We start from the raw sequence: 55,377 nt of genomic DNA, 5'->3' as shown, positions 1-55,377 counted from the left end.
CCTGCCGCACGCGAAGTACGCGTCGAGGGTGCGCAGGAGATTGGTGCCGCGTTTCGCGTCGTACGTCACGACCTGGCCGATGGTGCGCTCGACGAATCCAGAGATGTCCCTGCTCCCGGCGAGGAGGAGTCCCAGGAACCCGAAGTCCTCGGCGGCGGCGCCGTCCCCGGCCCGGCCGAGCAGTCGCAGCGCGTCGCGGCATCGCTGCCCTTCCGCGTAGGCCTCGGCCACGCTGTCCGGATGGGCGGTGAGGTTCTCGACGGGCGCGGAGGCACCGACGGTGACCGCCTCGGAGACGGCGGTGCCCAGGTCTCCGGCCGTGCGGCGGGCCAGGTCCGTCGCGGTGTCACCGGGGCGCAGGGGCAGGAGCAGGACTGTGCCACCGTCGCGGGCGGCGGCAAGGCCGTGCCGGGTGGCGGCGAGGTGCGACGCGGCGGACCACAGCCTGCGGCGGGCGGCGGCCTCGTGGTCGGCGTCGGCGGCTGTGGAGTCGAGACGAGCGGCCAGCACCACGTGGGTGGCGTCGAGGTCGGCGTCCAGCCGGGCGGCACGCTCGCGCAGCAGCCGGGGATCGCGGTCGCGCGCGTCGAGCAGGTCGTCCAGCAACTCGCCGCGGACGCGTTGTTCGGCCTCGGCGGCCGAGCGGCGGGCCAGCAGCAGGAGCGAGGTGACCATGGCGGCCCGCTCCAGGGTGCGCTGGTCGACGGGGTCGAGCCCGGGATGGCCGTGCAGCAGCAGCGCCCCAAGCAGTTCACCGCCGGCGGCGACGGCCGCGACCCAGTCGTCACCGTGCCGGACTGCGTGTCCTTCGGCGCGTGATACCTCGAGGGCATCACCGGGTGCGGCGCCCGCCTCGACGAACTCCACAGTGCCGTCGAGGACTTGGGAGACCGCGGCCGCCACGTCGTGGACCCCGCCGCCGCGCAGGACGAGCTCGGCGAGCCGGTCGTGCACGTCCGAGGCACGCTCGATCACCCCGCTGCGATCCCGGATGATCTCGTTGGCCCGCTCCAGATCCCCGAGTGCTTCACGGGTCTCGGTGAGCAGGTTCGCGGTGTCGATGGCGGCGGCCGCCAGGGCGGCGAACGATCCGAGCAGCGCGATCTGCTCCCGCTCGAAGACCCGCGCACGGCGGTCGGCCGCGAAGAGCACGCCGATGACATGCGGGCCGAGCGTCAGCGGCACACCGAGGATCGCCACCAGCCCCTCGTCCCGTACACCCGCGTCGATGGTCGACGTGTGCTGGAAACGGTCGTCCTTGAAGTAGTCGTCGGTGACATAGGGGCGGGCCGTCTGGGCGACGAGCCCGCCGAGCCCCTCCCCCATGCCGAGCCGCAACTGCTGGAAGCGCGCCGCCACCGAGCCCTCTGTGACCCGCATGTACGTGTCGCCCTCGGCCGGGTCGTTCAGGCTGAGGTACGCGACGTCCGTACTCAGCAACGACCGGGCGCGCTGCACGATCGCCTGCAGCACGGCGTCGAGATCGCGCAGTCCCGCCAGGTCGTGGGCCGTCTCGAAGAGCGCGGACAGTTCGGCCTCGCGTCGGCGGCGTCCCTCCATCTCGGAGCGCACGCGCAGCGCGAGCACCTTGGCATGCTCCAGAGCGGCGACCCGCTCGGGCGGCAGTCCGTCGGCACGCGCGAGCAGCACCGGCTGCTCGTACGCGTCGGCGGACGCGCCCCGGGCCAGCAGCTCCAGGAACGGCGCCTCGGCACTCGCCTCGGAGCGCCCTGCGGACTGCAATTGATCGCGAGACATGTCCACCAGGATTACTCACCGCACCGACAGCCCGACCAGCCCTGTGGACAACTCACGCTCAGTGCGCGGCCCAGCCACCGTCGAGGACGAGTGAGGTCCCGGTGACGAAGGAGGCCTGCGGACTGCACAGGTACGCGACCGCCTCGGCGACCTCCTCCGGTTCGATGAGCCGCTTGATGGCGCTGTCCCGCAACAGGATCTCGGTCAGCACCCGCTCCTCGGGGATCCCGTGGGCCGCGGCCTGGTCGGATAGCTGCTTCTCGACCAGTGGGGTGCGCACATAGGCGGGGTTCACACAGTTCGAGGTGACGCCATGGGGGGCGCCTTCCAGGGCAGCGGTTTTGGAGAGGCCCTCCAGTCCATGTTTCGCTGCCACATACGCCGCCTTGAAAGCAGAGGCGCGCAGCCCATGGACCGACGACACATTGAGGATGCGGCCCCACCCCTGCCCGTACATGTGAGGCAGTGCCCCGCGGATGAGCCGGAAGGGGGCCTCCAGCATCACGGTCAGCATGGTGTGGAAGGTGTCGGGCGGGAACTCCTCGATCGGGCGCACCAGTTGCAACCCGGCGTTGTTGACGAGGACATCGGTGCCCGCGGCTGCGGACTCCGTGGCGTCCAGGTCGGTGAGGTCGAGGACGTCTGGTTCGACGGTGCCCGCGAGGCCCCGGGCCTGTTCGCCGAGCGTTTCCAGGCCCCCGGCCTCCCGGTCGACCGCCCGCACTTTGGCCCCCGCCGCGGCGAGCCGCAGTGCGCACGCGCGGCCGATGCCGCCTGCGGCGCCGGTGACGAGGGCGGTGCGGCCGCCGAGGTCGAGGGACGGGGCGTGGGGGCCTGCGAGGGCGCTGGGCGCGGTCATGCCCCGACCCTAGGCAGCAGCCACGCCCCGACCGATGTGGTCATCACCCACACTTCGCCCTCAGGTCATGGGGTGGAACCATGTGGGTTCCTCGGACAGTGCCTGCTTGATCCGGAACAGTCCGTGCTCATTCAGCTCCGGCAGGGCGTCGACCGGGAACCAGCCGACCTCCAGCGACTCGTCGTCGTTGACGCGTGCCTCGCCGCCGACGGCCCGGCAGCGGAAGGTGATGTCCATGAACTGACAGATGTCACCGTTCTCGTAGGTGAGCGGCTCCAGGGCCTGCACCAGGACGACCCGCTCGGCGACGCAGCGCACCGCCGTCTCCTCGTAGACCTCCCGTACCGCACAGGCCGCCGGCTGCTCGCCGGGATCCGGGATGCCGCCGATCACCGACCACCTGCGGGTGTCGGAGCGACGTCCCAGCAGCACTCTGTCCTCGTCGTCGAGGACGATGGCGGTGACTCCGGGAAGCCAGAGGAGCTGCTGGCCGGCGGTTGCCCGGATGGCGGTGATGAAGTCAGGAGTAGCCATGGAGCGACCCTAACGGCCCGGGTCCGTCAACTGCGGCGCTGACGAGGCGCGTACGACCGGCGTACGGCTACACGTCACCGGAGCGTCGACCGCGCACCCGCGCCGTCACCACCCAACCGAGCCCGCCGACCGCGACCAGTACGAGGGCCAGCTCGGGAAGCTCACCGAGACGCGTGGCCGGGGTCTGGGAGGAGCGCAGCGGCACCTCCTGGACCAGCGAGTCCGCCACGAACATGCCCGTCTTCTGCGTGATCTTTCCGTCGGGCATGATCACGGCGCTGACGCCGCTGGTGACCGGGACGGTGACCGTCCGGCTGTGCTCGACGGCGCGAACCCGGGACATGGCGAGCTGCTGGTAGGTCATCTCGCTGCGGCCGAACGTGGCATTGTTGCTCGGTACGGAGATCATCTGGGCGCCGTCGGTGACCGTGTCGCGCACGGCCCAGTCGAAGGCGGCCTCGTAGCAGGTCGCCAGTCCCACCTTGGTGCCCGCCATGGTGAACACGCCTGGCTCGCTGCCCCGGCTGAAGTTCTGGCGCACCATGGATGTCCAGTCCTCGTTGATGGCGCCGACGAGCGAGCGCAGCGGGAGGTACTCGCCGAACGGCTGGACCTGCCGCTTGTCGTAGGTGTCGCCAGGTCCCTTGTCGGGCTCCCAGAGGATCTGCTCGTTGTAGAGCTTGCCGTTCTTCGCGACGACGCCACCGACCGAGACGGGCGCGCCGATCGCCTTGACAGCCGAATCGATCACATCGCGGGCGTCGGGGTTGCTGAACGGGTCGATGTCGGAGGAGTTCTCCGGCCACAGTACGAAGTCCGGCTGAGGGACCTTGCCCGCCTTGACCTGCGCGGCCAGGCGCTCGGTCTCCCGGGCGTGGTAGTCGAGCACGGCGCGCCGCTGGGAGTTGAAGTCGAGGCCCGCGCGCGGGACGTTGCCCTGGATGACGGCGACGGTCGCGGTGCCGACCTCCGCCTTGTCGCTGACCAGGGGCGGAGCGGCGAAAGCGCCCACTACGGGGAGTACGAAGCTGAGCAGTGCCGCGGCGGCGGCCCCACGTCGTACGACATGAGTGCGCCTGACTTCGATGACCTGGCGGACGACCTCGTACAGCCCGAAGCCGCACAGGACGACCGCGAAGCCGAGCACTGGAGTGCCGCCCACCGCGGCGAGCGGCAGAAAGATCCCGTCCGCCTGGCCGAAGGCGATCTTGCCCCAGGGGAAGCCGCCGAACGGCACACGCGCACGTGCCGCCTCGCCGGCGGTCCACAGGGCGGCCGCCCACAGGGGCCAGCCGGGCAGTTTCGACACCGCCGCGATGCCGGCGCCGACGAGCGCGATGAACACCGCCTCGATGAAGGCGAGGGCCAGCCACGGCCCGGGCCCGACTTCCACCCCGGTCCATACGAGGAGGGGCAGCAGGAAGCCGAGGCCGAAGAGGTAGCCGAGCCGCAGGCCCGCCTTCCAGGTTCGGCCGCGCAGGCACCAGCCGAAGACCGCGAAGGCCGGCAGGGCGAGCCACCACAGGGTGCGCGGCGGAAAGCTGACGTAGAGGAGCACTCCGGAGAGCGCCGCGACGACGGCCGGACCGAACCGCTGGACCAGCCGTGCCCCGCGCGATGCGGGCCGGTCCTGCGGTCCGAGCTGTTCCGGCTGGTCTACGGATGTTGCTGTGGCGGTCACTCGGGGAGTGTACGGCGCGTGACCTGGCCACCGACAGCGCGGTCCGTCCGCCCCTGGCCAGGCTGCTCCACCCGACAGCTGCATCGTTTCTGCGCAACTCGTCCACAAAGCGGCGCACCACCCGTTACGGTGTGCCGAAGCCCCTCACGTACGGCCGTATCCGGCCAGTCGGTCGGGGTCCGTCATGGTTCGGGGGGCGACGGGTGGGGTTCACGGGAATGGCGTCGGCCGGGCCGATGCCGGCGCTCGGCAGACGTACCGTTTCGGACGTGGCGGGCGTGGTGGTACTCGGGACCTGCGCGACCTGGTCCGTGATCACCGCGTCGGTGAACGGTGGCCGGCCCGAGGGTGTGCTGCTCGCGGTGCTCGCCGTGGCCGCCGGGTACGCCTCGGGGCGGATGTGTGGTTCGTACGTGCCGGTCGCCGCCCCTGCCGCGGGTGCGCTGGCCGGTCTTGGCCTCGCGATCGCCGCTCCGAACACGGCGCCGGGATCGGAGGTCATCTCGCCGCTCGGGCAGACCGGATCCACCGCGGCTCTGCTGTCCCTGTCCGCGGGGGCCGCGTGCTGTGCGGCCTGGGCGGCGCGCCCACCGGCGCTGCGGCTCGGGCTGCGGCTGCTGGCCGCCGGGATCGCGGTGGCCTCGGCCTTCCTGGGCTCGACGGCGGGCTGCGTCGCTTGTGCGGGCGTACTGCTGTGCTCCCTCGCTGCCGACCACATGCGCCGCGGCCCGGGCCTCGCGGGCCTGGCCGTCGCCGCGAGCCTGGTGACCGGAGCGACCTGGGCCATCGCCGAGAACGCGCTGCCGGACGGCCTGACCTCCGCCTTGGAGGGCCAGCTCACCCAGCAGCGGGTCCAGTTGTGGCGCGACGCGCTCGACCTGGCCCACCAGGAGCCGGGCCTTGGCGTCGGACCGGGACGGTTCCCGGAGCTGAGCCCGACGATCACGCAGTCGCCGACGGCAGACGGCAAGCCGTACTCCGCGCCGTTTCAGCAGGCGGCCGAGCTGGGGCTCGTCGGCGTGGTGCTGCTCGCGGCGGTGTTCTGCTGGGTGCTGTACGCGCTGTGGCGCACGCCGCGTCCCACGCCGGTCGCGCTCACCGCGGGCGCCGCGCTCACGGCGCTGGCCGCGATCGCCGCGGTCGGCAACGCGCTGAGCTTCCCCACGGTGACGGCGGGCGCGGGACTGCTCGCGGGCCTCGCCACGGCGCGCCCCCTGCCCGAGGATCCGGACAGCACGCTGGACGCGGGCCGGCGCACTCGCAGCAGCCGGCTGGGCCCCTGACGGGCAGCGTCAGAGCGCGGTGCCCCGAGTCGTGGAGGTCGTCGACGCGAGGCGGGCCCGAATAACCCGTACGGCCGCCTCCGCGTCGTCCACCGTGACCGTGAACGAATGGCCGTCGCCGAGCCTGAGCACCAGGCCTTCACCGCGCCGTACGACTACGGCGGTCCCTTTCTCGGGCCGCCAGCGGTAGCCCCAGCCGCCCCAGTGCCGCGGGGTCACCCGGGGCAGGAAGTCCGCGCCGGTGATGTGGGAGAGGGGGATCCGGCGGCGCGGCAGGCCCATGTGGCCGCAGCGCACCTCGAGGCACTCCTTGTCGACCTTCACGGCGACGTGCACGAACGCGAGCGTGCCGAAGAGGACCAGGAGTCCGCCGGCGATGCAGCCGACCACGGACATGAGGAGCGGCACGACGCCAGACGTCCAGGCCGAGTCGACGGCCAGCTCGATACCCAGGGCCATGCAGCCGGCACCGCCCAGAGCGAGCAGCCACTGCACACGGTTGGTCGCGCGGCCGTGCCACACGTCGGAATGCGGGGTGTCGGCAGCGTCCTTTTCGCCGTGGGGGTGCCTCATGGCCTTGAGAGTACTCAGGTTCCGCAGCGCGGGCACCTGGTTGCGCACGGTTACTGGTCCGGGTGGACGTCAGGTTTCCGGTTCGTGGCGAGACATTCAGCGGGCGGGGCTGACGGCGTGGAGGAAGCGGCCTTCCGCGTACGTCAGAGCGGGCGCCGGCAGACCGCCCTCGCGTCCGCTGAGGATCACCGTGAGGGCAGGCTCGACAGCAGCCTCGCCAACTGGGCGCTCACCGATCCGACGCAGCGCCTGGGCGGCGACGGCACCGGCAGAACCGTGCAGGACGAGCGGAGGGAGGCCCGGCTTCTGCACGGCCGCGCGGATACGCTGGGCGACCAGCTCGTAATTGGTGCAGCCCAGGACGACGGTCGTTACATCGTCAGGGGTGAGCGCGGCAGCCGCGGCGATCGCGGCATCGATGGCCGACTCGTTCGCATGGTGCACGGCGTCGGCGAGGCCAGGGCACGGCACTTCGGTGACCGTTACTCCGGCGGCGAACTCCCGGATGAGACCGCGCTGGTAGGGACTGCCGGTGGTGGCGGGCGTCGCCCAGATCGCGACGGGACCGCCACCCGCGGCGGCCGGCTTGATCGCCGGAACGGTGCCGATGATCGGCAGGTCCGGCTCGAAACGGGCACGCAGCGCCAGCAGAGAATGCACCGATGCGGTGTTGCAGGCGACAATCAGGACATCGGGACGATGCCTGGCGGCAGCCTCGGCAACGGCCAGCGAGCGCGCCGTGATGTCCTCCGGAGTGCGTGGTCCCCAGGGCATCCCGTCAGGGTCCCAGGAGAGCACGAGATCCGCGTCGGGCCGCAGCCGGCGAACTGCGGCGGCAGCGGGAAGCAGTCCGATTCCGGAGTCCATGAGCGCGATCTTCACCCGGTCACCATAGACGATCCGCCTCAACGGCCCCCGTGGTGGGGCAGACTGCGGCCCGTGAACGCCCTTGTGTGGACCGCCACCGGATCGCTGGCCGCCTGGCTGTGGCTCATGCTGGGACAGGGCTTCTTCTGGCGTACGGATCTACGGTTGCCGCCGCGCCGGGAGCCGGAGGACTGGCCGTCCGTCTGCGTTGTCGTACCGGCGCGCGACGAGGCCGCGGTACTCCCGCGCAGCCTGCCGTCGCTCCTCGCGCAGGACTATCCGGGGCGGGCCGAGGTGTTCCTGGTCGACGACGGGAGTTCGGACGGCACCGGGGAACTGGCCCGCGAGCTTGCCGAGCGGCACGGCGGGCTGCCGCTGACCGTCGGCTCGCCCGGGGAGCCGCCCGCGGGCTGGACGGGCAAGCTCTGGGCCGTACGGCACGGAATCGGCCTGGCACGCGCGCGTGCACCCGAGTATCTGCTGCTGACGGACGCGGACATCGCTCACGCGCCCGACAGCCTGCGGGAGTTGGTGTCCGCGGCGCGCACCGGAGGCTTCGATCTCGTCTCGCAGATGGCACGGCTGCGGGTCGAGAGCGTCTGGGAGCGGCTGGTGGTCCCCGCCTTCGTGTACTTCTTCGCTCAGCTGTATCCGTTCCGCCGGATCGCCGTGAGGGGGTCGCGGACAGCCGCCGCGGCGGGCGGCTGCGTCCTGTTGCGCGCGGCCGCCGCCGAGCGGGCCCGCATTCCCGATGCCATCCGGCACGCGGTCATCGACGACGTGGCGCTCGCGAAGGCGGTCAAGGGCTCCGGGGGCCACATCTGGCTGGGGCTCGCGGAAAAGGCCGACAGCGTGCGCCCCTATCCACGACTGCACGACCTGCGGCGGATGGTCTCGCGCAGCGCGTACGCCCAACTGCGGCACAGCCCGCTGCTGCTTGCCGGCACGGTCGTCGGTCTCATGGTGGTGTACCTGATGCCGCCCGTGGCGCTCTGCGTGGGTCTCGCCGCAGGGAGCGCCGGGGCGGCGACGGCGGGCGGGCTCGCGTGGCTGCTGATGACGGCGACGTATCTGCCGATGCTCCGCTACTACCGGCAACCGCTCCCGCTCGCCTTGTTGTTGCCGGTCACCGCGTTTTTGTACCTCCTCATGACAGTCGATTCTGCGGTGCAGCACTACAGGGGGCGGGGTGCGGCCTGGAAGGGTCGCACCTACGCCCGTCCCGACGCGGCGCCCGAGCAGCAGTGAATGACCACTTCCGGCCAGGTCACTTCCTGCCGGGGGTCCAGTTCATGCCCCACCCATAGGTGTAGTCGACGGTGCGCTGCGGGCTCACGCCGCGCTCGGGAACCAGGAAGCGGGCCTCGCGCTGGACGACGAGATCGCTGCCGGTGTTGGTGATGAGAGCCAGCGCGCACACCGTCGAGGGCACGGTGCACTCGCCGAGCGAGAAGTCGATGGGCGCGCCGTGCAGCGGCTGGAGGGTCACCGTGGCGTCCAGGTCGGCGAAGGACCGGGCTCCTTCGTAGATGGTGACGAAGATGAGGATGCGGCGGAAGTACTGCTGGTGGTCGAGGTTGATGCTCATGTTCTCGCCACTCGCCGAGGCACCGGTGCGGTCGTCGCCGTCGAGATGGATGAACGGCGGCTGGTGCAGCGCCCCGAAGGCGTTGCCCAGTGCCTGGACGACGCCCTTGCTTCCGTCGGAGAGCTCGTACAGGGCACACAGGTCGAGGTCAAGGTCGGAGTGCATGGCGACGGCCTGGCCCAGCTTGCTGCGCCACCCCGAGAACTGCTTGCGCACCTGCCAGTTGAGGTTCACGCGCATGGCACCGGAGGTGCCGCCCTGCTTGGTGAGCGAGACCGAAGGAGCTTCCTTGGTGAGCGTGACCTTGGTCAGGCGTACCGGGGCGGCCGTGACCGGCGGGGCGACGGGCGCGGGCGGCGGTGGCGTCGAGGGCATGGGCGACGGCGTCGTGGGCGCGGGCGCCGCCTGTTGCGGTTCGTCCACCGTGATGCCGAAGTCCGTGGCCAGCCCCTCCAGTCCGCTGCTGTAGCCCTGGCCGACGGCGCGGAACTTCCAGGCGCCCTGGCGGCGGTAGAACTCCCCCAGCACGAAGGCCGTCTCGGAGGTCGCACCCTCGCTGTCGAAGCGCGCGACCTCCGTGCCCTGCTGTGCGTCGAGGACCCGGATGTACAGGCCGGGCACCTGACCGAACGCGCCGCCGTCCGTGGAGGCGACGAGCACCACCGTCTCGATCGCGGGCTCCACGCGCGCGAGGTCGACGACCAGTGTGTCGGTCACCTGGCCGCCGGCGTCCTTCTTGCCCTCGCGCCGCACCGCGCCGGACGCGTGCGTCGGCTGGTTGAAGAAGACGAAGTCGTCGTCCGACCGGACCTTTCCGGAGACCAGCAACAGCGCCGAGGCATCCGCGTCGGGAACGCCGGGGCCGGAACCCCACCCCAATTCGACGCGAAGTCCGGCTGTCGGCACCGGAACATTCGAACCTTTAGGCATTGACATGTCCGCCCCCATCGGGTGTCTCCGCGCCGGACCGCGCTTCAGATCAGTACATCAAGTCGTTCTTCGCCAACCTATTCCAGCGAACGTCGAACGCCCATGACTCCGTTCGTCGGAAGGACGTGCGACTCGCCGGTAACCCTTCCGGAACTCGGCCTTTACCAGATCTCAACTTCAACCGCCGTCCCTTTTCGCCAAGTTCGCTCACATTAGGGATGGCGCGTCACTGCCGACACGAAAAACAACCCTCTTATCGGTCTCCCCAACCAGCACATCGTGGGCTTAACTTATGTGCCATGACCTCCCCCCGCTCCACCTATGGCGGCGGTTACTACTCCGCCTCCTTCCCGGACACTCCGATCTACGACTCGCTCGTCGCTGAGCGGGGTACCCCGCAGATCGCGCCGATCCGGGTCCCCGCGGCGTACGACACGGGCAACCACCTGCCCGCGCTTCCGGCAGCGCTGCCCGCCCTGCCGGCTGCCCCGTCTCCGCAGGCGCCGTCGTACGGCTACCCGCAGGCCCAGCAGCCCCAGCCGCTGCAGCAGGCCGGCACGCCGTACATTCCGCAACAGCAGACAGCCGGGCCGCGCGGCTACCCGGGCCCCCAGGCCCAGCAGCCGCAGCGTCCGGTACAACCGCAGCGTCCCGTGGCGGGCGGTACGGGCTACGAGGCGATGCGCCCTGCGGCTCCCCGTCCGGCTCCGGCGCCGTATCAGGACCCGTACAACGGGCAGCAGCAGCAATACCGCGGCGGTTACTGAGGTTTCGCTCCGATCTGCCGGCTGCCTCGGAGGAGGTTGTCAGTGCCGGCTGGCAGGATGACCTCATGCCGATGTTGGTGCTGCACTCGATCCACGTCTATCCACTCAAGGCGGCCAGGGGCCATGCCGCGCGCGAGGTCGACGTGGAGCCCTGGGGCCTGGCGGGCGACCGGCGTTGGGTGCTGATCGACGAGACGAGCAAGGTCATCACCCAGCGCGCTCACCCGCGCATGGCGCTTGCCGCCGCCGAGCCACAGCCCGGCGGCGGTGTTCTGCTGTCCGGGCCCGGCCGTGCGTCGCTGGCCGTTCCCGTGCCCGAGCCGATCGGCACGACGACGGTCGAGATGCCGCGCGACAAGGTGGAGGGAGTTCTGGCCGATGCCGCGGCGCACGCCTGGTTCAGCGACTACCTCGGCATCGACGTGCGGCTCGTCCATCTCGACGAGCCGGCCACCCGTCGCCCCCTCGATCCGGAATACGCGCGTCCGGGCGAGACAGTCAGCTTCGCCGACGCCTATCCCCTGCTGCTCACCACCGTCGCCTCCCTCGACGCCCTCAACTCCCTGATAGCGCACGGCGACCGGCCCGAAGAGGGCCCCCTCCCCATGAACCGCTTCCGGCCGAACGTGGTGGTCGAGGGCACCGAAGCCTGGTCCGAGGACGGCTGGTCGAGGATCGCCATCGGCGAGGCCGTCTTCCGCGTGGCCAAGCCGTGCGCGCGCTGTGTCGTGACCACTACCGACCAGGACAGCGCCGAGCGCGGCAGGGAACCACTGCGCTCGCTGGGCCACCACCGGCGCTTCGGCGGCAAGCTGATCTTCGGGCAGAACCTCGTGCCGGAGTCCCTCGGCCCCGTGCACGTGGGAGACCCGGTCAGAATCCTCGAATAGGCCCTCGCGTGGGGAACCACGGCGCCGGGCACGCCCGTTGAGGTCTTGTGAGAAGTTCATGAATGGCCGGTGCTGGGGTGATTTCGCTCTCTCTTCCCGGACCCCGTGCGTGGACGGCTCCGCCGGCGAGTTATCACGGATGGGGAAGGGGGTGCGGGACATTGCGGGCCATCAGAGGACTCTGGCGCTGGCGGCACAATCCGCTGCGCCGTACGACCGACCTCGTCGAGGCCTGGCTGGCACTGGCGACGCTGCTGCTCATCCTGGTCGCCGCCCCCGTGGCCGGCGCGTGGGTCGGTTCGCTCGCCCAGGACGCCTTGCAGGAATCCGTACGGCAACAGCGGCTGGACCGCCACCTGGTGGAGGCGACCGTCGTGAAGAAGGCGGACAGCCGCCCGTTCGACCCCGACCCCGAGACGTCCTCGGCACGCGACTCCCACAACCGGGTGGTCGCCGACTGGAAGGGCCCGGACGGCTCGGAGCGGCACGGCACGGTGACGGCCGCCCTCAAGTCCCCGCAGCCGGGCGACCGGTTCAAGCTGTGGACCGACGAACAGGGCCGAATAATCGGCCGCCCGCTGGACACCGCCACCGCGACGACGCACGCCGTGCTCGCCGGATTCGGCACGGCAGCCGTCTGCGCCGGACTCCTCGAGGGCTCCCGGAGGCTGGTCGTGTGGCGCATGGTGCGGCGCCGGTACGCCCGCCTGGACCGGGCGTGGTCGCAGGCCGGACCGGACTGGGGCAGGACCGGCACGGGCAGCTGACAGCCTTCCGCTCCGGTCAACTCCCCCTGCCCGCGCACGCTACGGTGGAGCGGCCGAAGTGTTCGGCACCGTCGTGAGAGGCTGTTGCCCAACCCCCGTGAGCTGACCGGACGGGGGCGACGGGGAGTGGCGGGGAGCCTCTCAGGACCCGCGTACGACGAGGTGGGGGCACAACAGCGCCATGGCACAGGGCACGGTCCAGGTGACGCACACCGGCACGTCTCGGTGGCGACGCCGCACGGGTGAGTACGCATCGCTCGCCGCCGCCCTGGAGGCCGCGGGCGACGGTGATGTGCTCACCGTCGCTCCCGGTACGTACCGGGAGAACCTCGTCGTCCGGCGGACGGTGACTCTGCGGGGCCCGGAGGGTTCCCCGGGTTCCGTGCGTATCGCGCCTGTTGACGGTGTGCCGCTCACGGTGCGCGCGTCCGCCGTGGTCCAGGACCTGCTCGTGGAGGGCCAGGACGCGGCGGCGCCCGCGCTGCTCGTCGAGGAGGGCGCTCCGGAGGTCACGGACATCCGGATCGTCACGCGTTCCGCGGCCGGGATCGAGGTGCGCGGCGGTGCGCGTCCGACCGTGCGGCGCTGCACGGTTGACAATCCGGCAGGTGTCGGTATCGCCGTACTGGACGGCGGGGGCGGGGTGTTCGAGGACTGCGAGGTCGTGGCGGCCGGGCAGTCGGGCATCGCCGTGCGCGGCGCCGCCCATCCGCGTCTGGAGCGCTGCCGGGTGCACCACGCCTCGGGGGCGGGCCTGTCGGTGACCGGTGAGCACTCCGCGCTGGAGGCCGTCGGCTGCGAGGTGTACGAGGTCAGGGGCAGCGGCGTTCAGATCACTGCGCGAGCGACGGCGCATCTCACCGACTGCGTGGTGCACCGGACCACGGCGGACGGCGTCACGCTCGACACGGACGCCGTACTGACACTCGCCGACTGCCGGATCCACGACATCCCGGAGAACGCGGTCGATCTGCGTTCCCGCTCGGTCCTCACGATGACCCGTTCCACGGTGCGGCAGTTCGGGCGCAACGGCCTTTCGGTGTGGGACCCCGGCACCCGCGTGGACGCCAACCAGTGCGAGATCCATGACAGTACGGGCGACTACCCCGCGGTCTGGGTCAGCGACGGCGCGACCGTCGTACTCGACTCGTGCCGGGTGCACGACGTGCCGGACGCCCTCTTCGTGCTCGACCGCGGCTCGCGCGCCGATGTCGTCGACAGCGATCTGTGGCAGGTGCGCAACACGGCGGTGTCGGTGAGCGACGGCGCCACCGCACAGCTCGACGACTGCCGGATCCGGGACGCCGCGACAGGCGCCTGGTTCCGGGACCACGGCAGCGGCGGAACGCTCTCGGGCTGCACCATCGACGGTGCGCAGACGGGTGTGATCGTGACCAAGGGCGCCGACCCCACCGTCGAGCGCTGCACGGTCGACTCGCCCGCGGAGGCCGGTTTCTACGTCTCGGCCGGGGGCCGCGGCAGCTTCCACGGCTGCCGGGTCACGGGCAGCGGGGGCTACGGCTTCCATGTGATCGACGGATGCCGTACGACGCTCAGGAAGTGCCGTACGGAGCGCTGCGCGCGCGGGGGTTACGAGTTCGCGGACGCCGGCGGCGACCAGGCCTCCGGCAACGGACCCGTCGTCGAGGACTGCACGAGCGACGAGAGCGCCGGAGTACGGCCTCCGGCAGCTCAGACGGCCGTGGAGACGACGAGCCAGTCCCCCGGTCTGCTGGGCGCCATCCCGGGCCAGCGCACGACCGAGCAGGAGCCGCTCGTCACGGCTCAGGCCCCCGGTCAATCCGAGCAGCCCGCACGCACGTCGAAGGCCGTGCTCGGTGAACTCGACGCGCTGGTGGGCCTCGACAGCGTCAAGCGCGAGGTGCGGGCCCTCACCGACATGATCGAGGTGGGCCGTCGCCGCCAGCAGGCGGGCCTCAAGGCGGCCTCCGTGCGGCGCCATCTGGTCTTCACGGGCTCCCCCGGCACCGGCAAGACGACCGTCGCCCGGCTGTACGGCGAGATCCTGGCCTCGCTCGGCGTCCTGGAGAAGGGCCATCTCGTCGAGGTGTCCCGGGTCGATCTGGTCGGCGAGCACATCGGCTCCACGGCCATCCGTACGCAGGAGGCCTTCGACAGGGCGCGCGGAGGCGTGCTGTTCATCGACGAGGCGTACGCGCTGTCGCCGGAGGACTCGGGACGCGACTTCGGGCGCGAGGCCATCGACACGCTCGTGAAGCTGATGGAGGACCACCGGGAGGCGGTGGTGGTGATCGTCGCGGGATACACGGCCGAGATGGAGCGCTTCCTTCGCGTCAACCCCGGGGTGGCGTCCCGCTTCTCACGGACCATCACTTTCAGTGACTACGTTCCCGAGGAGCTGCTGCGGATCGTGGAGCAGCAGGCCGAGGAGCACGAGTACCGGTTGGCGCCGGGCGCGGGCGAGGCGCTGCTGAAGTACTTCACGGCCATCCCGAAGGGGCCCGCGTTCGGCAATGGCCGCACCGCGCGGCAGACGTTCGAGGCGATGGTGGAGCGGCATGCGGGGCGGGTCGCCCAGTTCGCCGAGCCGAGCACGGACGACCTCACCCTGCTTTACGCCGAGGACCTGCCCGAGTTGCCCTGAGGCTCACCGTCCGCTCTCGGATCGGGCTGAGGCTGAGGCTCACTGTCCGCGCCCGGACCAGGCTGAGGCCCACCGTCCGCACCTGGATCGGGCTGTGGCTCACCGTCCACGTCCGAAGCGAGCGGCGGCCCGCCTTGTGCGCGCGGACCGGGCTGCGGCTCGCCGTCTGGCAACGTGTCCGGATCAGGCTCGTGGGGTCCTGGAGCCCCGCCTTCCGGGCGCGGGCCCGGCACATCCGGCCTGAGTCGCATGAGCAGCCGCTGCCGCTCCTCGGCGAACGCCGGGTCCGCCTGGTAGTCGGAGTGGCCGAGGATCGGTGCGGGCAGCGGGTGTTCGGCGGTACGGCCGTAGGCGAGGGGGTCCCTGAGCGGCTCGCGGTCGACCTTCGGGCCGCAGTCGCCGGGCAGCCGGACGGGGCCGCCGATGGGGTCGGTGGCCCGGTGGAGATTGCGCCAGCAGTCGATCTCGCGGTGCAGGCCGCTGAGCGCGTCGGGACCGAAGTGGGCCGGGAACCAGCGCCCGTAGAGCCGCTCCAGGGGTGAGCCGTAGGTCAGCAGTGCGACCCGCCTGCGGACCGACGGGGTGAGCTGCCAGGCCGCGGCGGCGGCGAGGACGCTGCCCTGAGAGTGCCCGGAGATGACGAGCCGTCCGCCTGTGGTGCGTGTCCAGGTGGCCATGCGCCAGGTCAGGTCGGGAACGGCGCGCTCGGCGTAGCAGGGGGGCGCGAAGGGATGTGCCGCGCGCGGCCAGAACGTACCGACGTCCCACAGGATGCCGATGGTGCGCCGGGCGGAGGGGTCTTTGTAGGCACGGCGGCCCCAGGTGACGAACAGTATGAAGCCGACGCCGATCAGCCAGGAGCCGAGCGCCTGCGCGGTCTCGGCTGCGCCCTCCACGAAGGGGTGCGTGCCCTGCGCCGCCTTGCCCGGCACTTTGTCGGCCGCCATGGCGCCCACCAGGGCCACGATGCCCAGCAGGAGCGTCACCACGGAGGTGATGCCGATGATGCGGGGAGCGCGGTCGGTGAGCGAGGCCATCGCGCGTGTGCGCGCGATGCGTCGGGTGCGCTCGGTGTCCTTGGGTTCGGAGGGATAGTCCTGCTGCACCTCGCTCATCGCGGCGCGGCGCAGTTGTACCGTGCGCCGGGCCAGCCAGGCGAAGAGCAGCAGGAGGACGATGAGAAGGGGCGGGATGACGGACGCCTGCCAGGTCAGGAACACCGGCGGGCCCTTGATCGAGCCTCCGGTGCCGTCCAGCCAGTCGGCGACGCGCTGGGCCACGCCGCCGGAGAACACGCCGCCGAGCGCGCAGGCCAGCATGGCGACGGCCGGACCGGCAAGGCCGCGCATCGCGGTGCGGGGGTCGGGGTGGGAGCGGTAGAGGAGGTGGGCGACCACGCCGATCGCGATCACGAGGAGGCCCTGGACGAGGACGATGCCGCCGAAGGTCGCGTCGCCCGGCAACCGGTGGACCGACCGCCACTCCGGACGCGACCAGCCCGCGTACACGATGGTGAGGGCGAGCAGGATCAGCGAGCCGATGGGCAGCCAGCGCACCAAGGCCTCGTCGAGCTGCCGGTCGAGACGCCTCTCGTTGCGCCCCCTGCGGCACACGACCCACACCACGACGACCGCGCCCACGATGAGCACCCCGTTCAGGAGCCAGCCCAGCGTCTCGAGGACGACCGGACCACCGTCCCCGCGGTCGTGGCGGGCAGCGGAGGTGCCGACGCCGGCGGTGACCGTCAGCAGGCCCGCGGCGGTGTGGGCGGCGCGCAGCCGTGCCACCAGTCGTCGCCCGTACCAGAAGCCGGGGCGGCCCAGGCCCAGGCGGCTGGTGTCCTCGTCCAGGTCGGCCCCGTCGGTCATCGGCTGCTGGGACTCGTACGCGCTCCAGGTGCGGTGGGAGAGGTACCACAACAGGCCGGTGAGGGCGGCTGGCACCAAGGCGGCGAGGGCGAGACGGCGGCCGGGCTGGCTCCACCAGCGGTCGTCGGATTCGACGGGCGCCAGGAAGCCCAGCCAGGAGTGGTCCGCGGCGCACGCCCGCGAGCCCGCGCACTGCCAGGCGGCCAGGTCCAGGGCCACCTCGCAGGCGGCGGCGACCAGCAGCACCGTGAGGGTGAGGCTCACCAGCCGGACAAGCAGGCCATACAGGCGTACCGTCCTGGTCCGGTTGTCGCTCACGGTGGGCCGCATCCAGTGGGCGAGATTGACCACCATGAACGGCAGGAGCAACAGCCACAGGGCGCGGGCGCCGTTGCCGGAGGTGAGGTTGCACCATACGTACGCCTCGGGTACCGGCTTGCCGCGGTAGTCGTCGGGCCGCTGCTCCGCGTCGGCGTCGTCGATACGGCGGAAGACGGCGGCCGTCTCGTCGCCGGTGATCCGCACGGTGCGCGGATCGTTCAGCATCTCCTCGGGCGTGGTGCCGCCCACGCCATGGACCAGGAGTTCAAGTGCGGTGTCGGCCGTTTCGGGCCGCCGCTCGGGGCTGGTCGCCTGCCCCGCCGAGGCACGCTCCTGTGAACGCTCCACTGTCTCCGCTTCCCCCGTACTGCCTGGTGGCATGTGTCATGCGCAGGTACAAGAATCCCGGCTACGCGGCCGGTGCGCACCCCTGGTCACCGAATCTCCCCGATCCGTGTGACGGTGACGGCCCCGCGTTGCCCGCGTGACGTGTGCGCGTGAGCACAGGCAGTGGCGCAAGGGGTGGTCACCCGTGCGAGTATGGGACGCCCTTGGGGTCCCAGGCGGGGAGAATGTCCTCGTCGGAGGGGGTCGGAGGGGTCCAAGACGGGTCGGAGGGGGTTCGAGACAGTGTCGGGCGAATACGAGGCGAAGGGACCGGAGCGGACGTGAGTGAGAATCAGAACCTCCTCGCGGAGCAGCGCCGTGCTCTGATCCTCGACGAGGTCCGGCGGCGCGGCGGCGTCCGCGTCAACGAGCTCACCAGGAAGCTCGGCGTCTCCGATATGACGGTCCGCCGCGATCTGGACGCGCTGTCCCGGCAGGGCGTGGTGGAGAAGGTGCACGGCGGCGCGGTCCCGATCGTCGAGGCGAGCACCCATGAGCCGGGTTTCGAGGCCAAGTCGGGGCTGGAGCTGACCGCCAAGGAGGACATCGCGCGGGCCGCTGCGGGCCTGGTCGCGCCTGGTACGGCGATCGCCCTGTCGGGCGGCACGACGACGTACGCGCTCGCCCAGCAGCTCCTCGATGTGCCGGACCTGACCGTGGTGACCAACTCGGTGCGCGTGGCAGATGTCTTCCATGCGGCGCAGCGCACCTCCGGGCAGCGGCAGGGTGCGGCCACGGTCGTACTGACGGGTGGTGTGCGCACGCCCTCGGACTCGCTCGTGGGACCGGTCGCCGACCAGGCGATCGGGGCGCTGCACTTCGATGTGCTGTTCCTCGGGGTGCACGGCATCTCGGTCGAGGCGGGCCTGTCGACGCCGAACCTGGCGGAGGCCGAGACGAACCGGCGGCTCGTGCAGTCCGCGCGGCGCGTCGTCGTGGTCGCGGACCACACCAAATGGGGCACGGTGGGGCTGAGTTCGTTCGCCGCGCTGGAGCAGGTCGACACGCTGGTCACGGACGCCGGGCTGCCCGCGGAGGCACGCGCGGAGGTCTCCGAGCATCTGCGGCGCCTGGTGGTGGCGGGCGAGCCCGAGGAGGGTACAGACATCTGACGGGCCGCCAGTTATCGTGAGCGTACGCCCGTATTCCACCGCTTCACCTCGGGTCTGACGCTGTCCGGATTCCGTTCCCGCGAGGGGGTTTCGTACGTGGCTCGCCAACTGCGCCCGGTGGGGCTCGACTTCGTCCAGTCCGCTCCTGTGCGTCTGGTGTTCGCGCGAGTGGTGAGCGCGCCCCCTGAGGCGGTCTTCCGTACGCTCGCCGATGACGTGGCGGGCTGGCCGGAGTGGTTCTCGGCGGTGACGCTGGCCCGGCCGACCGAGGACGGCAAGGGGCGGCAGATCCGGCTCAAGGGCGGTACGCGTTTCCAGGAGACGGTGCTCGCGGCCGAGCCCGCCGAGGTGTACACGTATCGCGTCGACAAGACGAACGCCCCCGGGGTGCGCGCCCTCGTCGAGGAGTGGCGGCTGACCCCGCACGGGACGGGTACGCGGGTGCAGTGGACCTTTGCCGCCGACGGCACCGCGGTGTTCCGCTTCGCCGTGACGCTGGGGCGGCCGGGGCTGGGGCGCGCGTTCCGGGACGCGGTGACGAAGCTGGACCGGCGGCTGGCATCAGCACGGACGTAAGCAGGCGTACGCGCGCGTGCGCCCCAAGTACACCTAGTCCGGCCACACCCCCGTAGCCAGCAGTGACTCGATCGTCTTCGCGTACGGCGCGATGCCCAGGCCCTGCGCGGCCAGCCACTCGTCCGAGTAGTACTTGTCCAGGTAGCGGTCCCCGGGGTCGCACAGCAGCGTGACCACGCTTCCCGTGCGGCCCGCGGCCACCATCTCGGCGACGATCTTGAGGGCGCTCCACAGCCCGGTGCCGGTCGAGCCGCCCGCCTTGCGGCCGATCGACTGTTCCAGTGCGCGTACGGCGGCCACGCTCGCCGCGTCCGGGACCTTCATCATCCGGTCGACGGCGCCCGGTACGAAGCTCGGCTCCATGCGCGGCCGGCCGATGCCCTCGATGCGTGAACCGCAGTCGGTGGTGACGTCCGCGTTGCCCGTCGTCCAGCCCTCGAAGAAGCAGGAGTTCTCCGGATCGGCGACGCAGATGCGGGTGTCGTGCTGCATGTAGTGCACATAGCGGGCGATGGTCGCCGACGTGCCGCCGGTGCCGGCCGTGGCGACGATCCACGCGGGCTCGGGGTAGCGCTCCAGCTTCAGCTGGCGGTAGATCGATTCGGCGATGTTGTTGTTGCCGCGCCAGTCCGTGGCCCGTTCCGCGTAGGTGAACTGGTCCATATAGTGGCCGCCGGTCTCGGCCGCCAAGGCGGCGGACTCCTCGTACATCTTGCGCGGGTCGTCCACGAAGTGGCACTGCCCGCCGTGGAATTCGATCAGTCGGCACTTCTCGGCGCTCGTCGTGCGCGGCATGACCGCGATGAAGGGCACCCCGATCAGCTTCGCGAAGTACGCCTCGGAGACGGCCGTGGAACCGCTGGACGCCTCGATGACGGGCCGACCACGCCGGATCCAGCCGTTGCACAGGCCGTACAGGAACAGCGAGCGGGCCAGTCGGTGCTTGAGGCTGCCCGTGATGTGGGTGGACTCGTCCTTGAGGTACAGGTCGATGCCCCACGCCTCTGGCAGCGGGAATCGCAGCAGGTGGGTGTCGGCGGAGCGGTTGGCGTCGGCCTGGACCTTGCGTACGGCTTCCTTGAGCCAGTGCCGGTACTCCGTGTCGCTGTGGTCGACGTCGAGTGTGGCCATCGGCTCGTGGGCGCGGGCCTGCTCTGGGGTTGTCACGGCCGGGCTCCTTAAGGATGGGCCGACACCGGTTCGGCGGGTCGGACGCGTCGATCATAGACAGCTTCCGCACGCTTCTCACCTGCATAAACAATCCTTTGGGCACCTCAAAGGAACCACTGGTACACAGCGGTGGGGGGGCGCATCCGCGCGAGTGCGCCGGACCGTGCGCCCGACGTTCGCGTGCGCACTGGTGCGAGACGCGCGGGACGTGCAGACTGCACCGCAGGGGACGGCGAACCCGACACGAGACGGCGATCCCGAGCGCCACGCACACTGGACCAGGACGGAGCACAGCCGTAGCGCACAAGGGGGCGGGGCATCATGGCGGAGCCGGAGTTCACGGCCACGGGCGTACGGATCGGGAAGAGGCTGCGTTCGCTCACCCGGGCCGGACAGGTCAGGATCAGCGACGGCAGGCTGGAGTTGCTCACCAGCTACGGCAGCGAGATCGACAGCGCACCCGTGCGGGCGGTCCGCGCGTCGAAGCCGTGGTTCGCCCATGACGACCGCGCACTGGCGGAAGTCAACGGCACCCGCTACACGCTCACCCTCGGCGAGCACGACCCCGCTCCGGGCGAGGCCGGACCGCCCGCCGCCCGCCGGTTCATCGAAGCGGTACGCAAGGCGGCGGGGCGCGGTCACTGACGGTGCCACGAGTTGCAGGACCCCCTCCCCTGCGTCACGCTGATCCCACGTCACTCTGGGTTCACCGGTGATCACGCTGTGAAACAGCGCGCGCCGGTCACGAACAGCAGGCGGCCATGGCACCAAGGCACCCTGCTGGATCCGTTCTCGTCTTCTTCCGGACCTCAATTCGGGGAGTCGCAGCCGTGATCAGTCAGCCAAGCAGGCACTGCACGGTGGAGCTCCAAGCCCTGCCGTCGCGGATCGGCCAGGTCCGCAGGATCGTCTCGGCGCAACTGCGCTACTGGCATCTCGACGCCTTGATAGACCGGGCCGCGCTCGGTGTGACCGAGCTGCTGACCAACGTTCACCAGCATGCCGAGCCCGACAAGGTGTGCACCGTGGAGATCGAGCTGCTGCTCGACCGGCTCACGGTTTCGGTGCGTGATCACGATCCGCGGCTTCCTGAGGTGCGCGACGCCGACGTGTCCGCCACGTGCGGTCGCGGGCTCGCGATGGTCGCCGCGCTGAGTGAGAGCTGGGGGGTGCGGCCGGACGGCGAGTCCGGCAAGGTCGTGTGGTTCGCGCTTGCGGCACCGTCGCCTGCGGTGACGCTGCCTCCTTGTCCGCCGTATGGGGCGGTTACGGAGGCGGTGAGCGCTCCGCTGGGGGTGGTTGGTTAGAACGTGCGGTTTGCCTCCGGCGGTTGGGCGGGTGGGTTCGTTGTCGGCTGCGGCGCCGTCATGGCTGTTCGCGCAGTCGCCCATGAACTGAATCCACCCGCCCCGTGGGCGCCCCCGCTCAACCGCCGGAGGCAATGGCGCGAAGCACGTCCAGGCGTGCTGCCCGTCCCGCCGGCCGCAGGGCTGCCAGCGCTCCGGCCGCGAGGCCCACGAGTGCCACCAGTGCGAGCTGCGTGGGCGGCAGGGCGAAGGCGAAGGCACTGTCGCTGGCGCCGTCGGACGCCTTGACGAGGACCCAGCCGAGGAAGGCGCCGAGGACGAGTCCGCCCAGCGTGCCGAACGCGGCGACTAGGACCGACTCCCAGCGGACCATGGCGCGCAGCTGGGCCCGGGTCTGGCCGACCGCTCGCAGCAGGCCCAGTTCGCGGGTGCGTTCGTGGATCGCGAGGGTCAGCGTGTTGGCGATGCCGAGCAGCGCGATCAGTACGGCGAGGGCGAGCAGCGCGTAGACCAGGGTGAGCATCATGTCGATGCCGCCGGCCGAGGACTGTGCGTACTCGTCGCGAGTCTGCACCTCGGGGTTGCCGTAGGCCGCCGCGATCTTTTCGACCGCCGCCTTGCCGTCGGGCGCGCTCACGCCGTCCTTGAAGGAGACGGCCACGAGGGTGTCGGAGTCCTGGGTGCGATGTGGGGCCCAGGCCTCGCGGGTGATGACGTAGTCGCCCGCGAGTTCCGACTGGCCGTAGACCGCGCGGACCGTGAAGGTGTCCTTCTTGCCGTCGGTGAAGGTGAGTCGGGTCTTGTCGCCGGCCTTCAGGCCCTGCTCGTCCGCCTCGTTCTCGGTGATGGCGATACCGTCCGTGCCGAGGTTCCGCATCGAGCCCTGGATCGTGCCGAGGTCGAAGGCCCGCTCCAGCGCGGCCGGGTCGGTGACCGTCAACGCGCGGCCCTTGCCGTCGACTTCGGCGACTCCGCGGCCGAGACCGACAGCCGTGTCCACCTCGGGCCGCTCCGCGATGGCGCCGGCGAGCCGGGGGCTCAGTCCGCTGCCACCCGCGCCGAACGACGGGGTGCTGACGGCGACGTCGCCCGCGAAGGACCGCGACACCGTCTGGTCCATGGTGGCCTTCAGCGAGGCTCCGAACACCGTGAACAGCGAGACGACGGCGACACCGATCATCAGCGCGCTCGCGGTGGCGGCGGTCCGCTTCGGGCTGCGCAGGGCGTTGCGCCTGGCCAGCCCGCCGGTGACACCGCGCAGCCGGTCGAGTGGGCTGCCGAGGGCGCGTACAGCCGTGGTCGAGGCGACCGGGCCGAGGACCACGAATGCGGCCAGCGCCAGGAGGGCGCCGGAGCCCGCGAGCCACAGGGAAGGGCTCACGAACACCCCGGTCAGCGTGACCGCTATGGCCAGCACGCCGAGTCCGCCGCCTACGACGGCGCGGGTGCGGGACGCGCCGGACTGGTCGACGGCCGTTTCCCGCAGCGCGGCGAGCGGTGCGGTGCGGCCGGCGCGGCCGGCGGGCAGCAGTGCGGAGCCGAGGCAGACCACGATGCCGACCGCCAGCGGCAGCAGCATCGACAGGCCGCTGATCACCAAGTCGCCGTCGGGGAACGGGAATCCGATCGCCGGGAACAGCGCCTGCAGACCGGCCGCGATACCGATACCGCCCGCGAGACCCGCCGCAGACGCCACCACGGCGACGGCGCTCGCCTCGACGAGCGTGGAGACGGTGACCTGGCGACGCGAGGCGCCAAGTGCACGCAACAGGGCGTTCTCCCGGGTGCGTTGGGCGACCACGATCGCGAAGGTGTTGTGGATGGAGAAGGTCGCGACCAGCAGCGCCACGCCCGAGAACACCAGCAGGAAGGTGGTGAACAGGCTGAGGAACTGGTCGGAGATCATGTCCGTGTTCTCCGCGGCCGACTCCTGGCCGGTGATCGCCTCGATTCCCTTGGGCAGTACGGGAGTCAGGGCGTCCACCAGCTCCTGCTGGCTGGTGCCGGGACCGGCCCGCACCTGGATGGTCGCGGCCTCGCCGGGCTTCGCGGTCAGGTACTTCTCGGCGTCGGCCTGCGTCATACCGGTGAAGGTCACCTGCGCCATGCCGTCCTCGCCACCGAAGGTCGCGAGACCGACGATCGTGACCTTGACCGGGTCGGGCGTACGCAGGGTCGTGGTGTCGCCGATCTTCAGGTCTCCCCGCTCGGCGGTGCCGCGGTTGACGACGACCTCGCCGGACTTCGACGGGGCGCGTCCTTCGGCGAGTTGGTACGGATTGAGCTTCGCGTCGTCGATCCAGTTGCCCGCGAGCGTGGGCGGGCCCGCGCCGCCGATGGGGTCGCCGTCGGCGCCGATGAGCTGGCCCGCGCCCTCGATGGTGGGTACGGCGGCGGCGACGCCGGGCGTGTCCTCGATCCGCTTCACCAGGCCGGTGTCGACGGGCTGTCGTACGCCCTGGCTCTCGCCCGGCGTGGTGATGGTGTCGGCGCTGCGGACGACGGCGTCGGTGCCGCTCGTCGCGTTGCCGAACATCGTGTCGAAGCTGGCGCGCAGGGTGTCGCCCATGACGAGGGTGCCGGCCAGGAACGCGACTCCGAGGAGCACCGCCAGGAACGTACCGGCGAAGCGCCGTTTGTGGGCGCGCAGGGACGACGCGCTGATGCGTACGGACGCGTTCATGACGGCACCTCGAAGGCTTTCATGCGGTCCAGGACCTTGTCGGCGGTCGGGGAGGTCATACGGTCGACCAGGCGCCCGTCCGCGAGGAACACGACCTCGTCGGCGTGCGCGGCGGCCACGGGGTCGTGGGTGACCATGACGACCGTGCGGGCCGTCTGGCGCACCGTGCGCCCGAGCAGGCCGAGGACTTCCTCTCCGGAGCGGGAGTCCAGGTTGCCGGTCGGCTCGTCGGCGAAGACGACGTCCGGCTGCCCGGCGAACGCCCGGGCCACGGCGACGCGTTGCTGCTGGCCGCCGGAGAGCTCGGAGGGCCGGTGGTGCAGTCGGCCGCGCAGACCGACGACGTCGATCAGCGCGTCGATCCATTCGTCGTCGCGGATATCGCCCTTGCCGCCCGCCAGGTCCAGCGGCAGCGTGATGTTCTCCGCCACGGTGAGCGTCGGCACCAGGTTGTACGCCTGGAACACGAAGCCGACGCGGTCGCGGCGCAGCAGGGTGAGTCGGCGGTCGTCCAGGGTGCTCAGCTCGGTGTCGCCGATGTGGGCGGTGCCCGAGGTGAGCGTGTCGAGTCCGGCCGCGCAGTGCATCAAGGTGGACTTGCCGGATCCCGAGGGGCCCATGATCGCGGTGAAGCGGCCGGCCGGAAAGCCGACGCTCACCCGGTCCAGGGCCCGCACGCTGGTGTCGCCGCTGCCGTACACCTTCACGGCGTCGACGACGCGGGCGGCGGTGCGCGTGGGGGTCGTAGTCGTGGTCGCGCTCGTGGTCATGCCGCACCGCCCTTGCCGGTCCGGCCGAACTGCTCGTCCAGGACGGACAGCCGGCGCCAGTACTCGTCCTCGTCGATCTCGCCGGAGGCGAAGCGGTGGCCGAGCACGGTGATGGGTGAGTTGTCCTCGGCGGCCGGCCGCCGGGGGCCGCGGCGTCCGCGCCACACCGTGCGGCGCAGCAGCGCGATGCCGCCGCCGATGACCAGTGCCCAGATCACCGGGAAGAACAGGATCCACGGGCCGGGCCCGCCATCGCCGAAGTGCGCCAGGGTCTGCATGATCGGTCAACTCCTCGGTAGCGAATGTGCTGTGCGATGTCCTTGCGTGTCGCTTCCGAGAGTCGTCCCGCAGGGGGTCCCGGGTCGTCGTACGCCCAGCGGCAGTGCGCGTACCTCCGCGGGAGTACGCGGGTGGCCCACCGCTGCTTCTCAGAGCAGCCCTCGACTACTGTAACTACTAGTATGTACAGTGCGTCTATGAGCACGCCGGAGCGTCTGATCGAGTCCACCCGTGAGCTGCTGTGGGAGCGCGGTTACGTGGGCACCAGCCCCAAGGCCATCCTGGAGCGCGCGGGCGCCGGGCAGGGCAGCATGTACCACCACTTCCAGGGAAAGCCGGACCTCGCCCTGGCCGCGATCCGGCGGACCGCCGAGGAGATGCGGGCTACCGCCGCGGGAGTACTCGACGGGCCGGGCACCCCGTACGAGCGCATCGAGGCGTATCTGCGGCGCGAGCGCGATGTGCTGCGCGGCTGTCCCATAGGGCGGCTCACGATGGACCCCGACGTGATCGCCAGCGCCGAGCTGCGCGCGCCGGTCGACGAGACGCTCGACTGGCTGCGGGAACGGCTCGCCGGGATCGTCGAAGAGGGCCAGGAGCAGGGCGAGTTCGCGCCCTCGCTGGACGGCGAGGAGATCGCGGCGGCCGTCGTCGCGACCGTCCAGGGCGGTTACGTCCTGGCCCGCGCGTCCGGTTCACCCGCGGCCTTCGACGCGGGTGTACGAGGGCTGCTGTCCATGCTCGCTCCCGCCGCCTCGAAAGCCCGTCCCGAGCGTCCCGCCCGTACCGCCTGAGGAGGCACTCCTTGCACGCCATGCAGTACGCGCTCACCCTGCCCGCCGACTACGACATGGCCGTCATCCGCGACCGAGTCGCACGCAAGGGGCATGTGCTCGACGACTGGGAGGGCCTCGGTGTCAAGACGTACCTGATACGCGAGCGCGGCGTGCACGGATCTCCGGTCAACCAGTACGCCCCGTTCTATCTGTGGAACACAGTGGCGGGCATGAACTCCTTTCTCTGGGGAGGCCCCTTCCAGGGCATCGTCGACGACTTCGGGCGGCCGTCGGTCCGGCAGTGGACCGGGCTGGCGTACGAGGAGGGTGGCGCCGCCCGCTCCCCCGCACGGGTGGCGGTACTGCGGCGCCAACAGGTGCCGGACGGTGCCCAGTTGACCGAAGTGAGAGCTCAGGCGGTACGGGAGACGGGGCGGCTGGCGGGTGAGGACGGCGCGGTGCTCGCGGCGGCCGTCGTCGACCCGAGCCGCTGGGAGGTCCTTCACTTCTCGCTCTGGGCGCACGACGCCTCCAAGGCGGGCGGTGACAGGTACGAGGTGCTGCACATGTCGGCGCCGGGGCGTGACCGGTCGCCCCAAGCCCTGTAAGTCACCTTATCGACAAGGAGATCCATGCCCTTCGTCCGCATCGACGCCCTAGGAGCCGACCCCGATCGGCTCGACGCCCTCGGCCGTGCCGTGCACGACGCCCTGGTAGAGTCCATCGGAATCCCGCCCGACGACCGGTTCCAGGTCCTGGTCGGCCATGACGGCAGCCGCAGCACATTGCGCTACGACGACGGTTACCTCGGGATCCACCGGGACGACGGCCTGGTGTACGTCACGATCACCCTGCGCTCCGGGCGGACCCCCGCGCAGAAGCAGGCGCTGTACCGGCGGATCGCCGAACTCGCCCTGGCCTACGCGAGGACCGAGCCGCGGAACGTGTTCGTCAACCTGATCGAGAACGAGCCAATCGACTGGTCCTTCGGCGAAGGCGTGGCGCAGTACGCCGTCTCCTCCGCTGCGACCGGGCCTTCGTCCTAGAGCCCTCTAGACCACGGCGATGTCCACGGACGGCCGGAGCTTCGCCGCCGCGGCCAGCGCCTCGTGCACCGGATTCGCGGCGAAGGCGTTCAACAGGGCCTGGTCAACGGGATCTTCGGAGGCCGGGAAGGCGATCTGCTCGTACGCCGCCTGGAAGCGTGGGCCCCAGCGGCGGGTGCCCAGGCGGGCCGTGCGGGAGCAGTTGTCGACCATGTACGCGACGTCGCGGGCGTGCATGTAGGGAAGCAGTGAGTCGACGGCCTCGATGACCGACTCGTTGACGATCTCCGACCAGGGGTGGCCACGCTCAGCGAACTCGTCGATCTGGGCCGTCATGGTGGCGATGAAGACGCCCGCCGTGAACGGGTCGAGGGGCAGGGCGCGTTGGGCTCGTCGGGCGCGTACCTCGTCGCCCGCCGCCCACATGGGCGAGCCGCCGATCTCGGTCATCGGGCGGGTGCCGAGGCGCTGTTCTGCGAGGATCACGCTGCGCAGTTCGGTGCCGTCGGCGACCTCGTCGTAGATCTCGGCGACGAGGTCGCGGGCGGGGCCGTACGTCGCTGTGTACGCGCGGTCGAAGGTGTCCCGGCCCGACGGGTCGAGGTTCTCGCGCACCGCCCGCAGTCCGGAGCGTGAGATGGTGCGGGCGATCGGGCCGGTGACGTTCTCGCAGGACCGCTCGTACGCCGTCACCGGGTCGTCGCCGGCCAGGCGGAAGCGCGCGTACAGGCTCTCGACGATGCCGTGGACGGCGCCGAGCAGGATGGCGCGCTCGCCGACGATGTCGGAGCGGTACTCGCTGTCCAGCGTGGTGTGGAAGGTGTACGGGGATCCGAGCGCGACCGACCAGCCGAGCGCACGGTCGACGGCGTGACCGTCGGGGTCGGCGTGTACGGCGAAACTGCTGTTGATTCCGGCGCCGTTGATCTCCGCGCCCTGCAGGTACAGCTTTCGCACCGAGTCGCCCATGCCCTTGGGGCAGACGGCGATCACCCCGTGCCCGGCGGGGAACTCGCCGCCGGTTTCCCGGAGATGACCGAGCAGAAAGCCGTGCGACAGGCCGATCGTGGCGCCGGGCTTCAGCGCTGCGAACAGTTCCCGGTGGTGGGCGGCGAGCGCGGCGTCCGCGATCAGCAGGATCAGCAGATCGCTCTCGGCCGTGACGGCGAGCCAGTCGCCGAGGGTGCCGTCGGCCTCGGTGAAACCGTGCGCGCGGGCGTCGGCGGCCGAGGCGGAACCGGGGCGCAGTCCGACGGCGACGCGGATGTCCGTACTCGCGAGGGAGTCCCTCAAGTTGCTTGCCTGGGCGCGGCCTTGAGGGCCCCAGCCGATGACGCCGATGCGGTGGACGCCCGCGAAAGCCCGCGGCAGCAGAGGGAAGAGATGGCGGCCGCCGCGCAGGATCGTCTCGGTGCCGCCGGGGACGGTCATGGTTTCGAGGGGGAAGACGGTGGACGCGTACGTCGTCGAGGTCATGGTCGAGTTGTAGGCTCCGGCTGCGTGTTGCGGCAAGCGCAACTTGTGCAGCGCGGTGTTGCGTGAGATGAAAGGCACAGGTGAGGGCATGCTCAACGAGCATCGCGAGCTGCGGCTGTTCCTTCATCTGTCGCAGACACTGAACTTCGGCCGGACGAGTCTGGACTGCCATGTCAGCCCGGCGACGCTGACCCGTACCGTGCAGCGCCTCGAGGCCGGGCTCGGCCACCGGCTCTTCGACCGCGGCCCGCGCGGGGTGTCGCTGACGGCCGAGGGGCACCGCTTCCGCGCGTACGCGATGGAGGCGCTGGAGCTGTGGCGCACGTACCGCGAGGAGCATCCGGATCCAGCCGAACTCACCGGCAGGCTGGCCTTGTTCGCGACGGTGACGGCCTGCCAGGCGCTGCTGCCCGATCTCCTCGCACCCTTTCGCGCCGCTCATCCGCAAGTACGCCTCGACCTGCGCACCGGCGACGCGGCAGCCGCGCTGGCCAGGCTCGACGAGGGCGAGGTCGACGCGGCGGTCGCGGGCATTCCGGCCAGGCTGCCGGGGCCGCTGGTCAGCCGGACGGTGGCGGTGACCGAGCTGGTCTTTGTCACGGCCCGCGACCGTGCGGACGACGGGCTCGGGCTCGACGGGCCGTTCGTGCTGCCGCGCCGCGGACTGGTGCGCGAGGCGGCCGACCGATGGTTTCGCGCGCGGGGCCACACACCCGAGGTGGCGGCCGAACCCGACGGCCACGAGGGGCTGTTGACGCTGGTCGCGCTCGGCTGCGGCACCCGGTGTCGTACCCCGGCTCGTGCTCGAACACAGTGCGGTGCGCGACCGGCTGGCCGTGCTTCCCGCCACTCCCCCGCCTGAGCGGTTCCCGATCGGCCTGTGCGTACGACGCGCCGATCTGCGGCGGCCGTTGGTGTCGGCCTTGTGGAGCCTTACCGGGTCGTGAGCGCGGCGAGTGGGTCGTCGAGCACCGGCTGCCAGGCCAACTCGGCTGCTCCCACCAGGCTGTTGTGGTCGAGCGTGCAGGGGAGGATCGGTACGCCGCCGCTCTGTCCCCACAGGCTGCGGTCGGCGACGACGGCGCGCAGGCGTTCCGGGTCGGCGTCGAGGAGGGCGCGGTGGAGTCCGCCGAGGATGATGCGGTCCGGGTTGAGGATGTTGACCAGCCCGGCAAGTCCCAGGCCCAGTCGGTCGGTCAGTGCCTCGGCGGCCGTGCGGACGGCCGGGTCGGCGTAGTGATCGCGGATCAGGTCGTTCGCCTCCTGGAGGAGCGAGACCTCGGGGCCGGGGTCGCGGCCCGCCGCGGTGAGAAAGGCGAGCGGGTCCGCTTCGACATCCAGGCAGCCGCGGCTGCCGCAGTGGCAGGGGCGGCCCTCGGGGTTGACCGTGAGGTGGCCGACTTCGAGTGCCAGGCCCGAACTGCCCGTGTGCAGACGGCCGTCCAGTACGAGCGCGCCGCCGACGCCGCGGTGTCCTGTCGCCACGCACAGCAGGTCGCGGGCGCCGCGGCCCGCGCCGTGACGGTGCTCGGCGAGCGCGGCGAGGTTGACGTCGTTGGCGGCGAACGCCGGGCCGGTGATCCCGGCCGCGTGGATCCGCTCCGCGAAGATCTCCCGTACGGGTGCGCCCGCCGGCCAGGCCAGATGGAGCGGGTTGAGGGCCGTGCCCTCGGGTTCGGCGACGGCGGAGGGCACGGCGAGTCCGGCGCCCACGCAGTAACGTCCCGTCTGCTGGAGGAGCTGGGCGCCCGCGTCGACGACCGAGCCGAGCACCTTCGCCGGGTCGGCGTCGACGATCTCGCAGCCCGGCGTGGTCGCGACGATACGGCCGCCGAGCCCGACCAGCGCCGCGCGGAAGCCGTCGGCGTGCACCTGGGCGGCGAGGGCGACGGGGCCGTCCTCGGCGAGCCGGAGCCGGTGCGAGGGCCGGCCCTGCGAACCGGCGGCGGCGCCGGGGCGCGCGTCGACCCGGATCAGCCCGAGCGCTTCGAGCTCGGCGGCCACCGCGCCTGCCGTCGCCCGCGTGACCCCCAGTTCGGCGGTGAGCACGGCCCGCGTCGGCGCGCGTCCCGTGTGCACGAGCTCCAGTGCGGGCCCGAGCGCGCCGCGTCCGCGGTCCAGCCGGGTCCTCGTGGTTCCTTCTCCCGCCGCTCGGGGGGTCGAATTGCCGTTCATGAGGGGGAGTCTCCCATGATCCTCTCCGCTGAGCGCCCGGCTAGAAGCCGCTGGCCCGCAGCGTGATGTTGAGTCTGCCCGTCAGGCCCAGTTCCGGGGGCGCGGTGCCCGGGTGCACGCGCGGAACGCCGTGGTACGCGAGCCGGGCGGGGCCACCGAATACGAAGAGGTCGCCGCTGCGCAGTTCCACGTCCGTGTAAGGGCGTGTACGCGACTGAGTGTTGCCGAAGCGGAAGACGCACGTGTCGCCGAGGCTCAGCGACACCACCGGGGCGTCGGACTTCTCGTCGCTGTCGCGGTGCATGCCCATGCGGGCGTCGGCGTCGTAGAAGTTGATCAGGGCGATGTCGTACGGGGCTGTCGGCTGGCCCTCGAAGGCCTCGTCGTCCCCGAGGGCGTCGGCCACCGCGCGACGGCCGAGCTCGCCCAGCCATTGCGGGAACGGCTTCACGGGCGAGCCGTCACCGTCGACGACCGTGCGCGCGTACCCGTACGGATACCAGTGCCAGCCGAGGCAGACCTGCCGCGACGTCATCGTGCCGCCGCCCGGTGTGCGGACCGTGCGCAGGCCGGCGGGCGGGCGCGACCAGTCGCGGCAGGCTGCGAGCAGTTCGCGCTGGCGCCCGGCATCGGCCCAGTCCGGCAGGTGCACCGCGCCGGGCGCGACCTCCGTACGACTCCGGGGAAACAGCTCGGTATTCATGGCTCCATGGTCGCGCACTCCTCGGAGACGTACGGGCGAAAAACGTCATGAGCTGCGGCTCCGCTAGCCTGGGCGCACGATGACCGAGCGTATGGCGACACCATGGGGCGAGCACGAGCTGGCCCGCTTCCCCGAAGACCCCCGTGACCGGCTGCGCGCCTGGGACGCCTCCGACACGTATCTGCTGACGCATCTCGCGGAACTCGCCGAGCGGGGACAGCCGCTGGACGGAACCGTCGTCGTGGTGGGCGACCGCTGGGGCGCCCTCGTCACCGCCCTTCACTCACTGCGGCCGACGCAGATCACGGACTCGTTCCTCGCCCAGGAGGCGACCCGCGCGAACCTGGCACGAGGCGGTGTCGACGCGGACTCGGTGCGCCTGCTCACCACCCAGGACCCGCCGCCCGATCGGATCGACGTGCTTCTGATCCGCGTGCCCAAGAGCCTCGCGCTTCTGGAGGACCAGTTGCTGCGTCTGGCGCCCGGAGTGCACGAGGGGACGGTCGTCGTCGGTACCGGCATGGTCAAAGAGATCCACACGTCGACGCTGCGGCTGTTCGAGCGGATCCTCGGCCCGACCAGGACCTCCCTGGCTGAGAAGAAAGCCCGGCTGATCTTCTGTGAGCCGGACCTCGCGCTCACCCGGCCGAAGAACCCCTGGCCGCACACCTACACGCTGCCCGACGACATCGGCCCCGTCTCCGGCCGCACCGTCGTCAACCACGCGGGCGTCTTCTGCGCCGAGCGTCTCGACGTCGGCACCCGGTTCTTCCTCCAGCATCTGCCGTACGGGCCCGGGGCCGGGCGCGTGGTGGACCTGGGCTGCGGCAACGGTGTGGTCGGTACGGCGATGGCGCTGGCGGACCCGGATGCCGAGGTGCTGTTCGTGGACGAGTCGTACCAGGCGGTGGCCTCGGCGGAGGCGACGTACCGGGAGAACGCGAAGGGAACTGCGGGGACTGGTGTCGGCAGGGCGGAGTTCGGCGTCGGCGACGGGCTGACCGGCGTCCCGCCCGAGAGCGTCGGCCTCGTGCTCAACAACCCGCCCTTCCACTCGCACCAGGCGACGACCGACGCCACGGCCTGGCGGATGTTCTCCGGGGCGCGCCGGTCGCTGCGGCCGGGCGGCGAGCTGTGGGTGGTGGGCAACCGGCACCTCGGCTATCACGTGAAGCTGCGCCGCATCTTCGGCAACAGCCAAGTCGTCGCAAGCGATGCGAAGTTCGTGATCCTGAAGGCCGTCAAGAAGTAGCGCCGGAAGGGTGTACGGTCTCGCCGCGCAGGGCGCGTGGAGAGGCTCCCAGTTCGCGTCGGCACGCCTTGTTGAAGGCCTGTAGATCGGGGATGCCGACGGACGCGGCGACCGCCGGGATGGAAAGCGTCGATGCCCGCAGCAGGTGGTGGGCGCGGTCCAGCCTGCGGCGTCGGACGTACGCGACGACCGTGCCGCCCGTCGCGGTGCGGAAGAGCCGCGTGAGGTGGTTGTGCGAGACGCCCGCGGCGCGGGCGACGGCGGGCACGGTGAGCGGGGCGGCCAGGTTCGCCTCGATGTACGCGATGGCGGCGGTGACGGCCGGGTGAGGTCCGGGCTGCCCGGGGGCGTCCGGGGTGAGGTGGGCGATGCGCCACAGGGCCGTCCAGATCTCGGCCCGGGTGCGTTCGGGCGCGCCGGGCACGGAGGCGATCGCTTGAAGCAACAGGCTCGTGAGTGTGGGGAGTTCGGGTCCTGCGTCCTGCATGACAGGGACGGTGCGCGGCGGTCCGGCAGGGGCGATGCGCAGGTGCGCGTAGAGGTGTTCGGAGCGGCCCTGGTAGCGGTAGCGGACGGTTGCGCCAGGCGGTACGAGGCTGACCCGGCCGGGGCGGACGGTGTGCGACGTGCCGTCGACGATCAGCTCCGCGTCGTACTGGTACAGGTGCAGCTGCCACAGCTCGGGCAGCCGGAACACGTCGGTACGGCTCGCGACGCCGTGCACACCCACTCCGGCGTTCACCACGCCGGGCGGCGCCCCGAGGTGGACCTCCGTCTCGCGCATGGTGAAAAACTACCAGCGGTGGTGAACGGCGCCAACGCGCTGACCAGGGCCTGCTCCGTACGTTGGAGCCATGACTGACACCCAACAGCCGGCGCCTCTCAGCTCGGTGCGGATGGCGCGCTTCGTGGCCCATGGCTCCCTGCGTCTCGACGCGGCGGTCCCCGCGGAGATGAACGCAGAGGCGATCGAGTTCCTGCGGCGGGGCGTCCCGGGCGTGCCCTTCGGCAGCACGGTGCCGGACGCCTACCCCGAGGGGTCCTTTCCCCGGCGCCTCCTCGGCATCCCGGCCGTGGCAGGTGCCTTGCGCAGCCTTGTCGGCCCGGATCCGACCGTCGATCACCACGCCGTCCACATCCGCGAACCCCACGAGGGACAGGCGCAGCCGCTCCACGGTGACGCGATCATCGACGTCCGCACCGACGCCTTCGACGTCCAGTTGATGTACTACCCGCAGGACGTGACGCTCGACATGGGCGGCACCCTCAGCGTTCCGGGCAGCCATCTGCGGCGTACGAACGAGTCGGACACCGGCCGCTACCAGAACCTGCTCGGCCAGTCACGCCTTGTCTGCCCGGCGGGCACCGTGGTGTTTCTGCACCACGGACTCTGGCACGGCGGACGACGCAACGACAGCGACAAGGTGCGCTACATGTTCAAGATCCGCTTCAATCCGACCGTGCGGCAACGGCGCCTGTGGGACACCTCGGACCTCGGCGACCCGCGCGTGGCCGAGGAGCTCTCAACGACCTTCCCGTGGTACGAACCCGCCACCGGCCGCCTGGAAATGTACAACCGCGTTCTGCTGTGGCGCTCGCTGACCGGCGACGCGTCCTTCGACCTCGAGCACTGGGTGACCCGTGTCGCCAACCGCCCGCAGGAGAGCATCGCATGAGTACCCGTCAGCAGGTTCTGGTCCTGTATCTGGCCACCTCCGCGCTGGACGCGCCGGTCGTGGGCTGGTCCGTCTACGACGGCACCGGCCGTACGTCGCCCACCACCGGTGACAGTGACGAACCCCCGTACAAGTCGGGCGTGCACGCCCTGGAGGACGGCTGGCGGTTGTTCCAGGCGGCCCAGTTGATCCCGCCCTATCCGGGGAGCGAGTACGACGTGTCGTTCCTCAAGCACGAGTTCTTCTTCGAGAAGCTCGTCGACACCTCAGCGGGCTCGTAGCCCTGGATGTCATTCGGCTCATGGCACCCGCATGTCATTCGTTTCGCAGCACGCGGATGATCCGCGCCACGGTGTCCGCCATGGCCTCGCGCGCCACCGTGAGGTACTTACGTGAGTCGACCGCCTCCGGATGCGCGGCGAGGAAGTCGCGGATCGCTCCGGTCATCGCGAGGTTCAGAGCTGTTCCGAAGTTGACCTTGGTGATGCCGCCGGTGACGGCCGCTGTCAGCTCGGTGTCCGGGAGGCCGGACGAGCCGTGCAGGACGAGGGGTACGTCGAGGGTGGCGGTGAGGCGTTTGAGGAGGGCGTGGTCGAGGGCGGCGGTGCGGGTGGTCATGGCGTGGGCACTGCCGATCGCCACGGCGAGGGCGTCCACGCCGGAGTCGGCGACGAAGGCACGTGCCTCGGCGGGATCCGTCCGGGCGGCGGGGGCGTGCGCGTCCAGCGGTGGCCGGCCGTTCTTGCCGCCGACCTCTCCCATCTCGGCCTCGATCCACAGCCCTTGGTCATGGGCCCAGCGGGCGGCGGTCCGCGTGGCGGTGAGGTTCTCGGCGTACGGCAGCCGCGAGGCGTCGTACATCACGGAGCTGAATCCGGCGTCGGGTGCCTGTCGCAGCAGTCCGTCGCTCTGCACGTGGTCGAGGTGCAGCGCGATGGGCACGGAGGCCGCTTCGGCCGCCGCGGTCGCGGCGCGGGCCAGCGGGAGCAGCCGTCCGCGGCGGAACTTCACGGCGTTCTCGCTGACTTGGAGGATGACGGGGGCGCTCACGGACTCGGCGCCGGCGACGACGGCTTCGACATGCTCCAGCGTGATGATGTTGAACGCGGCGACAGCGGTGCGTTCCGTGGCCGCCCGGGTGACCAGCTCACCGGTTGTTGCGAGGGGCACGAGCCTCTCCTTTCGGCGGCTTGCGGTGACTTTCGGTGTGACGGGTTCGCCGGTCAGGGCGTGGTGAGGACGACCGAGCGGGTGAGGTGGCGCGGCTGGTCGGGGTCGAGGCCGCGGGCGGCGGCGACGGCCACGGCGAGTCGCTGGGCGCGGACGAGTTCGGCGAGCGGGTCTAGGTGGCCCTCGAGCCACAACCCGCCCGTGGCCCGCACCTGTTCGGCCAGACCGTCCGGCGCCTCGCCGAGCATCCAGGTCGCGGTTCCGGCGGCGGTGATGCTGATCGGGCCGTGCCGGTACTCCATCGCCGGGTAGGCCTCGGTCCAGGCCAGTGCGGCCTCGCGCATCTTGAGCGCGGCCTCGTTCGCGAGCCCCACACTCCAGCCGCGGCCCAGGAACGTGAACTGCGCGCAGTCGACCAGCCCTTCGGGCAGCGGCACCGACAGCGCGGTGCGCGCGTCGGCGACGACGGCCTCGGTGTGCAGGCCGAGGTGGGTCCGCAGCAGGGTGAGCGCGGTGGTGGCGAACCGGGTCTGCACCACGGACCGTTCGTCGGCGAAGTCGAGGACGATCACGTCATCTGCCGCCTCCATCACGGGGGTTCGCGGATCCGCGGTGATGGCGACCGTGCGCGTACGCCCCTTAAGCCGGCCGAGGAGGTCGAGCACCTCGGTGGTGGTGCCGGAGCGGGTGAGGGCGAGGACGCGGTCGTACGTCCGCCCGTACGGGAACTCGGAAGCGGCGAAGGCGTCCGTCTCCCCCTGGCCCGCCTGCTCGCGCAGCGCCGCGGCAGCCTGCCCCATGAACCACGAAGTACCGCACCCCACGATCGCGACCCGCTCCCCCGCGCCGGGCAGCACGGCCGTGTACTCCGCTGCCCGCTCGGCGGCCCGGCTCCAGCACTCGGGCTGGCTGTTCAGCTCGTTCTCGACATGACTCATGCCGTGCTCCCCCCGGAAGGCCGTCTGGCTGGCTGACATGGCTCCATCGTCGCGCACTGTTCGGGGATGGGCGGGCTGAGTGTTCTTGTGAGAGATACCGCGGTCGACGGGCTGCTGTGCGAGCGCGCCGACGCCGTTATGTTGGTCGAGCGTCCAAGACACCGCGATAGCATGTTCGTACGCATCCACTCTCGAGAGCTTGAAGGAGCGGCGGCCGTATGGCTCGCATGGCAGCGAAGGACCGACGGGAAGAGCTGATCGCCGCGGCGATCCGCGTCATGGTCCGCGACGGCGTCACGAAGGCCACGACACGCGCCATCGTGGGCGAGGCAGGTATGCCGCTCGGCGTCTTCCACTACTGCTTCAGCTCGCGCGAGGAGCTTCTGCAGGAGGTCATCACCCGCCTCACGGACAGCAGCGTCGCCAAGGCCAGAGACGTGTTCACGGCGGAGGACGACGACCTCGGTGCGCGCATCACCAAGACGCTGCTCGCCTTCTGGGAGGGTGTGGAGCTCAGCCCGGGAGAGCACCAGGTGGGATACGAACTCACCCACTACGCCCTGCGCCAGGCCGGGTTCGAGGAACTGGCCCGCCGGCAGTACGACCACTACCTGGAAGTTCACCAGGAGTTCCTGTTGGCGGCCGCCGAGAGCGCGGGGATCCGGTGGACCGTGCCCCTTCCCGTCCTGGCCCGCTACCTCAACGCGGTACTGGACGGCGTGACGTTGTGCTGGCTGGCCGACCGCAACAGTGAGCACAGCCGCGAGGTCCTGCGCCTGACGGGCGAGCACCTCCTGACCCTCGCGGAGCGTTGACTTCGGCTGGCCGGTAATGAGACGGTCACCCGTACGAGTCAAGCGTCTTGTACGAGTGACCAACTCAGTCCGGGCAACCTAAGCCCCGCGCCAGCAGGGAGCCTCTGCAATGCAACAGACGGCATCGGCCGCCTCCGCCCTGGTCCCTCTCAACGAGGTCCGGATGGCCCAACTCGACCGCGCCACCGAGCAGTTGGATCCGCCGTTCGCCGTGGTGGACCTGGACGCCTTCGACGCCAACGCCGCCGATCTGGCACACCGGACCGGCTCACGCGCAACCATCCGGCTGGCCAGCAAGTCGGTCCGCAGCCGCCATCTGATCGCGCGTGCGCTCGAGCGGGACGGCTACCGCGGCATTCTGGCCTTCACCCTGCCCGAAGCCCTGTGGCTGGCTCGGGAGCACGAGGACGTGGTCATCGGCTATCCGACCACGGACCGCACCGCGCTGCGGCAACTGGCGAAGGACGAGCGCGCGGCCTCGCGCATCACGCTCATGGTCGACTCCGCCGGCCAACTCGACTTCATGGACGACGTGTTGGGCTCAGGCCGACCGGACCTCCGCCTCTGCATCGACCTGGACGCCTCGCTGGAACTTGCCGGCGGACGCCTCCACCTGGGCCCGTACCGCTCCCCCGTGCACACTCCGGGGCAGGCCGCGGAACTCGCCCGGGCGATCGTGGGCCGGCCAGGGTTCCACCTCGCCGGGGTCATGTCGTACGAGGGCCAGATCGCCGGTCTCGGCGACAACCAGCCGGGGTCGCCCCTGAAGCGTGCCGCGCTCCGCGCCATGCAGCGCTTCTCGGCCCGGGAGCTGGCCGAGCGGCGGGCAGCGGCCATCGCCGCCGTCGAGGCCGTACAGCCGCTGGAGTTCGTCAACGGCGGCGGCACCGGCTCCATCGAGCAGACCGCGGCCGAGCAGGTGATCACCGAGGTCGGTGCGGGATCAGGTCTCTACGGACCCGGACTGTTCGACTTCTACCGGCACTTCCGCCCGCGGCCCGCCGCCTTCTTCGTCATGCCGGTCGTACGCCGCCCTTCCCACCGGATCGCCACCGTCCTCGGCGGCGGCTGGGTCGCCTCCGGGCCGCACGGCAAGGACCGGCTGCCCAGCCTGAGCTGGCCCCAGGGCCTGCGGATGAACCCCCTGGAGGGCGCGGGCGAGGTCCAGACACCGGTACTCGGCAGGGCCGCGCACGGACTGCGGCTCGGTGACCATGTGTGGTTCCGGCACGCCAAGGCGGGCGAGCTGTGCGAGCGCGTGAACACGCTCCATCTGGTGGCGGGCGGGCAGATCGTCGACCAGGTCCCGACGTACCGCGGCGAGGGACACGCCTTCCTCTGAGCCACCAACTCGCCGATTTTCGTAGCCAGTTACGCCGCCAGCAGGAAGGAAGGTCGTGGAAATAACCCGCTACCGTACGCCCCGGGACAAGGCGCCCGAGCGCAGGAGCGTGTGGCAGAACTGGGACGGGAACGTCACCGCCCGTCCGGCACGCGTCACCGCTCCCGCCTCGGTCGAGGAACTCCGCGGCGTCGTACGCCAGGCAGCCGAGGACGGCCTGACGGTGAAGCCCGTCGGCAGCGGCCACTCCTTCACCCCGGCCGCCGCGACCGACGGCGTGCTGATACGACCCGAGCACCTCACCGGCATCCGCGCCATCGACCACGCGGCCGGCACGGTGACGGTGGCCGCGGGGACCCGGCTCGAGGCATTGAACCTGGCCCTGGCCCGGGAGGGCCTGTCGCTCACGAACATGGGCGACATCATGGAGCAGACCGTCTCGGGCGCGATCAGTACCGGAACTCATGGCACGGGCCGTGAGTCGGCCTCGATCGCGGCGCAGATCCGAGGCTTTGAACTGGTCACGGCTGACGGCTCTTTGCTCACCTGCTCGGAGACGGAGAACCCGGAGGTTTTCGCGGCCGCCCGCATCGGACTGGGCGCACTGGGAATCATCACCGCGGTCACCTTCGCCGTGGAACCGCTCTTCCTTCTCACGGCACGCGAAGAACCGATGACCTTCGACCAGGTCACCGCCACCTTCGACGAACTCCACGCGGAGAACGAGCACTTCGAGTTCTACTGGTTCCCGCACACCGGGAACTGCAACACCAAGCGCAACAACCGCAGCGCGGGCCCGCTCGCCCCGGTGGGCCGGTTCAGCGGCTGGTTCGAGGACGAGTTCCTCTCCAACGGCCTTTACCAGGCGGCCAATTCGCTGGGACGTGCCGTGCCCGCGACGATCCCGGCGATCGCGAAGATCTCCAGCCGGGCCCTTTCGGCGCGTACGTACACGGACATCCCCTACAAGGTCTTCACCTCCCCGCGCCGGGTGCGCTTCACGGAAATGGAGTACGCCGTCCCACGCGAGGCCCTCGTCGAGACGCTGCGCGAACTGAAGGCCATGGTCGACCGCTCGGACCTGCGGATCAGCTTCCCCGTGGAGGTCCGCACGGCACCCGCCGACGACATCACGCTCTCCACGGCGTCGGGCCGCGAGAGCGCCTACATCGCCGTCCACGTGTACCGGGGCACGCCGTACCACCAGTACTTCTCGGCCGCGGAACGCATCTTCACCGCCCACGACGGCCGCCCGCACTGGGGCAAGCTGCATACGCGGGGCGCCGACTACTTCGCCGAGGCGTACCCGCGCTTCGCCGAGTTCACCGCCCTGCGCGACCGCCTCGATCCCGACCGGCGCTTCGGCAACGACTACCTGCGCAGGGTGCTGGGCGACTAATCCGGTGACACGGGTCGACAGGGGCGGGGCCCGCCCGCCACCGCTACCGTTCTGTGCGGCAGGATGAATCCCATGAGCATCGTCAAGATCAACGTCCTCACCGTGCCGGCCGAGCAGCGCGAGACGCTGGAGAAGCGGTTCGCCTCGCGGGCGGGACTCGTCGAGAGTGCCGACGGGTTCGAGTGGTTCGAGCTGCTCCGCCCGGTCGACGGCACGGACAACTACCTCGTCTACACCCGGTGGCGCGACGAGGCGTCGTTCCAGGCCTGGATGGAGGGTTCGATGAAGGAAGCACACCAGGGCGGGAGCGACCGCCCCAAGCCGGCTGCCTCCGGGTCGACCGTGTGGACCATGGAGGTCCTGCAGCAGGCGGAACCGAAGGCCGGCTGACCGTTTTCGCGGCGACGTGCTTGGGAGCGGAGGCGCTCCCAAGCACCGACCCTTGATCACAAACCGTCACATACAGTCACAGACCGTCGCGGACCATGGCGGCGACGATGTGGACGTGCCGATCGGCCGCCGTGTTCGAGAACTCGTTCTCGAAGTTCAGTCCGTACGGCCAGAAGTGGCCGCCGCCGGTGGACAGTTTGGCGCCCGAACCGTCGTACTGCCTGACCAGTGCCGTGGCCTGCGCGCCGGTCCAGGTGCCGCTGCCGGCGAGACGGGACCAGCCCGAGCTCGTGCCCACGCCGATGGTGTGGGCGATCTCGTGCAGGGCGGTCCGCTGGGTCATGTAGCTGCGGTTGCTGCCGAAGCGGATGGTTCCGTTGATGTTGCCGTCGGCGGTGGGCACGCCCGGCTCGTAGCGGACCCTGATGTTCTTGCCGAGGTCGCTGAGGTTGTTGTAGCGGGCCACCGCGGCGTTCATGGCCGCCGTGATGCGGTTATAGGCGTCCTGCTGGTCCGCGGTGGGATTGCCCGCCCTCTCGAGGCTCCAGGTGATGCTGGCCGCCGCCACCCGTTCCTGCGAGGGTGCCGGTGCGGCTTGCGGTGCGGCTTGCGCAACGCCGGGCCCGCCCAGCATGGCGGCTGCCAGCGCGGCCACGGCCAGCTTGTTGCGCCAGGGTATGGAGGGTCGCTCGGTAGACACCGGCGTCCGTCTGCGGCTCATGGAAAGGTCCTCCTGTGGGGGTGAGCCGTCGCTGTGGGGCTGACGGCGGATCAGTCCGTCCGTCTCGCTGCGGACGGAATGTCGTGCGGCGGCGAGCTCAGGCGCTCAGCCACCGGTCTTTCCGACGCCGGCCCCGGCCCGTACCAGAGAGGGAACGTCGGCAGCCGGGTCCAGCGTGTACGAGTAGTAGGTGCGCGGCTCGGTCACGGTGCCGTTGGTCTCGCATGTACCGGACCCGGCAAAGGTGTTGCCGCGCTGCACCAGCCGGCCCGGCCCCGACTCGTCGTAGCCGCTCGCGGAGTAGCAGGGGTACTCGACGCCTTCGAAGTGGTTGCCCTCGACCAGTACGCCCGCGTTCATGGTCGACGCGACGCCGTAGATGGCGTTGTCCTTGTAGTAGTTGTTGTAGACGTGCACCGGTTCGCCGAACCGTACGCGCGGATGCCGCTGCCGCGAGCCGTCGAAGAAGTTGTGGTGGATGGAGACCGTCAACTTGCCGGTGTCCTGGCCGCTGTCGCTGTCGGAGTGACCGAGCAGCATGCTCTTGTCGGTCTTGTTGAACCAGTTCCACGACACGGTCACGTACTCGGAGCCGCGGACGATGTCGATCGCCCCGTCGACGGCCCCGACGAACTCGTTGTGGTCGATCCAGATGTGGTGCGACTCCTGACCGACGTTGACGGCGTCGTCTTCGGCGTTGGTGAACTTGATGTTCCGCATGATGACGTTGTACGAGCGGTAGAAGTCCAGGCCACCGCCGTTGATGACGGCTGACGAACCGACCCCGACGATGGTCTTGTTGGGGCGCACACCCTGCTTGCTGGTGATGTCGATGGTGCCCTGAACCTGGATGACCAGCGGACCGGTCGTGTCGATGTACTCCAGGAACTGCTCGGTGTTGGTGGCGGTGACGGTCGGGCCGCCGGCTCCGCCGGTGGTGCCGTTCTGGCCGAGCGCGTTGACCGCGGCGAAGCCAGTGGGCGACGTCTCGGCCCGTGGCGTCGATGTCTGCGCGGTGGCACTGCCGCTGCCTGCCGGTACGAGCGTCGCGCCGAGGAGCAGGGCGAGCGCGAGAGCGGGAACGCTGCGTGCCGGGCGTAACGGACGCTTCCTTGCGGACATCTTCGGGAATGACGCCGTCTTGCGGTTCCTCGAGTGCATGTCGGCACTCTCCCGTCAGGAGATGCACCCCGCGCGCCGGATGCGCGGAGGTGTAAATGCAGAGGCACGAGCAGGGAGAAAGCGCTTTCCAAGATTTCCTGCATGCTAATCACGTGTTTTGAACATGTCAACGGATCAAACGGATCGGTCAGCTGCGCGGGAACGGGTACAGGCGGCCGAGTATCACGGTGGCCCCGGAGTTCGCCTCCTAGGCATCGCAACGGGGCCGGACGCAGCGGCTTTGAGGAGACGGCGGAAGGTGGGGCATTCCATGTGGCTCGGAGCGGGGCAGGCAGCGGCGTGCCGCAGGGAATCGCGCAGGACGTCCAGTTCGCGGATCTTCCTGTCCAGTTCCTCCGCCTTGGCCGCAAGCATCTGCCGGTCGATACGCGGCTGTCCGTCCGGCGCGAACATGCGCGCGATCTCGTCGAGCGAGAACCCGGCCGTGCGCCCCAACGCGATCAACGCCAGGCGCTCCAGTACGCCGGGATCGTACTGACGGCGCAGGCCCCGCCTGCCGGATGAGGCGATCAACCCCTTCTCCTCGTAGAACCGCAGCGTCGAGGCGGGCACCCCGGCGCGCTGCGCCACCTCCGCGATGTCCAGTTCCGCCATACGCTTGACCTCAAGTCGACTTGAAGTAGCACGCTTTCACCTCGCCCCGATGCAGACAAGCCCAGGAGACGACCATGGAAGCCACGCGCAGGACCGATGACGAACAGGCAACCCGTTGGAGCGGGCCCGCCGGCAACGCCTGGGTCGATGCACAGGCAGTGATGGACGAGCTGCTCAGGCCGTTTGAAGAGCTTCTCGTCGAAGCGATGTCCGTGGGACCCGGAGGTCACGTTCTCGACGTGGGCTGCGGCACCGGCAGCACCACAGTGGCCGTCGCACGGCGGCTCGGTCCATCGGGTCGCTGCGTCGGCGTCGACATTTCCGAACCGATGATCACCGCCGCCCGGGCACGTGCCGAGGAGGCCGGTACACCGGCGTCCTTCATCCACGCCGACGCAGAGGACCACGCGTTCGGATCCGCCGTTTTCGACGCCGTCATTTCGCGCTTCGGCGTCATGTTCTTCAACGACTCCGTCCGGGCCTTCTCGAATCTACGGCGCGCCGCGAAGGACGAAGCCGAGCTCCGTTTCATCACCTGGCGCGGCCCCGCGGAGAATCCGTTCATGACGACGGCCGAACGCGCCGCGGCACCATTCCTGCCGAATCTGCCCGCCCGAAAGCCGGACGAGCCGGGGCAGTTCGCCTTCGCGGACCCGGACAGGATTCACCGCATCCTGACGGAGAGCGGCTGGGCCGGTATCGACATCCGGCCGATCGACGTGGCCTGCACCCTGCCCGAGAGGGAGCTGGTCGGTTACTTCACCCGGTTCGGTCCCGTCGGCCTGGCCCTGCGCGAGGCGGACGAGCAGACCCGCGCGCAGGTCGTCGAGGCGGTCCGCGCCGCCTTCGAGACCTATGTGCGGGGCTCGGAAGTCCGCTTCACCGGGGCCTGTTGGATGGTCGGCGCCCGGGCTTCGTCCGCGTCGACCGCGCCGGAGTAGGGCGCGCGGTCCGATTCTCACCAAGGGGTGGGAGGCGTCAGGTCACTCGCGCTGCACGTTCGGGCGGGTGGACTCTGCAGGCCCGTCCGGTCCGTCCGATCCGGTCCGTTCGGGTTCGGTCGCGTCAGTCCCGTCGCGTCCGCTCCGGTCCTCGAAACTTTCGTGTTGCCCGGCGCCCCTTTCGAGGCCACAGGCGGCTGACGCATAGTGATGGCGCTGTCTACGGACCCCATGAAGGGACAAGATGACGCGGAAGAAAGCCCTGGTCGTCAGAGGCGGTTGGGAGGGGCACCAGCCGGTCGAGGCTACGGAGCTGTTCCTGCCCTTCCTCCAGAGCAACGGATACACCGTGCGGGTCGAGGAGTCGACCGACGTCTATGCCGACAGCGACGAGATGGCCGGCACCGACCTCGTCGTGCAGTGCATCACGATGTCGGAGATCGCCCCCGAGCAACTGGCGGGACTGAGCGCGGCGGTCGAGTCCGGCACCGGCTTCACCGGCTGGCACGGCGGCATCGCCGACTCGTTCCGCGCCTCCTCCGACTATCTCCACCTGGTGGGCGGGCAGTTCGCCACGCATCCGGGCAAGGAACCCTGCGAGCGACGCGGTGACGAGACGGACAACTACCTGCCGCACACGATCAACATCACCAAGACCGGCCGAGACCACCAAATCACCGCGGGCATCGAGGACTTCGAGCTGGACACCGAGCAGTACTGGGTGCTGCACGACGACCTGATCGAGGTCCTGGCCACCACCACGCATCCCGCCCAGCCGTGGCAGCCCTGGCACCGGCCGGTCACCACGCCGGCGGTCTGGACCCGCCGGTGGGGCGCCGGGCGCGTCGTGGTGACGACACCGGGCCACAGCCTCGACGTGCTCGAGAACCCGGGCGTCCGCACCATCATCGAAAGGGGCATGCTGTGGGCGACGCGCACCGCATAGGCGTCGTGGGTCTCGGAGTCATCTCCCGCGTGTACCTGGACACGCTTCGCGACCATCCAACCGTACGGATCACCGCGGTCGCCGACCTCGACACCTCAAGGTCGGCAGCGGTCGCCGCCGAACTGCCCGGCGTCCAGGCGCTGACCGTCGAGGAGTTGCTGAGCAGCCCGGACGTGGACACGGTGCTGAACCTCACGGTGCCCGCGGCCCATGCCGAGATCGCCCTCGGCGCGATCGGCCACGGCAAGAACGTCTACGGAGAGAAGCCGCTGGCCGCGACCATCCCGGACGCCCACGCCGTCATGGAGGCCGCCGCGCGGGCGGGCGTCGGTGTGGGGTGCGCGCCGGACACCGTCCTGGGCACCGGAATTCAGACAGCGCGGGCGGCGGTGGCGGCGGGAAGTATCGGACGCCCGCTGTTCGCCTCGGCCGTCATGGTCACCCCGGGGCACGAACGCTGGCACCCGCACCCCGACTTCTACTACACCGCCGGGGGCGGCCCCCTGCTGGACATGGGCCCGTACTACCTGGCGTCGCTCGTCCACCTGCTGGGTCCGGTGCGTGCCGTGACCGGGGCGGCCGGCCGGCTGCGCACCGAGCGCGTCATCGGTTCCGGCCCGCGTGCGGGCGAGCGGATACCGGTCGAGGTGGACAGTCATGTCTCCGGTGTGCTCGAGCATGTGGGCGGGGTTCTGACGACGATCACGACGAGCTTCGACGGTGTGGCCACCACGGCCGCGCCGATCGAGGTCCACGGCGAGACGGGGACCCTCGCGGTTCCGGATCCGAACGGCTTCGACGGCGCGGTGCGGCGCTTCGAACTCGGAGACACGCAGTGGCGCACGCTTCCGGCGTCGGCAGGCTACGTCGGCGGCGCGCGGGGCCTCGGACTGCTCGACTTCGTCGTCGCCGACGCGCAGCGGGCGCCTCGTGCGAACGGCGAACTCGCCCTGCACGTGCTGGAGACGATGAGTGCCCTCCTGCGCTCGTCGTCCGAGGGGCGACGGATCGAGCTGACGACGTCGGCAGAGCCACCCGTTCCGGTTCCGCTGACGGCTGCCGAGGAGTGGAGGGGACGCACCGCTTGGTGAAGCCGACACTCCGCTTGGTGAAGGCGACGGGCCGCCTGGTGAAGGCGACGGGCATCAGTCCACTGGCCACGTGTGCGCGGGCGCGTTCATGTGCATGTAGTCCATGTACGTCGTGGTCATCTGCCTGAGCGCCTCCCATCGGTCGGAGGTGCCGGCCTTCTCGAGGTGGTGGACGGTTTCCGCCTGCCACAGGGCGCCGTTGCGGGCTGTGACGCAGCGCTGCTCGATGATCCCCAGCAGGGGTTCCCGCCACTCCGCGTCCATGCCGGTCAGCTCGAGGCCCCGGTGGGCCAGGGGCAGCAGGCGCCGCAACACCAGCTCTGTGACGGGTACTTCGCCGACGCCGGGCCAGTAGAGGCGGGCGTCGATGCCGTCGCGGGCCGCGGTGTGCAGGTTCTCCTCGGCGACGGCGAAGGACATCCGCGTCCATACCGGCCGGTCCTCGTCGACGAGGGCGCGAGTCAGGCCGTAGTAGAAGGCGCCGTTGGCGATGATGTCGGCCACGGTGGGGCCGGCGGGCAGGACCCGGTTCTCGATGCGTAGATGGGGCCGGCCGTCGGTGACGGCGTAGACGGGGCGGTTCCATCGGTAGATCGTGCCGTTGTGCAGCGTCAGTTCCCCCAGTTGCGGAATATCCCCGCGGTCGAGCGCCTCCTGCGGGTCCTCGTCGTCGCACAGGGGCAGCAGCGCCGGGTAGTACCGCACGTTCTCCTCGAAGAGGTCGAAGACGCTGGTGATCCACCGCTCTCCGAACCACACCCGGGGTCGTACGCCCTGGGCCTTGATCTCCTCGGGGCGAGTGTCGGTGGCCTGCTCGAACAGGGGGATACGGGTCTCGCGCCACAGTTCCCTGCCGAAGAGGAAGGGCGAGTTCGCCGCCAGGGCGATCTGTACGCCCGCGATGGCCTGGGCCGCGTTCCAGCAGTCCGCGAACTGCTTCGGGTCGACCTGCAGATGGAACTGGGTGCTGGTGCAGGCCGCCTCGGGCGTGATGGCGTCGGCGTACATCGACAGGCGCTCCACGCCGTCCACCCTGATCCGCAGGTCCTCACCGCGCGCCGCGAAGATCTGCTCGTTGAGCAGCCGGTAGCGCGGGTCACCGGAGAGGGCGCTCTCGCCAACGTCCGTCTCCCCCAGGGTCGGCAGAATGCCGATCATGATCAGGTGCGCGCCCACGGCCGAGGCGCGCTCCTCAGCGTGGTTGAGCGCGTCCCGGATCTCCTGCTCCCAGTCGCCGGGGCCGCCGGCCGTCAGCTGCCGGGGCGGGATATTGATCTCCAGGTTGAAGCGGCCCAGTTCGCTCGCCCAGGCGGGGTCGGCGATCGCCTGGAGGACCTCGGTGTTCCGCATCACCGGCCGCCCGTCGGCGTCCACCAGGTTGAGCTCGATCTCCAGCCCGACCTGGGGGCGCTCGCTCTCAAAAGCCGACTCGCGCAACATCTGCGTCAGCACATCGAGGCAGGTGTGCATCTTGTCCCGGTACCGACGGCGGTCTTCCCGCGTGAACACCAGGGCCGGCACGTCACGTCCCATCGTGGCCCTCCCGAGTTCCCTCGGCGGATACCTCTCGTGCCCCCAGCGTCGCACTTGGGGCGGAATCCGGACAGTCAGCGGACAGTCGCGGTTCCGCGATGCGGAGTGGGCAGGCGGTGTCGTGCCGGGCCGGTCACAGGTCGAGGACGAGGCGCGGCCCGCAGGAGCGGGAGACGCAGATGAGCATGGTGTCGCCGGTGGCCCGCTCGTCCTCGCTGAGCAGGGAGTCCCGGTGGTCGGGCGTGCCGTCGAGTACGTCGGTCTCGCAGGTGCCGCAGGTGCCTTCGCGGCAGGAGAAGTCCACGTCGACGCCTGCCTCCTCGAGGGATTCGAGCACCGAGCGGTCGGGCGGCACGGTGAGAGTGAGCCCGGCGCGGGCGAGCACCACCTCGAAGGCCGCGGCGGGGCGGGCTTCGGCTGCCTGTGCCGGGGCGAACCGCTCGATGCCCAGCGTGCCGCCCGGCCAGTCGGCGCACTGCTCCTGCGCCGCCCGCAGCAGGGGTTCGGGGCCGCAGGCGTGCACCAGGGTGCCCTCCTCGGGTGAGCCGAGGAAGGCGCCGAGGTCCAGCAGGCCGTACTCGTCCAGTGGGCGGAAGAGCACACGGTCCCCGTAGGGCGTGAGTCGGTCCAGGAACGCCATGGAGGTGCGGGTTCGGCCGCCGTACAGCAGACGCCAGTCGGCCCCGGCCGCCTCGGCGGCTTCGACCATCGGCAGGATCGGTGTGATGCCGACGCCGCCGGCGATGAACAGATGGCGCGTCGCCGGCCGCAGCGGGAAGTTGTTCCGCGGCCCGCGGACGCGCACGGCGGTGCCTTCCGGCAGGTGGTCGTGGACGTACGCGGATCCGCCGCGGCCCTGCTGCTCACGCAGGATGGCGATGCGCCAGGCGTCCGGTTCGGCGGGGTCCCCGCACAGTGAGTACTGGCGGATCAGGCCGCCGCCCAGGAGCAGATCGATGTGCGCTCCCGGCATCCAGGACGGGAGCGGCCGGCCGTCCGGGCGGCGCAGGGTGAGGGAGACGACGCCGTCGGCGACGTGGGTACGGGTCGCCACGACGAGGGTCTCCTCGTCAAGGGGCAGCTGGTCGGTCATGGTGGGTCAACCTGGTCTCGTACGGATGTGGGGATGGACGCGGGCGAGAGGTGCGGTCAGGCTCGCGGTGGTACGTGCAGCAGCAGCGCGTCGCCCTGGCCGCCGCCCCCGCACAGGGCCGCCGCTCCGGTACCGCCTCCGCGCCGCCCCAGTTCTGTCGCGAGGGCCAGCACCAGCCGGGTGCCGGTCATGCCGACCGGGTGTCCCAGGGCGATCGCGCCGCCGTTGACGTTCACCTTGTCCAGTGGGATGTCCAGGTCCCGTACGGAGGCCAGGGCGACACCGGCGAACGCCTCGTTGATCTCGAACAGGTCCAGGTCGGCGGTCTTCAGCCGGCCGTCCCGGGACAGGGCGTCACGGATCGCGCCGGCCGGCTGGACCAGCAGGGAAGGGTCGGGGCCCGCGACGGTGCCGTAGGCGCCGATCTCGGCGAGGGGGGTCAGTCCGTCCCGCCGGGCGCGTTCCGCGCTCATGACGACAACGGCCGCGGCGCCGTCGGAGAGCTGTGAGGAGTTGCCCGCGGTGACGGTGCCCCCGGCGGAGAACGCGGGTCTCAGGCGCCCCAGGCTCTCCGCCGTACTCCCCGGCCGTATCCCCTCGTCGGCCGCCACCACCATCTCGTCACCCCGGCGCCCGGCCACCGTGACCGGGGTGACCTCCGCGGCCAGTGCGCCGGACTCCCGGGCGCGCAGGGCGAGTTGGTGCGATCGTGCGCTGTACTCGTCCTGCTCCTCGCGGGTGAAGGCGAACGGCTGCTGGTACCGCTCGGTGGCCGCACCCATGGAGACTCCGTCGAAAGCGCAGGTCAGGGCATCGCGGTCGAGGGCGTCCTCGACCGCGGCCGGGCCGTACTTCCAGCCGGTACGGGCTCCGCGCAGTAGGTGCGGGGCACCGGACATGGACTCCATCCCGCCCGCGACGACCACCTCGTGGCGCCCGGAGGCGATCATGAGGTCGGCCAAGGCGATGGCGTGCAGGCCGGACAGGCAGAGCTTGTTGACGGTGCTCGCCGGTACGGCGAACGGAATGCCGGCGCTGACGGCGGCCTGCCGTGCGGGATTGGGACCGGCTCCGGCCTGGACGACATGGCCCATGACGACGGCTTCCACCGCGGCCGGATCCAGGTGTACGGCGGCCAGGGCGGCGCTGATGGCGTGGGCGCCGAGGTCGGCGGCGGACAGCGGGCTCAGGGCGCCCATCAGCTTGCCGATGGGCGTTCTGGCGCCGGCGACGATGACGGATCCGGGCACGGACGGGACCTCCTGAAGGGGATGGGGGCAGGTCAGGCGACGGCGTCGACGGCGCGCTCGGCGACCATGTGGGCCGTCTCGTTCACCGAGTGAAGGACGATGCGTCCGCCCGGCATCCGTCGCACCCGGCTGACCGAGGTGTAGCCGGGGTGGAACCAGAACATGCGGGAGAGGCCGAGCACCGTAGCCAGGTAGGTGTTGGTGATACCGCCGTGGCACACGACCGCGACCCGCCCGCCGGGGTGGGCGTCCAGGATGGTGTCCATGGCGCGCGCCGCCCGCTCCCGGAAGGCGTCCCAGTCCAGGTCGGGCACGAAGTCCTCGTACCGTCCCTCGGAGAGCGCCACCGACCGGGGGTCGTCGGCGCGGATCTGCTCCGGCGGCGTGTAGGGGTGCGAGACGTCGGTGTCCCATTCGCGCAGGTCGTCGAGGACGGCGGCGGTCATGCCGGTGATCCGCTCCAGCGGCGCCACCGTTTCGCGGGCCCGCTGGAAGGGGCTGGTGTAGAGGGCGTCGACGTCCTCGTGCACGAGCCAGGCCGCGAGGCGCTCGGCCTGGGCGGTGCCCTCCGGCGACAGGCCCGGGTCGTAGACGCCCGCCACGGGAAGGCCGTGCCGGATGAGGAGGAGTTCAGTCATGGGGATCCTTCGTACGTACGAGGGCGGGCACAGGTTGCTTGTGGTGGCTCAGCCGGCGATGGTCCGCTCGGAGCGCCAGTAGGGGCGGCGCATCGCGCGTTTGTCGAGCTTGCCCATCGCGTTACGCAGGAGGCTCGGGACGAACTCGTACGACTTGGGGCACTTGTAGGCGGCCAGCCGGTCGCGGCAGAACCGGTCCAGCTCCTCGGCCGACGGCTCGTCCCCTGCGGCCACGACCAGCGCGCGCAGCGACTCGCCGAAGTCCGGGTGGGGCACACCGATGACCGCGATCTCGGCGACCGCGGGGTGCCGGCGCAGTACCGCCTCGCTCTCGGCCGGGTACAGATTGACCCCGCCGGAGACCACGACGTCGGCGGCCCGGTCGGTGATGAAGATGTAGCCGCTCGCGTCGACGTAGCCGATGTCGCCGAGCGTGAAGACGCCCGGCGCGATATAGGCGGCCTTGGTCTTGTCCGGGTCCGCGTGATAGCGCACTCCGCCACCCTCGGGCGCTTGGAACGCCAGCAGTCCGAGCTCGCCGGGCGGCAGCGGACGGCCGTCATCGTCGGCCACCAGGACCTCGTACGGGGGCTGGACTCGCCCAACCGAACCGGGATGCTCCAGCCACTCGGTGCTGCTGATGCGTGCCACGGTGCCCGCCTCGCTGGCGCCGTACGACTCGGTCAGCACCGGGCCGAACCAGTCGATCATGGTCCGCTTCACGTCCGGCGGGCAGGCAGATCCGGTGTGGGAGACCTGGAGGAGGCTGGAGACGTCGTAGCGGCCTCGGACCTCTTCCGGCAGGGCGAGCAGGCGTTGGAAGTGGGTGGGCACCATGACCGTGGAGGTGACTCGCCACTCCTCGACGCGGCGTAGGAAAGCCTCCGCGTCATATCCGCCGAGTACGACCACCTGCTGACCGGCCGCCAAGTGCCGCAGGGACGTCAGTGGCGCGTTGTGCTGCAGCGGGCCGCACACGAGGTGCGGTCCCGGCGGGAATCCGGGGCGGGCCGCCATCGCGGCCAGGTATGCGGAGCTGTCGGCGACCGGACCGCTCACCCAGCGCACCTCGGTGCCGCGCGCCCTGCCGGTGGTTCCGGAGGTGTAGACGAGGGGCGGCCGGGCGGCGCGGCCTGTGGGCAAGGTCTGCCCGGTGGGTGCCGCCGCCAGCCACAGGTTCCACTCGAAGGCGTGCCCGATGGCCGGGGTTCCGTGCATCACGAGCGGCAGGCCCAGTTCGCGGGCCGCCTCCAGGGCCGGGACCGCACCGGCGGGTCCGGAGATGATCCCGGTCGCGCCCGCGTCGGTGATCTGGTCGACGAGTTCGCCCACCATCAGGTGCCGGGAGGTGGCGACGGTGCCCACCCCGGCGCGCAGGCCGGCCAGATGGGCCACCAGGGTGGGGATCGCGTTGTCGCCGAGGACGGCGACCCGGTCGTCGGGGCCGGGCGCGATCTCCAGCAGCCGTGCCGCCACTCGCGCGACCTGATCGGCGAGCTCCGACCAGGTCAGCACGTCCTGATCGTCGACGAGAGCGGGCTCGTGGGGTGTCTCCTGGGCGCGACGGTCGAGTGGTAGCAGAGACATGGCTCCTCCGGCGGCTCCTCGGGCCCCTCCCGGTGCGTGGGAGAGTCAATGGCGAGACTGTAGCGTTTATCAAGAAAGTACGGAACACTCTGACCCGAGCCGGAAGCATCCGCCCATGGCTCCGGCGGGAAAGGGGCCACACACACCCTCTCCGTTACTGAACCCGCCATCTGGTAACTGCTCTTGAGGAGGAGCCATGTCCCAGCCCGATCTGGACGCATGGCGCACACAGGTCCGGCAGTGGCTGGCCACCGTGCTCGAACCGGCTCGGGAAGCCGAGGCCACCGGTGACCTCGCCGTCTTCCACAACCTCCCCGAGGACGCGGAACGCCTGCTGCTGGAACGCTGCCGCGTCTACCAGCGCGCCCGCTTCGACGCCGGATACCAGGCCCTGACCCTCCCCGGGGACAAGGGCGGCGCGGGCCTGACCGCCGCCCACGTGGCGGCCTTCGCCCAGGAGGAGTCGGCCTTCGAGGTGCCGTCCTCCACCGAGCTGATCAGCGTCACCGTGCGCCTGGTCGGGATGTCGGTCTCCCTGTTCGGAACGTCCGAGCAGCGCGACGAGTACGCACGGGCGTTTCTGCGTACGGACCTGCTGGCCTGTCAGCTGTTCAGTGAGCCCGGTGCCGGATCCGACCTCGCCGCGGTGCGTACACGCGCCCGGCAGGAGGACGACGAGTGGGTGATCGACGGTCAGAAGGTGTGGACCTCAGGAGCCCAGTTCGCCGACTTCGGGCTGCTGCTCGCCCGCACCGATCCGGACGTCGTGAAGCAGGCGGGCATCACCGCGTTCCTGGTCCCGATGGACGCGCCCGGCGTGGAGGTGCGCCCCATCCGTCAGATGAGCGGCGGCGCCTCGTTCAACGAGGTGTTCCTCAGCGGCGTACGCGTTCCTGACCGGCTGCGGATCGGGCGTAAGGGGCAGGGCTGGGAAGTCGCCACCACCACCCTCGCCTTCGAACGGACCGCCTCCGGCAGCGGCAACCGGCGTAAGGGCGGCACTTTCGACGATGTGCTCGCCCTCGCGCGCTCGCTCGACCGCACGGGGGACCCGCTGGTCCGCCAGCGCCTCGCCGACTTGTACGTACGTACCGCGCTCCGTGCCGCCACGGTGGACCGCGTCGCCAGGGCGAGTGCCGCCGGTGACAAGCCGGGCCCGGAGGCGTCCCTGACCAAACTCATGGCCTCTGACCTGCTGAGTCGCACCGGGCAGGTCGCCGCCGAGCTGATGGGCGCCCGGATCAGCGCCGACACCGGGGAAGCGGGCACGTTCGCCTGGGCCCAGCACCTGCTCGGCGCCCCCGGCTACCGGCTGGCCGGCGGCACCGACCAGATCCAGCGCAACCTCATCGGCGAGCGCGTACTGAAACTGCCGCCGGAACCGCGGGTGGACCGGGTGCCGTTCTCACAGCTTCCCGGCAACTGACACACCGGCCGCTACGGCCACCACACCATCACGTCATCACGGCATCACAAAGGAGTGACCTCAATGGATCTGGGACTGACAGGTGCGAAGGCACTGGTGACCGGTGCGAGCCGCGGCATCGGGCGGGCGATCGCGGGAACCCTGGCAGCGGAGGGCTGCGCGCTGGCGCTGTGCGCCCGGGGCGAGGAGGCACTCGCGAAGGCCGCCGCCGAGTTGCGCGGCGAGGGGGCGACGGTGTTCGCCGAGCCGGTCGACGTCACCGACCCGGCCGCACTCGCGGGCTTCGTGGAACGGGCAGCCGGCGAACTGGGTGGCCTGGACCTGCTGGTGTCCAACGTGTCGGCGGGCAACGTCAAGGGCCCTGAGTCGTGGGAGGCCAGCCTGCGAGGTGACCTGGTCCCGTTCGCCGGACTGGTCGAGGCGGCCATGCCCTACCTGGAGGCCTCCGAGCGGGCCGCCGTGGTCGCCATCGGTACCACCAACGCCTCCGACACCGCCCGCCCTGCCGGAGCCAACTCGTACTCCGCCATGAAGGCCGCGGTCGTCCAGCACGCTTCGGCTCTGGCGCACTCCCTCGCTCCGAAGGGGATCCGCGTCAACACGGTCTCCCCCGGACCGATCGACTTCCCCGGCGGCGCCTGGGAGACCATCCGCACCAGCCGCCCGGAGGTCTACGAGGAGGTCCTCGCCAAGCTGCCCATCGGCCGCTACGGCACCGCGGACGACGTGGCCGCGGCGGTGGCGTTCCTGCTCGGACCCCGGACCGGCTCCTTCTGCGTCGGCGTCAACCTCGTGGTGGACGGCGGGCTGCTGACCCGCGTCCAGTACTGAGCCGTGGCGGGCCCGGCCGGCCGCCTGGACGCCGTACTGGTCTGCGGCGGCAAGTGGCACGACTTCGACTACGCGCGGCTGCGGCTGCTGGAGCTGCTCGGCGAGCATCCCCAGGTGCGTACTACGGTCCACCAGGACTACGACTGCGTGGCCGCGTTGGAGAAGGCCGACCTGCTGGTCACGTACACCTGTGACGTCCGGCCCCGCGCGGCCGAGCGAGCCGCGCTGGCGCGGTTCGTCGAGCGGGGCGGGCGGTGGCTCGCCCTGCACGGCACCAACGCGGTGATCGAGGCGCCGGCTCCCGGCGGGCCGCGGGTGTTCACGACTCCGCGACTCCTCGGAGGGCTCGCCGAGGTGCTCGGCAGCCAGTTTGTCGCGCATCCGCCGATCGAGCCGTACGAGGTTCAGGTCACCCGGCCCGGCCATCCGCTGGTCGCGGGGATCGAGCCGTTCACGGTCACCGACGAGCTGTACGTCTGTGAGCTGCACGGGGAGTTGGAGGTGCTGCTGCACGCCGAGTACACGGGGCCGTGTCGCGGTTTCGCCGAGGGGGACACGGCGGCGCTCGACGATGCGCCGCGGCCTGTGCTGTATCTGAAGCGGCATGGCTTGGGTGAGGTGTGCTGCTTCACCCTCGGGCACTGCCGGGGGCGGTATGACGTGCAGGACCTTGGTGTGGATGACACGGGGCGGGTGGACCGGGGGCCCTGGGAGACGCCGGAGTTCGTGACGGTGTTGCGGCGGTGGCAGTGGCGGGCGATGTGACCGTCGTCGGGATCGGGGGTGGGAC

52 protein-coding genes and 1 pseudogene (1 of these 53 only partly in view) are annotated in these 55,377 nt (G+C 70.8%); 27 read left to right on the top strand and 26 right to left on the bottom strand.

Annotation, left to right across the window (positions count from 1 at the left end; all coding sequences use genetic code 11):
- The 4 genes from G6048_RS05220 to lnt all read right to left on the bottom strand — a co-directional run.
- A protein-coding gene (locus G6048_RS05220) for a helix-turn-helix domain-containing protein (RefSeq protein WP_165338247.1) crosses the window boundary here: on the bottom strand, positions 1–1,758 show its 5' portion. Its footprint begins 168 nt before the window's first position; only the first 1,758 of its 1,926 coding nucleotides appear in the window; its start codon is at positions 1,756–1,758; its stop codon lies off the left edge, out of view.
- Positions 1,759–1,816: 58 nt separating this feature from the next.
- On the bottom strand, positions 1,817–2,617 hold the full coding sequence (locus tag G6048_RS05215; RefSeq protein WP_165338246.1) for a 3-hydroxybutyrate dehydrogenase: 801 nt from the start codon (positions 2,615–2,617) through the stop codon (positions 1,817–1,819).
- Positions 2,618–2,677: 60 nt separating this feature from the next.
- Positions 2,678–3,151 (bottom strand): NUDIX hydrolase, encoded by a 474-nt coding sequence (locus G6048_RS05210; RefSeq protein ID WP_165338245.1) that lies wholly within the window; start codon positions 3,149–3,151, stop codon positions 2,678–2,680.
- A gap of 67 nt (positions 3,152–3,218) precedes the next feature.
- The gene (gene lnt / locus G6048_RS05205; protein WP_165338244.1) at positions 3,219–4,832 is read right to left on the bottom strand and encodes an apolipoprotein N-acyltransferase; all 1,614 of its coding nucleotides are present in this window, start codon (positions 4,830–4,832) and stop codon (positions 3,219–3,221) included.
- Positions 4,833–5,050: 218 nt separating this feature from the next.
- Between lnt and G6048_RS05200 the strand changes: the two genes are divergently transcribed.
- Complete coding sequence (locus G6048_RS05200; RefSeq protein ID WP_206341206.1) at positions 5,051–6,115, top strand: O-antigen ligase family protein; 1,065 nt, start codon at positions 5,051–5,053, stop codon at positions 6,113–6,115.
- Positions 6,116–6,124: 9 nt separating this feature from the next.
- Here the strand turns inward: G6048_RS05200 and G6048_RS05195 are convergent, their stop codons facing one another.
- Positions 6,125–6,688: a hypothetical protein gene (locus G6048_RS05195; protein WP_165338243.1), complete on the bottom strand. Its 564-nt coding sequence runs from the start codon at positions 6,686–6,688 to the stop codon at positions 6,125–6,127.
- Between the two features lie 96 nt (positions 6,689–6,784).
- Positions 6,785–7,570 carry an aspartate/glutamate racemase family protein gene (locus G6048_RS05190; RefSeq protein ID WP_165338242.1) on the bottom strand — a complete coding sequence of 262 codons (786 nt, stop codon included), beginning with the start codon at positions 7,568–7,570 and terminating at the stop codon, positions 6,785–6,787.
- Between the two features lie 57 nt (positions 7,571–7,627).
- On the opposite strand from G6048_RS05190, the gene G6048_RS05185 reads away from it, so the two are divergent.
- Complete coding sequence (locus G6048_RS05185) at positions 7,628–8,803, top strand: glycosyltransferase (RefSeq protein ID WP_328825677.1); 1,176 nt, start codon at positions 7,628–7,630, stop codon at positions 8,801–8,803.
- Positions 8,804–8,822: 19 nt separating this feature from the next.
- On the opposite strand, the gene G6048_RS05180 is transcribed toward G6048_RS05185, so the two are convergent.
- A complete protein-coding gene (locus G6048_RS05180) occupies positions 8,823–10,073 on the bottom strand; it encodes a TerD family protein (RefSeq protein WP_165338241.1) in 1,251 nt (416 codons plus the stop codon).
- Between the two features lie 299 nt (positions 10,074–10,372).
- Here G6048_RS05180 and G6048_RS05175 point away from each other — a divergent pair, with 299 nt between their 5' ends.
- The 4 genes from G6048_RS05175 to G6048_RS05160 all read left to right on the top strand — a co-directional run bounded on the left by G6048_RS05175 (position 10,373) and on the right by G6048_RS05160 (position 15,123).
- Positions 10,373–10,840: a DUF6643 family protein gene (locus tag G6048_RS05175; protein ID WP_165338240.1), complete on the top strand. Its 468-nt coding sequence runs from the start codon at positions 10,373–10,375 to the stop codon at positions 10,838–10,840.
- Between the two features lie 65 nt (positions 10,841–10,905).
- A complete protein-coding gene (locus G6048_RS05170; protein WP_165338239.1) occupies positions 10,906–11,730 on the top strand; it encodes an MOSC domain-containing protein in 825 nt (274 codons plus the stop codon).
- Between the two features lie 161 nt (positions 11,731–11,891).
- The gene (locus G6048_RS05165; RefSeq protein WP_165338238.1) at positions 11,892–12,497 is read left to right on the top strand and encodes an Rv1733c family protein; all 606 of its coding nucleotides are present in this window, start codon (positions 11,892–11,894) and stop codon (positions 12,495–12,497) included.
- 181 nt (positions 12,498–12,678) lie between these two features.
- Positions 12,679–15,123, top strand: a complete 2,445-nt coding sequence (locus G6048_RS05160; RefSeq protein ID WP_165338237.1) for a right-handed parallel beta-helix repeat-containing protein — start codon at positions 12,679–12,681, stop codon at positions 15,121–15,123.
- Here G6048_RS05160 and G6048_RS05155 read toward each other — a convergent pair.
- On the bottom strand, positions 15,093–17,660 hold the full coding sequence (locus G6048_RS05155) for a hypothetical protein (RefSeq protein WP_328825676.1): 2,568 nt from the start codon (positions 17,658–17,660) through the stop codon (positions 15,093–15,095). The genes G6048_RS05160 and G6048_RS05155 overlap by 31 nt on opposite strands.
- Positions 17,661–17,980: 320 nt before the next feature.
- On the opposite strand from G6048_RS05155, the gene G6048_RS05150 reads away from it, so the two are divergent.
- Both G6048_RS05150 and G6048_RS05145 read left to right on the top strand, forming a co-directional pair.
- Complete coding sequence (locus tag G6048_RS05150) at positions 17,981–18,811, top strand: DeoR/GlpR family DNA-binding transcription regulator (protein WP_165338236.1); 831 nt, start codon at positions 17,981–17,983, stop codon at positions 18,809–18,811.
- Between the two features lie 96 nt (positions 18,812–18,907).
- Positions 18,908–19,387 (top strand): SRPBCC family protein, encoded by a 480-nt coding sequence (locus G6048_RS05145; protein ID WP_165338235.1) that lies wholly within the window; start codon positions 18,908–18,910, stop codon positions 19,385–19,387.
- Positions 19,388–19,420: 33 nt separating this feature from the next.
- Here the strand turns inward: G6048_RS05145 and cds1 are convergent, their stop codons facing one another.
- Positions 19,421–20,518 carry an L-cysteine desulfhydrase Cds1 gene (gene cds1, locus G6048_RS05140; RefSeq protein ID WP_165338288.1) on the bottom strand — a complete coding sequence of 366 codons (1,098 nt, stop codon included), beginning with the start codon at positions 20,516–20,518 and terminating at the stop codon, positions 19,421–19,423.
- Positions 20,519–20,878: 360 nt separating this feature from the next.
- Between cds1 and G6048_RS05135 the strand changes: the two genes are divergently transcribed.
- Positions 20,879–21,202: a hypothetical protein gene (locus tag G6048_RS05135; protein WP_165338234.1), complete on the top strand. Its 324-nt coding sequence runs from the start codon at positions 20,879–20,881 to the stop codon at positions 21,200–21,202.
- A 185-nt stretch (positions 21,203–21,387) separates the two neighbouring features.
- On the top strand, positions 21,388–21,864 hold the full coding sequence (locus G6048_RS05130; protein ID WP_165338233.1) for an ATP-binding protein: 477 nt from the start codon (positions 21,388–21,390) through the stop codon (positions 21,862–21,864).
- 118 nt (positions 21,865–21,982) lie between these two features.
- Here G6048_RS05130 and G6048_RS05125 read toward each other — a convergent pair whose 3' ends face one another.
- The 3 genes from G6048_RS05125 to G6048_RS05115 are packed head-to-tail and all read right to left on the bottom strand — an operon-like array spanning position 21,983 to position 25,595.
- Positions 21,983–24,547, bottom strand: a complete 2,565-nt coding sequence (locus tag G6048_RS05125; protein ID WP_165338232.1) for an ABC transporter permease — start codon at positions 24,545–24,547, stop codon at positions 21,983–21,985.
- Positions 24,544–25,317, bottom strand: a complete 774-nt coding sequence (locus G6048_RS05120) for an ABC transporter ATP-binding protein (protein ID WP_165338231.1) — start codon at positions 25,315–25,317, stop codon at positions 24,544–24,546. The genes G6048_RS05125 and G6048_RS05120 overlap by 4 nt, the downstream gene beginning before the upstream one ends.
- Complete coding sequence (locus G6048_RS05115) at positions 25,314–25,595, bottom strand: SHOCT domain-containing protein (protein ID WP_165338230.1); 282 nt, start codon at positions 25,593–25,595, stop codon at positions 25,314–25,316. The genes G6048_RS05120 and G6048_RS05115 overlap by 4 nt, the downstream gene beginning before the upstream one ends.
- A 183-nt stretch (positions 25,596–25,778) precedes the next feature.
- On the opposite strand from G6048_RS05115, the gene G6048_RS05110 reads away from it, so the two are divergent.
- Genes G6048_RS05110 through G6048_RS05100 form a run of 3 tightly spaced genes read left to right on the top strand, consistent with a single transcriptional unit; the run spans position 25,779 to position 27,418 of the window.
- Positions 25,779–26,390, top strand: coding sequence for a TetR/AcrR family transcriptional regulator (locus tag G6048_RS05110; RefSeq protein WP_165338229.1), 612 nt, complete (start codon positions 25,779–25,781; stop codon positions 26,388–26,390).
- Positions 26,391–26,401: 11 nt separating this feature from the next.
- Complete coding sequence (locus tag G6048_RS05105) at positions 26,402–26,980, top strand: DUF4865 family protein (RefSeq protein ID WP_165338228.1); 579 nt, start codon at positions 26,402–26,404, stop codon at positions 26,978–26,980.
- A 24-nt stretch (positions 26,981–27,004) separates the two neighbouring features.
- Complete coding sequence (locus G6048_RS05100) at positions 27,005–27,418, top strand: tautomerase family protein (RefSeq protein ID WP_165338227.1); 414 nt, start codon at positions 27,005–27,007, stop codon at positions 27,416–27,418.
- A gap of 6 nt (positions 27,419–27,424) precedes the next feature.
- On the opposite strand, the gene G6048_RS05095 is transcribed toward G6048_RS05100, so the two are convergent.
- Positions 27,425–28,894 (bottom strand): ketol-acid reductoisomerase, encoded by a 1,470-nt coding sequence (locus G6048_RS05095; RefSeq protein WP_165338226.1) that lies wholly within the window; start codon positions 28,892–28,894, stop codon positions 27,425–27,427.
- A gap of 88 nt (positions 28,895–28,982) precedes the next feature.
- On the opposite strand from G6048_RS05095, the pseudogene ilvY reads away from it, so the two are divergent.
- Positions 28,983–29,841 (top strand): annotated as a pseudogene (ilvY, locus tag G6048_RS05090) (HTH-type transcriptional activator IlvY).
- Here ilvY and G6048_RS05085 read toward each other — a convergent pair.
- The gene (locus G6048_RS05085) at positions 29,828–31,069 is read right to left on the bottom strand and encodes an ROK family protein (protein WP_165338225.1); all 1,242 of its coding nucleotides are present in this window, start codon (positions 31,067–31,069) and stop codon (positions 29,828–29,830) included. The pseudogene ilvY and the gene G6048_RS05085 overlap by 14 nt on opposite strands.
- Positions 31,070–31,109: 40 nt before the next feature.
- A complete protein-coding gene (locus tag G6048_RS05080) occupies positions 31,110–31,772 on the bottom strand; it encodes an alpha-ketoglutarate-dependent dioxygenase AlkB family protein (protein WP_165338224.1) in 663 nt (220 codons plus the stop codon).
- Between the two features lie 91 nt (positions 31,773–31,863).
- Here G6048_RS05080 and G6048_RS05075 point away from each other — a divergent pair, with 91 nt between their 5' ends.
- Complete coding sequence (locus G6048_RS05075) at positions 31,864–33,024, top strand: methyltransferase (RefSeq protein WP_165338223.1); 1,161 nt, start codon at positions 31,864–31,866, stop codon at positions 33,022–33,024.
- Here G6048_RS05075 and G6048_RS05070 read toward each other — a convergent pair.
- Positions 33,014–33,808: an AraC family transcriptional regulator gene (locus G6048_RS05070; protein ID WP_165338222.1), complete on the bottom strand. Its 795-nt coding sequence runs from the start codon at positions 33,806–33,808 to the stop codon at positions 33,014–33,016. The two genes, G6048_RS05075 and G6048_RS05070, sit on opposite strands and share 11 nt — an antisense overlap.
- A gap of 70 nt (positions 33,809–33,878) precedes the next feature.
- Between G6048_RS05070 and G6048_RS05065 the strand changes: the two genes are divergently transcribed.
- Both G6048_RS05065 and G6048_RS05060 read left to right on the top strand, forming a co-directional pair.
- Entirely contained in the window at positions 33,879–34,700 is an 822-nt protein-coding gene (locus G6048_RS05065; protein WP_165338221.1) for a phytanoyl-CoA dioxygenase family protein, read from the top strand.
- Positions 34,697–34,981, top strand: a complete 285-nt coding sequence (locus G6048_RS05060; protein WP_165338220.1) for a hypothetical protein — start codon at positions 34,697–34,699, stop codon at positions 34,979–34,981. The genes G6048_RS05065 and G6048_RS05060 overlap by 4 nt, the downstream gene beginning before the upstream one ends.
- 34 nt (positions 34,982–35,015) lie before the next feature.
- On the opposite strand, the gene G6048_RS05055 is transcribed toward G6048_RS05060, so the two are convergent.
- On the bottom strand, positions 35,016–35,870 hold the full coding sequence (locus G6048_RS05055) for a class II fructose-bisphosphate aldolase (RefSeq protein WP_165338219.1): 855 nt from the start codon (positions 35,868–35,870) through the stop codon (positions 35,016–35,018).
- A gap of 53 nt (positions 35,871–35,923) precedes the next feature.
- Positions 35,924–36,808 carry an SIS domain-containing protein gene (locus tag G6048_RS05050; protein WP_165338287.1) on the bottom strand — a complete coding sequence of 295 codons (885 nt, stop codon included), beginning with the start codon at positions 36,806–36,808 and terminating at the stop codon, positions 35,924–35,926.
- A gap of 218 nt (positions 36,809–37,026) precedes the next feature.
- Between G6048_RS05050 and G6048_RS05045 the strand changes: the two genes are divergently transcribed.
- The 4 genes from G6048_RS05045 to G6048_RS05030 all read left to right on the top strand — a co-directional run bounded on the left by G6048_RS05045 (position 37,027) and on the right by G6048_RS05030 (position 40,754).
- Positions 37,027–37,623, top strand: coding sequence for a TetR/AcrR family transcriptional regulator (locus tag G6048_RS05045; protein ID WP_235989483.1), 597 nt, complete (start codon positions 37,027–37,029; stop codon positions 37,621–37,623).
- Between the two features lie 109 nt (positions 37,624–37,732).
- Positions 37,733–38,965, top strand: a complete 1,233-nt coding sequence (locus G6048_RS05040) for an amino acid deaminase/aldolase (protein ID WP_165338218.1) — start codon at positions 37,733–37,735, stop codon at positions 38,963–38,965.
- A 55-nt stretch (positions 38,966–39,020) separates the two neighbouring features.
- Positions 39,021–40,364, top strand: coding sequence for a D-arabinono-1,4-lactone oxidase (locus G6048_RS05035; RefSeq protein ID WP_328825675.1), 1,344 nt, complete (start codon positions 39,021–39,023; stop codon positions 40,362–40,364).
- A gap of 72 nt (positions 40,365–40,436) precedes the next feature.
- Positions 40,437–40,754, top strand: coding sequence for an antibiotic biosynthesis monooxygenase family protein (locus tag G6048_RS05030; RefSeq protein WP_165338217.1), 318 nt, complete (start codon positions 40,437–40,439; stop codon positions 40,752–40,754).
- A 76-nt stretch (positions 40,755–40,830) separates the two neighbouring features.
- On the opposite strand, the gene G6048_RS05025 is transcribed toward G6048_RS05030, so the two are convergent.
- From G6048_RS05025 to G6048_RS05015, 3 genes are all read right to left on the bottom strand, one after another.
- Entirely contained in the window at positions 40,831–41,388 is a 558-nt protein-coding gene (locus G6048_RS05025; protein ID WP_206341200.1) for a hypothetical protein, read from the bottom strand.
- A gap of 192 nt (positions 41,389–41,580) precedes the next feature.
- Positions 41,581–42,597, bottom strand: coding sequence for a pectate lyase family protein (locus G6048_RS05020; protein WP_165338284.1), 1,017 nt, complete (start codon positions 42,595–42,597; stop codon positions 41,581–41,583).
- Between the two features lie 222 nt (positions 42,598–42,819).
- Positions 42,820–43,251, bottom strand: coding sequence for a helix-turn-helix domain-containing protein (locus G6048_RS05015; RefSeq protein ID WP_165338215.1), 432 nt, complete (start codon positions 43,249–43,251; stop codon positions 42,820–42,822).
- Positions 43,252–43,325: 74 nt separating this feature from the next.
- Here G6048_RS05015 and G6048_RS05010 point away from each other — a divergent pair, with 74 nt between their 5' ends.
- The 3 genes from G6048_RS05010 to G6048_RS05000 all read left to right on the top strand — a co-directional run bounded on the left by G6048_RS05010 (position 43,326) and on the right by G6048_RS05000 (position 46,229).
- A complete protein-coding gene (locus G6048_RS05010; protein ID WP_165338214.1) occupies positions 43,326–44,192 on the top strand; it encodes a class I SAM-dependent methyltransferase in 867 nt (288 codons plus the stop codon).
- Positions 44,193–44,436: 244 nt separating this feature from the next.
- The gene (locus G6048_RS49190) at positions 44,437–45,138 is read left to right on the top strand and encodes a ThuA domain-containing protein (protein WP_165338213.1); all 702 of its coding nucleotides are present in this window, start codon (positions 44,437–44,439) and stop codon (positions 45,136–45,138) included.
- Positions 45,117–46,229 (top strand): Gfo/Idh/MocA family protein, encoded by a 1,113-nt coding sequence (locus G6048_RS05000; protein ID WP_165338212.1) that lies wholly within the window; start codon positions 45,117–45,119, stop codon positions 46,227–46,229. Before G6048_RS49190 ends, G6048_RS05000 begins: the two co-directional genes overlap by 22 nt.
- A 54-nt stretch (positions 46,230–46,283) precedes the next feature.
- Here the strand turns inward: G6048_RS05000 and G6048_RS04995 are convergent, their stop codons facing one another.
- From G6048_RS04995 to G6048_RS04975, 5 genes are all read right to left on the bottom strand, one after another.
- Positions 46,284–47,762, bottom strand: coding sequence for a glutamate--cysteine ligase family protein (locus G6048_RS04995; protein ID WP_165338211.1), 1,479 nt, complete (start codon positions 47,760–47,762; stop codon positions 46,284–46,286).
- 133 nt (positions 47,763–47,895) lie between these two features.
- On the bottom strand, positions 47,896–48,855 hold the full coding sequence (locus G6048_RS04990; protein WP_165338210.1) for a PDR/VanB family oxidoreductase: 960 nt from the start codon (positions 48,853–48,855) through the stop codon (positions 47,896–47,898).
- Between the two features lie 56 nt (positions 48,856–48,911).
- Positions 48,912–50,105, bottom strand: coding sequence for an acetyl-CoA C-acyltransferase (locus G6048_RS04985; RefSeq protein WP_165338209.1), 1,194 nt, complete (start codon positions 50,103–50,105; stop codon positions 48,912–48,914).
- 32 nt (positions 50,106–50,137) lie between these two features.
- Positions 50,138–50,743 carry a histidine phosphatase family protein gene (locus G6048_RS04980; RefSeq protein ID WP_165338208.1) on the bottom strand — a complete coding sequence of 202 codons (606 nt, stop codon included), beginning with the start codon at positions 50,741–50,743 and terminating at the stop codon, positions 50,138–50,140.
- A 48-nt stretch (positions 50,744–50,791) separates the two neighbouring features.
- The gene (locus G6048_RS04975; RefSeq protein WP_165338207.1) at positions 50,792–52,330 is read right to left on the bottom strand and encodes an AMP-binding protein; all 1,539 of its coding nucleotides are present in this window, start codon (positions 52,328–52,330) and stop codon (positions 50,792–50,794) included.
- Positions 52,331–52,526: 196 nt separating this feature from the next.
- Between G6048_RS04975 and G6048_RS04970 the strand changes: the two genes are divergently transcribed.
- From G6048_RS04970 to G6048_RS04960, 3 genes are all read left to right on the top strand, one after another.
- Positions 52,527–53,756, top strand: a complete 1,230-nt coding sequence (locus G6048_RS04970) for an acyl-CoA dehydrogenase family protein (protein ID WP_165338206.1) — start codon at positions 52,527–52,529, stop codon at positions 53,754–53,756.
- Positions 53,757–53,819: 63 nt separating this feature from the next.
- The gene (locus G6048_RS04965; protein WP_165338205.1) at positions 53,820–54,587 is read left to right on the top strand and encodes an SDR family NAD(P)-dependent oxidoreductase; all 768 of its coding nucleotides are present in this window, start codon (positions 53,820–53,822) and stop codon (positions 54,585–54,587) included.
- A gap of 3 nt (positions 54,588–54,590) precedes the next feature.
- The gene (locus tag G6048_RS04960) at positions 54,591–55,352 is read left to right on the top strand and encodes a ThuA domain-containing protein (protein ID WP_165338204.1); all 762 of its coding nucleotides are present in this window, start codon (positions 54,591–54,593) and stop codon (positions 55,350–55,352) included.
- The last annotated feature ends 25 nt before the right edge of the window (positions 55,353–55,377 follow it).

It is taken from the genome of Streptomyces ureilyticus (genome assembly GCF_011045025.1).
GTDB lineage: Bacteria > Actinomycetota > Actinomycetes > Streptomycetales > Streptomycetaceae > Streptomyces > Streptomyces ureilyticus.
This window is presented reverse-complemented; position numbering and strand designations above follow the sequence as displayed.

What these genes read in the sequence shown, in the direction of transcription:
- G6048_RS05030 (WP_165338217.1), top strand. Translation starts at nt 40,437, where the DNA reads ATGAGCATCGTCAAGATCAACGTCCTCACCGTGCCGGCCGAGCAGCGC.
- G6048_RS05015 (WP_165338215.1), bottom strand. Translation starts at nt 43,251, where the DNA reads ATGGCGGAACTGGACATCGCGGAGGTGGCGCAGCGCGCCGGGGTGCCC.
- G6048_RS05065 (WP_165338221.1), top strand. Translation starts at nt 33,879, where the DNA reads ATGACTGACACCCAACAGCCGGCGCCTCTCAGCTCGGTGCGGATGGCG.
- G6048_RS05125 (WP_165338232.1), bottom strand. Translation starts at nt 24,547, where the DNA reads ATGAACGCGTCCGTACGCATCAGCGCGTCGTCCCTGCGCGCCCACAAA.
- G6048_RS05070 (WP_165338222.1), bottom strand. Translation starts at nt 33,808, where the DNA reads ATGCGCGAGACGGAGGTCCACCTCGGGGCGCCGCCCGGCGTGGTGAAC.
- G6048_RS05160 (WP_165338237.1), top strand. Translation starts at nt 12,679, where the DNA reads ATGGCACAGGGCACGGTCCAGGTGACGCACACCGGCACGTCTCGGTGG.
- G6048_RS05040 (WP_165338218.1), top strand. Translation starts at nt 37,733, where the DNA reads ATGCAACAGACGGCATCGGCCGCCTCCGCCCTGGTCCCTCTCAACGAG.
- G6048_RS05195 (WP_165338243.1), bottom strand. Translation starts at nt 6,688, where the DNA reads ATGAGGCACCCCCACGGCGAAAAGGACGCTGCCGACACCCCGCATTCC.
- G6048_RS05100 (WP_165338227.1), top strand. Translation starts at nt 27,005, where the DNA reads ATGCCCTTCGTCCGCATCGACGCCCTAGGAGCCGACCCCGATCGGCTC.
- G6048_RS05200 (WP_206341206.1), top strand. Translation starts at nt 5,051, where the DNA reads ATGGCGTCGGCCGGGCCGATGCCGGCGCTCGGCAGACGTACCGTTTCG.
- G6048_RS05060 (WP_165338220.1), top strand. Translation starts at nt 34,697, where the DNA reads ATGAGTACCCGTCAGCAGGTTCTGGTCCTGTATCTGGCCACCTCCGCG.
- G6048_RS05215 (WP_165338246.1), bottom strand. Translation starts at nt 2,617, where the DNA reads ATGACCGCGCCCAGCGCCCTCGCAGGCCCCCACGCCCCGTCCCTCGAC.
- G6048_RS49190 (WP_165338213.1), top strand. Translation starts at nt 44,437, where the DNA reads ATGACGCGGAAGAAAGCCCTGGTCGTCAGAGGCGGTTGGGAGGGGCAC.
- G6048_RS05210 (WP_165338245.1), bottom strand. Translation starts at nt 3,151, where the DNA reads ATGGCTACTCCTGACTTCATCACCGCCATCCGGGCAACCGCCGGCCAG.
- G6048_RS05180 (WP_165338241.1), bottom strand. Translation starts at nt 10,073, where the DNA reads ATGCCTAAAGGTTCGAATGTTCCGGTGCCGACAGCCGGACTTCGCGTC.
- G6048_RS05010 (WP_165338214.1), top strand. Translation starts at nt 43,326, where the DNA reads ATGGAAGCCACGCGCAGGACCGATGACGAACAGGCAACCCGTTGGAGC.
- G6048_RS04970 (WP_165338206.1), top strand. Translation starts at nt 52,527, where the DNA reads ATGTCCCAGCCCGATCTGGACGCATGGCGCACACAGGTCCGGCAGTGG.
- G6048_RS04980 (WP_165338208.1), bottom strand. Translation starts at nt 50,743, where the DNA reads ATGACTGAACTCCTCCTCATCCGGCACGGCCTTCCCGTGGCGGGCGTC.
- G6048_RS04965 (WP_165338205.1), top strand. Translation starts at nt 53,820, where the DNA reads ATGGATCTGGGACTGACAGGTGCGAAGGCACTGGTGACCGGTGCGAGC.
- G6048_RS05110 (WP_165338229.1), top strand. Translation starts at nt 25,779, where the DNA reads ATGTACAGTGCGTCTATGAGCACGCCGGAGCGTCTGATCGAGTCCACC.
- cds1 (WP_165338288.1), bottom strand. Translation starts at nt 20,518, where the DNA reads ATGGCCACACTCGACGTCGACCACAGCGACACGGAGTACCGGCACTGG.
- G6048_RS04975 (WP_165338207.1), bottom strand. Translation starts at nt 52,330, where the DNA reads ATGTCTCTGCTACCACTCGACCGTCGCGCCCAGGAGACACCCCACGAG.
- G6048_RS05170 (WP_165338239.1), top strand. Translation starts at nt 10,906, where the DNA reads ATGCCGATGTTGGTGCTGCACTCGATCCACGTCTATCCACTCAAGGCG.
- G6048_RS05050 (WP_165338287.1), bottom strand. Translation starts at nt 36,808, where the DNA reads ATGAGTCATGTCGAGAACGAGCTGAACAGCCAGCCCGAGTGCTGGAGC.
- G6048_RS05080 (WP_165338224.1), bottom strand. Translation starts at nt 31,772, where the DNA reads ATGAATACCGAGCTGTTTCCCCGGAGTCGTACGGAGGTCGCGCCCGGC.
- G6048_RS04995 (WP_165338211.1), bottom strand. Translation starts at nt 47,762, where the DNA reads ATGGGACGTGACGTGCCGGCCCTGGTGTTCACGCGGGAAGACCGCCGT.
- G6048_RS05120 (WP_165338231.1), bottom strand. Translation starts at nt 25,317, where the DNA reads ATGACCACGAGCGCGACCACGACTACGACCCCCACGCGCACCGCCGCC.
- G6048_RS05175 (WP_165338240.1), top strand. Translation starts at nt 10,373, where the DNA reads ATGACCTCCCCCCGCTCCACCTATGGCGGCGGTTACTACTCCGCCTCC.
- G6048_RS05095 (WP_165338226.1), bottom strand. Translation starts at nt 28,894, where the DNA reads ATGACCTCGACGACGTACGCGTCCACCGTCTTCCCCCTCGAAACCATG.
- G6048_RS05135 (WP_165338234.1), top strand. Translation starts at nt 20,879, where the DNA reads ATGGCGGAGCCGGAGTTCACGGCCACGGGCGTACGGATCGGGAAGAGG.
- G6048_RS05045 (WP_235989483.1), top strand. Translation starts at nt 37,027, where the DNA reads ATGGCTCGCATGGCAGCGAAGGACCGACGGGAAGAGCTGATCGCCGCG.
- G6048_RS05085 (WP_165338225.1), bottom strand. Translation starts at nt 31,069, where the DNA reads ATGAACGGCAATTCGACCCCCCGAGCGGCGGGAGAAGGAACCACGAGG.
- G6048_RS05115 (WP_165338230.1), bottom strand. Translation starts at nt 25,595, where the DNA reads ATGCAGACCCTGGCGCACTTCGGCGATGGCGGGCCCGGCCCGTGGATC.
- G6048_RS04990 (WP_165338210.1), bottom strand. Translation starts at nt 48,855, where the DNA reads ATGACCGACCAGCTGCCCCTTGACGAGGAGACCCTCGTCGTGGCGACC.
- G6048_RS05025 (WP_206341200.1), bottom strand. Translation starts at nt 41,388, where the DNA reads ATGCTGGGCGGGCCCGGCGTTGCGCAAGCCGCACCGCAAGCCGCACCG.
- G6048_RS05020 (WP_165338284.1), bottom strand. Translation starts at nt 42,597, where the DNA reads ATGTCCGCAAGGAAGCGTCCGTTACGCCCGGCACGCAGCGTTCCCGCT.
- G6048_RS05075 (WP_165338223.1), top strand. Translation starts at nt 31,864, where the DNA reads ATGGCGACACCATGGGGCGAGCACGAGCTGGCCCGCTTCCCCGAAGAC.